The organism is Acinetobacter sp. 766875, assembly GCF_000582055.1.
Lineage (GTDB): Bacteria > Pseudomonadota > Gammaproteobacteria > Pseudomonadales > Moraxellaceae > Acinetobacter > Acinetobacter nosocomialis.
In genome coordinates this window covers 1-57,671 of the sequence record NZ_JEXX01000023.1, presented here as the reverse complement: position 1 = coordinate 57,671, position 57,671 = coordinate 1, and the positions used below count along the sequence as shown (strand labels likewise).

Genomic DNA, 57,671 nt, shown 5'->3' with positions numbered 1-57,671 from the left:
AAAAAGGGCACTGAAGATGAGTGGTTAGGCAAAGAAAATGACCAACACTTTTTAGATGCCTTGCAAAAAACGTATGGTGATAGAGCGGGTAAATTTGAAAAAACAGGCAAACGCTTTAGCTATCCGCTTTCACAAGTACTTGCGCATAAACAAGCTGTTGGACGCGTTATTTTAATGGGTAATGCAGCGCATACAATCCATCCGGTTGCAGGGCAAGGTTTTAATTTATGTCTGCGTGATGCAGATGTATTGCTTCGTTATTTGGTAAATCAGTTAAGCACATCTGATGATATTGGTAACCCAGATAATTTGCTTGCCTATGAACAAGCCCGTTTATCTGACCAACAGCGCGTGATCAAGTTCTGCGATACCGTTGTTCGGGGCTTTAGTAACCAAAACCCATTATTAAAATTAATTCGTAATACGGGATTAATTGCATTTGATGTAATTCCGGGTGTTAAGCCACTGGTAGCGAACTATGCAATGGGGCTAAAAGCATGAGTGAAGTGTTAGATGTCGTTATTGTTGGTGGTGGACTAGTTGGTGGCTTAACTGCTTTATTACTTGCACAAGGTGGTGTACAGCCTACGGTGCTTGATGCTGCCCCTGTACTTGATGTTGAAAAAACATTAAGTGTGATGAACCCACGTGTTTTAGCACTTAGCCAAGCGACGATTCATTTACTTAAAACAGTGAATGTTTGGGATGATTTAGCACGTCAAATGCCTTATACCGGCATGCAGGTGTGGAACCTAAATGGCTATGGTGAAATTAATTTTGGTCATGAATCTGTACAAAGACCAATGCCAGAACAAGCGTTGGGTTCTATGGTTGAGCCAAGCGTATTGAATGTTGCCATTCAACAAAAAATGCTTGAGCAGTTAACAGATTATCGTACTCAAGTTCGCGTTACCCGTATTGAGCAAGGTGTTGGATGCTGGCATATACAACTGGCTGATGGTTCTACACTTAAAACTAAACTGCTTATTGGTGCTGATGGTGCCAATTCATTTGTACGTGAGCAAGCTTTTATTGACTTAGATGTACTAGATTACAAGCAAGCAGCGATTAGCTGTGCAATTAAAACGTCTAAGCCCCATCACTATGTTGCTCGTCAAATCTTCTTAACTACAGGGCCTTTAGCATATTTGCCAATGGCGAGTCTTGAAGAAAGTGAAAACGGCTATTGGCAGTCTATTGTCTGGACACTACCAGATGATTATGCCGATGAATATTCAGCTTTAAGTGATGCTGAGTTTATGCAACTTCTAACCCGTGAAAGCCAACATATGTTGGGTGAAGTGCTCGATGTTCGTTCAAGAGCACAATTTCCATTGAAAGCGCGTGCCGCAAAACAATACGTTAAAGCTGGCCTAGCCCTAATTGGCGATGCAGCTCATGTGATTCATCCACTTGCTGGGCAAGGGGTGAATATTGGTTGTTTAGATGCTGCGGTACTTTGTGATGCACTACTGCATGATTTAGGTCGTGGCGTATGGGCGCATGAACAAACCTTAATGCGTTATGAGCACCGCCGTAAAGGACAAAACGATGCGATGATGCATAGTATGTCGGCAATTGGTTGGTTAGAAAGTTCTGAGCTATTTCCATTGATTTGGGTCAGAAATGCGGGACTTAAGCAGGTTGAACAAATTTCGTTCTTAAAAGAGCGTTTTATGCAACAAGCGAACGGTTTAGGGGCTTTACAAAACACCCAGTATAGTCGTTAAAATAATTACGAAGTTTATGCTCTACTGGTCTAAATAAATATCAGTAGATATTTTTTAAACAATCATTTATATATCATTACCAAATCGGTCAGAAAAGATACTGATTTGACCAATTTGGCTCTTTGCTAAATGCAAAGAGATTGCTAAATTTCTGAGGTCTCAAAGACCATAGCGATGATGCAATACAAATCATTGTGGGGAGTGTAAATATGACAGATATCAATGATTATGAAGATGCAGAAGATTCTGCTGTAGATGAAGATGAAGCCAAAGCGGCTGAGAGTGGCGCGGCTGACGAAGAAGCAGGCAACTTAACTGATGCTGATCTTGCTGAGGCAGAAACGCTTACCGTAACTGCGAAACAAAAACAGCGCCAAGCATTGGAAGATGAAGTTGCTGCATTTTTAGCTCGTGGTGGGAGAATTACTGAAGTTCCGCCAGATGAACATAGCGACCTTTAATACTAAAAAAGCATCACATGAGTGATGCTTTTTTATTGGCTTTTAGGTTGAGTTAAAGGTTGTTTTGCAGCTCTTTTAAAATGCCGCATTCGTCTACTGTACGGTCGGTCGAGCAATGTTGTTTTAAATCGATGAGTGTTTCTTTTAAAAGCAAAAGTCGTTCAATTTTTTCCGATACTTCAATCAAATATTTATTCACCAAATTATCAATTTCCGTACATGCCTGCTTTGGCTGAGCTTTCATTTCTTTTAACGTTTTAATATCACTAAGAGAAATATCTAATTCGCGGCAATGCTTAATAAATAATAGGTCCGCAAGTGTTTGATCTGTGTAAATACGATAATTATTTTCTGAGCGTTGAATACGGTCGAGTACACCTACTTTTTCGTAATAACGAATAGTGTCGATTGGAACATCTGCTTTTTTTGATAATTGGCCAATAGAAAGACTCATAAGACTTGACTCTGGAGCTACTCAAGGGTTTTTAATGACTATAAAAGAGTTCTTGAGGAAATAAAATGGCCGGATGTGGATGTGCTTCAACATGTTCACCTACAAAGAAAGTCAGCCCACGCTTTAAAAAAGCGCTATGGATTGCACTTGTGATTAATGCACTTATGTTTGTAGTTGAAATTGTAGGTGGCTACAAAGCTCAATCTGTTTCATTATGGGCAGATGCATTAGATTTTGCAGGAGATGCAGCAAATTATGCTTTGTCTTTAGTTGTACTCTCGATGAGCCTTTATTGGCGCGCAACCGCAGCTCTTGTTAAGGGTATTACGATGGCCGCTTTTGGTTTCTTCGTCATTGCAAAAGTGGTATGGTCATTTTTTCATGGTGTTTCACCTGAACCGATGGTTATGGGGGCAATTGGGGTGATGGCTTTAATTGCTAACGTTTCGGTTGCTTTAATGCTTTATGCATTTAGAGATGGGGATGCGAATATGCGCTCTGTCTGGTTATGCAGTCGAAATGACTCTATTGCCAATATTGCTGTAATTTTAGCGGCGGTTGGCGTATTTGGAACAGGCACTGTATTTCCGGATTTATTAGTAGCCTTTGTGATCGCATATTTAGGTATTTCTTCGGGTTATGCTGTGATTAAGCAGTCATTACAAGAAAGAAAACAATCAAAGATAATGTTGAGCTCAGAAGCTTAATTTTGATCGTATAAACAAAAAAGTACCATTTAAGCATGGTACTTTTTTGTTTTTGAATGCATTAGATGAGAATTGATATTGCAATACTCCACATAACGCAACCAATAATAAAATCTAAAATTTTCCAAGCTTTGGGATTGATAAATAAAGGTTTTAGGAATCTTGCACCATAACCCAAACTGAAAAAGAAAATCCAAGAAGCAAGTATGCTGCCTAAAGCAAAACTAATTTTATCCTCTAGCTGTGTTGCAACCGAACCAATCAGCACAATAGTATCTAAATAGACATGGGGATTGAGCCAAGTAAAGGCCAGACAAGTCACAAGTGCTTGGGTTAAAGTCTGTTTTTGGCTGCTATCAAGTTCCATGCCTTGATTCGTTTTAAACGCAGCATAAAATGCTTTTGCACCATAGACAAATAAAAACGTTGCTCCTAAATATTTCGCGACTGTGATTAAGATGGGTGATGCTGTCATAATTTCGGCAAAACCTAATACACCGCAAGCAATTAAAATCGAATCGGACAGTGCGCAGATTAAACATAACCAAAATACATATTGCTGTTTAAGCCCTTGCTTTAGAACAAAAGCGTTTTGAGCACCAATCGCTACAATTAGGCCGCTACCAATACCTAAACCTTTAAAAAATACACTCAGAGAAAGCATAACCATTAAGTAGAAAAAAATCAGATGCGGGAATTATCTGTCTTTTTATAAAGAAATAAGTAAAATTAAGAATATTTAGGTTTGGCTAAAAATAATTTAGGTTTTGTATGTTGGATAGTAAGCAGTGTGAAGCTTTTCTTGCGGTTGCAGAAGTCGGAAGTTTCGATGCAGCAGGAGAACATTTATGTATCACTCCGTCTGCTGTATCACTACGTGTACAAGCACTAGAAAAATATTTAGGGCAGATTTTAATAATACGTGGCCGTCCATGTGTGCTTACACAAGCAGGGCAAACCTTACTCCAGCATTTACGTCATACAAGGCTAATGGAGCAAAATTTATTACAAGGTTTAATGGGGAAATCATCCGAATCGGAATTTTATAAAATTGCGTTGGCTTCAAATGCAGATTCATTAGCAACTTGGCTTTTACCCACTATTCAGCAAACATTGTTCAAAGAAAAAATAGTATTAGAACTAAAAATTGATGATCAATCTCATACGCATACCTTGTTAGAAACAGGGCAGGTCAATGCATGTATTACAGCAGAAGAGCAGGTGATGGCGGGTTGCTTAGCTCAGCCTCTTGGTAAAATGCGCTATAAAATGCTCGCCTCGGCTGACTTTGTAAATCGGTGGTTTCGTGGTGGAGTTAACCGAGAAGTTTTAAGAAAAACGCCAGCAGTTATTTTTAACCATAAAGATTTAATGCATTCGGAAGTTTTATTAAAAGGTTACGGTTTACCGATGCAGAGTTATCCTTATAGTTTTATTCCGGCAACAGATGCCTTTGTCAAAGCAATTCAGCTAGGTTTAGGCTATGGAATGGTGCCTGAACTTCAGGTTCAATCCTTGCTCGAAAATGGGACTCTTATTGATATTATGCCCGAGGCTCAACTTGATATTCCTTTATATTGGCATCACTGGAAAAGACAGTCTAAGCAACTTGATGCACTGACTGAAACGATTGTTCAGTCAGCAAAAGAGATATTGAGATAAGTTTAAGATTGGGTTAACTCAAGCGCACGTTGATAAGCAACTTTTTTCTTAATACCCGTTAAATCAGCAGCCAGTTGAGATGCTGCTTTTACTGATAAATCTTGAAGTAAGCGCTTTAAAAGTTCATCTAGTTTTTCTTGTTCCAGATCTGTTTTTTCTGGGGCACCGCCAACCACAAGAACAATTTCACCTTTTTCTTGGTTATGGTCATTTTCAATAAAATTAACCAGATCTTTTAAAGTCATTTTTTTGATCGTTTCAAAAGTTTTGGTAATTTCACGTGCGAAACCGACAGGACGATTTTCACCAAATACTTCAGCCATATTTTTTACGCATTCTAAAATACGGTGTGGTGCTTCATAGAAGATTAAGGTCTGAGTTTCATTTTTAAGCTTTTCGAGTTGCGAAATACGTTGAGAAGCTTTTGATGGCAAAAAGCCTTCAAAACTAAAACGGTCACTTGGCAAGCCCACAGCACTTAACGCAGCAATTGCAGCACATGCACCCGGTACAGGCACAACTCTAATGCCATTTTCTTGAGCAGCACGAACCAGTTTGAAACCTGGGTCACTAATAAGTGGTGTGCCTGCATCACTAATCAAAGCAATATTTTCACCAGCAAGTAGCTTTTGAACTAACTGCTCAATTTTATTACTTTCATTATGGTCGTGGCATGCGGTAAGTGGGGTAGATATATTATAGTGTTTGAATAATTGAGCTGACTGGCGTGTATCTTCGGCAGCCACAACAGAAACTGATTTTAAGATATCAATTGCACGGAAAGTCATATCATCTAAGTGCCCGATTGGGGTGGCTACAACAAATAACTGAGCACTCATTTGGTTTTTACTCCGTACAGATAAACAATTTTAATCGGTTAGTGTACCCGAAATTCTGTTTTTGGCGTGAACAATGTCAGTAGGCTTTTTATTTTTCAAAACATTTGCTTTTGATTTACTCAATTCAAAATATAAAAACGCAGAATCGGTATTAAGAGCATTTACATTTAAAAAAGGGGAAACAAAAAAATCATGTTAGTTGCACAGCAGTTGGGCCAATGGGCGGAACAAACAGCACTAAAACTTTTAAAAGAACAAAATTATGAATGGGTCGCCAGTAATTATCATTCACGCCGTGGAGAGGTCGATCTGATTGTAAAACGTGGTAACGAATTGATTTTTGTTGAGGTAAAAGCGCGAGGGCAGGGAAATTATGGTCAAGCTTGTGAAATGGTGACTTTAAGTAAACAGAAAAAAATAATTAAGACGGCGATGAGGTTTTTACAGCGCTACCCATCTTATCAGGATTTTTATTGTCGTTTTGATGTGATTTGTTTTGATTTTCCACAGAAAATTGCAAAAACAGTACAGCAAGACTTTTCGAAATTCCATTATGATCTGCAATGGATCGAAAATGCATTTACTTTGGATTAAGAGTTCATTACTCTTTTGAGCAAATTAAAACCGATGTTTATGATCAAGCCAAGAAGAGATTGATAGGAGTCTGGTGGAGTGTTGAAACGTATTGCTGTAACAGCGCTTTGTGTCGCAAGTTTGTCAGGTTGCGCAAGTTTTATTTCTGGTGGAACAGGTACAGCTCCAGTTGGAACAGATAGTGGTGTACGTAGCTTAGGCCAAGTATTCATTGATTCTTCAATTAAGCGTACAGCGAATATTAACCTCTATAAGCTTGATCAGCGTTTTAAACAATCTCGTATTAACATCGAAAGCTTCCATAGCACAGTATTGTTAACTGGTCAGGTGCCAGACCCATACTTGAAACAGTTGGCAGAAGATAACGTTAAAGCCATGAGTGATGTGAAAGCTGTACATAACTATATTACAGTGGGGAACAAAGTAAGCTATAACACGATCATGCAAGATGCTGGGGTAACCGCAAATACACGTGCTTTATTAATGAAAGCGCCAGTTGTATCGGACAGTAAAGTACTGGTTCATACCGAAGACGGTGTTTTATATGTAATGGGTCGTTTAAACACAGCTGAAATTAATGACTTAAACAATGTGCTGCAAAATGTCGGTAACGTGACTAAGATTGTAACGCTCATTGATAATATTGATTTGGCGCCTGCTCCGGCAGCAAGTACTGCCAGTGCAACAACTACACCAGTAATTAATAACGTTCTTGCTCAACCAACAGTTCAAACTCCTGTTGCAATTGATCCGGACCAAACAGATCCAGCATCTTCTGCACAATAAAATATGAACCTGATTGAACAATTACAAAGCAAAATTGAGCAGGCGAGAACTCTTTATAAAGAGTTCCGCCTGTATGATTTGGGGAGCTTTGCTTTAAACCGTTTTACACCAAAAGATGGTTTTGAGCAGGTTTTAAATGTGCGTTATGGCTTAAAGCCTCGCCATCGTTTAGATATTTATCGTTCTACTAAACGCTTAGCTCATCAACCACTCATTGTTTTTGTACATGGTGGTGCTTGGCAACATGGTAATAAACGAGACTATTTATTTATTGGCGAAGCATTTACAAAAGAAGGTTATGACGTTGCTGTCATTAACTATCAACTTGCGCCAAAAAATATTTTTCCAAGCTATGTAGATGACTTAACGCAAGCGTTAAATTATTTGCATCAAAATCAGGAAAAACACGAAATCTCGACTGAGAATATTGTGCTTATGGGACATTCGGCTGGTGCATTTAATGTAATGTCGGCTGTTTATCACCCTGATTCAACTAAGATTGAATGTTTAGGGAAAATTAAGGCAATAGTCGGATTAGCTGGACCATATCATTTTGATTATAAGGGTGATCCGCTTGCTGAAGATGCTTTTGATCAAGGTATTTCTTATAAAGAGGTGATGCCTTATTATTTTGTAAATCAAAATAATATTAAGCATTATCTACTCATGGCTGAAAATGATCAGCTCGTAAAGCAACATAATACTTTGGATATGGATCAAGCCCTTAGAGAGAAGGGAAATCATAGCCATATTGCTATTATCCCTAAAACTGGCCATATAACGATTTTGGCCAGTCTATCGAGTTTTGTAAGTCATTACTTCAGAACAAAACGAACCATTTTGCACTTTCTTGAGGAAGTATTCTAAAACATCTGTTTGAGAGCGCGCAGATTACTTTGCTTGAGTAATCTGCGTAATCATTGCGTGTGCAATACTGCCTTTAAATGGAATTTCAGGAAGCTGATCAAATTTAAAGAACTGTGCATCGGCAATTTCATCTTCCTGCAAAGAAATTTCACCTGACTCATATTCAGCTCTAAACGCAATCATAAGATTACTTGGAAATGGCCAAGGTTGACTTGACATATATTGAATATTCTTGAGTTTAAGCCCCACTTCTTCTAAAGCTTCGCGTTGAACAGCTTCTTCAAGAGTTTCGCCAACTTCGACAAAACCTGCAATCAAACCATACATGTTGGTTTTATTGTGAATTGATTTTGCTAATAAAACTTCATCATCACCTTTAGTAATGATAGTAATGATGCATGGGTTTACGCGAGGGTACTGATGATAACCGCAAGCAGGGCATACCATTGCATATTCGGTTGAGTGGACTTCGGTAGCGTGTCCACAGTGGCTACAAAATTTGTGATTACGTCGCCATTCGAGCAACTGTACCGCACGACTTGCCTGTAAAAATTGCTCTTTTGACCAGTTGGAAATAAGTTGACGAATTGGAACGAGTTGCAGACCTTCCGGTATAGCTTCTTCACTCAGCAAGTCACGTGCAATGACCTGTTCGTCATGAGTGAAAAGCAGATCACTTGCTAACTTTTCGACTTTGGGTAATTGAAAGTTTTGGTCAACCAATAATTGTTGGTGATGAAAAATATAAGCAAGTGATAATTCAGACATTAAGCTGCCTTTTTTTGAAGTTGTTGACTACTTAGCAATGCTACATCAAACATGGATTGTAGAACAGGCTGTTTATTTTTTAAATTGTCAACTAACATATCTAGTCCAGCTAATACGTTAAAAATACAGTGAATCTGGTCATGACTAAAAGGTTGGTTCTGTTCGATTTGCTGCTGTACAAACTTGGCAGTTTCAAGCAAAGCATTTTGTTGAACCGTACTTCCTAAAAATTCAGCCGCGCCAGCCAATTCTTTTAAAGAGCCTGCAATCGCTTCAATATTTTGTGTTTGATCGTTGGCATATAAAGTCAAACTTTGACATACAAAATCGATTAAATTTTTTGTCTCATTTAATAACATTTCATGTGCTTCATCTAAACGATCTAAAGAAATATTAGTGTTGTTCACACGAATTTGTAGACGGTTGGATGAATAATTGCGTACTAAAATACCAATAGCGTTCATAGCAGATAAAATGCTCTTCATGAGTTGCTGAGCATAGTTTTCATTACTCAATATATTGATTTGACTTAAACTGCTGGCTTGTTGGGAAAGCTCTGAAGCAGCTTCATTCAAGTTAAGTAATTTAAAAGTATGAGCAAGCTGCATAAGGCTGCTTTGAAGTTGCTGAGCCTTTTCTGGCGACATGTTTTGGTAGTTATATTCAATATCATTACGAACTTTATTCATTTCGCTTAAGACTAATTGACTGACCGTTTGCATGGTATCAAAGTCTGGACCATACAAATGTTGGCTCAGTGCTTTAAGTTGAGTGTCGGTGAGGAACTCATGACCAATGTTTAGCTGCCCACGAATTTGCTTTCCGAGTTGATCTTCTTGTCCAATTACAATACTAATGATATCTGCCAGAGCATTTAATTTTGCTTCAAAGTTTTCTGGCGATGCTAAAAATAGGCCTATAGCATTTTCAAGATTAATCAATACACGTAAGCGAGCATCATTTAAAACAAGTTCATCAATATGATTAAAGGCGGAGTTCACTAATTGCCAATATTGTTGGCTTGGTTGACCATGAGCCATACTGATTAAATAGCTACCAACAAGTTTGAATGCCTGAAAGTCTCGAGCACTTTCAGTTTTATTTAAAAACTGATGCAAAGATAATTTATAAAGCTGATGGATAAATTGAGTTTTTTCATTGATGAGCATTTCGGGTAACGGTAACTCAAGTGAAGTTGTTGTAAGGTTTGAAGCAATCTGCTGGCCAGATGAGGTTAATGGCTTGTTTAAGGCTTTTTCTAAATTGTTTAGAGTGTCCAAAAGAAACTGAGGGACTTCAACTTCACGTAAACAAATAAACTCAATATAGCGTTTCACCATAGTCGTGCCTTCACTTAGAGCAACAACCTCATCGGTGTTGATGTGTTCGGGCTTAGCCATAATTTTTTGCATCAACTCGGTTGAATATTGAGTGATTTTTGCTAAATAGGGGATATCAATGAGGCGTAATACTTGAGTGCATTGTTTAAATTGTTCTAATGCATCATCAATACCAAAAGGGAGAGCCTGCTCTTCAATTAATGTACTTACAGCACCTTCCACCAGTTTTATTGAGTTATCAATTTCATTCTTGATAATAAGTAACGCTGTTGGATCAAATTGAATCGAATTATGCTCAGACATAAAAATTCCCCTTTGCAAAAAAAATCAATTGTTATATTCGTCATGGCTCAATATTTTGAGCTAAAAATCTATACGACTAATATAACTTAACTTGCAAAAGGGGAAACTAAAAAAACATTAGAGAATCAAAAATTTATTTTGCAAAAAGGCAAGGTTCTCCATGTTTTTTCTCAAATTCTTTGACCCAAGTCTCATGTATGTTCAACTCTTCATCTGAAGGGTAAATAACGGGTAAATCAATTTGAATTCTAGCTTTGGTTGTTTTTTGTTGATCACTTTCGCTTTGAGAGAGCGCATCCATATCAAAGGAAACTTGACCACCAGTCATTGCCAGGTAAACATCAGAAAGAATTTCAGCATCGAGTAACGCACCGTGGAAAGTACGGTCACGCGCTGGAATTTCATAACGTCTAACTAAGGCATCAAGTGAGTTTTTCTGTCCAGGATGCTTATTTTTGGCTAAAGCTAAAGTATCGGTAACCTCACAAACTTCTGAAAGAGCAGGTAACCCAACACGTCTAAACTCCATATCTAGGAAGTTCATATCGAAGGTTGCGTTATGAGCGATAATTTCTGCGCCTTTTAGATACTCAAATAAAGTATCTGCAATGTCCGCATAGACAGGTTTATCTTTTAAGAAATCATCACTGATACCGTGAATGTTTTCTGACTCACCCACTGGTTTTTCAGGGTTAATATAAATATGAATTGAACTGCCTGTAAGCTTACGGTTAATCATTTCGATTGCGCCGACTTCAATGATACGGTCGCCATCTTGGAAATAGAAACCAGTCGTTTCAGTATCGAGAATGAGCTGACGAGGGCCTTGTAATTTAAGCTTTGCTTCGGTAACAACAATTTGAGGATGAATATTGCTACTTTGTTGCTTTGTTTCTTGCTCTACAGCTTCAATCTCATTTACTTCTTCGTCTAAAGTATTCATCTCAACTTCTTGTGATGGTTCAAGAGCCACATCTTCATCTTCGCTTGTTTCAACCAGATCAAACCCGAAAGGGTCATCTAGCAACCAGTCCTGTTCAGGCTTTTTTATATCTTGCGGTGCAGCGACAGACTGTGGTTGCTTGAGTTCTTGAGCTGTTTTATCTGCACCTAAATTTGCAAGTTGGTCTGCCATTTCATTGCCAGGATGTCCTGCATGGCCTTTAATCCAGTTCCACTCAATATTTCTACCTGCGCAAACAGCATCAAGTTTTTGCCATAGGTCAGGATTTTTAACATCTTTCCAATTTTTCTTTTTCCAGCCATGAATCCATTCTGTAATGCCTTGCTTTACATAATTTGAGTCTGTCCAGACAATTAATTGTGCATCAGGAGGGCAAAAAGAAATTCCTTCAATAGCCGCAGTAAGTTCCATACGGTTATTGGTTGTGTCGGGTTCGCCGCCAAATAATTTATGTTCACCCTGTTCGGTAATGACATATGCACCCCAACCACCTAAACCGGGATTGCCACGACATGCACCATCAACATACAGTGTGATTGTTTGAGACATAAATCGAAACCTAAACTGAAAGAAAAAGAACTGAATATGGTGTATTGTATACGCAAAAAGTTCGGTTCCATCGTTACAAAGCAAGCTTTTTTTAATTTCTTGTAACATTTCCATGCAAATGACATTAAATTATTGCCTTGTCTATCTTGCATGCTTTACTACAATGGCATCGAAGACCTAGGGTTTGTGGGCAGACCCCAAGAAATATTACGCGAGTTGTTTGGAAGTTTTTATGTATAAACCAACCACATTTGTGTGGCAGCCATCTGCAGCATCATTATTCAAAATTACAGTACTTAGCTCTGCTTTAGCTGCGTTGGGTATTACAACAGGCTGTTCTTCGACTCCGCAATCTGCAAAAACCTCGAAAACAAAACAGGTCAGTGGAGCAGGCTATCTTGATGCAAGCAGTCTGGACTCGTTAGAAGATTTACTTTCAGCAACGGATATGCGTGCTGTAGAAGGTGACCGTTTACTTATTTTAAAACACGGTGATGTCTGGAAGCGTATGGCTGTAGGATTCAAAATGGACCTCAATCATTGGGATCCACGCATTGAAGCGCAGCGTAGTTGGTTTATCTCACGTCAGCCCTACCTTGACCGTTTAAGTGCTCGCGCAAGTCGTTATTTATATCATACTGTGAAAGAAGCAGAACGCCGTGGTCTTCCAACCGAACTTGCATTATTACCAGTGATTGAAAGTTCATATGACCCTGCTGCAACAAGTAGTGCAGCAGCAGCGGGCTTATGGCAGTTTATTCCAAGTACTGGTCGTATTTATGGTTTACAACAAACGGGTATGTACGATGGTCGTCGTGATGTTGTTGAATCTACACGTGCTGCGTATGAGTTTTTAGGAAGCTTATATAACCAGTTTGGTTCATGGGAGTTGGCTTTAGCAGCTTATAACGCTGGTCCAGGACGTATTCAACAAGCGATTAACCGAAATCAGGCTGCTGGTCTACCAACGGACTACTGGTCATTAAAACTTCCACAAGAAACCATGAACTATGTTCCACGTTTCTTGGCAGTTGCTCAAATTATTAAAAATCCGCGTGCTTATGGGGTTTCATTACCGCCGATTGCAAACAGACCCCATTTCCGTGAAGTCACGTTATCTGCACCATTGTCTTTAAATGAAATTGCATCAGTAACTGGTCTTAGCCGTGCTGAGCTATATGCATTAAACCCAGGCTATCGTGGTGAAACAGTAGACCCTGCAAGCCCAATGCGTATTTTAATTCCAGCTGATGTAAGCCCGTCAGTTGATAACAAATTAAAAGCCATGAAAGCTGGCGGTAGCAGTTCAGGTTGGTGGGCAAATGTCACATCTCCATCTAAACCAACTACAACTACCTCAACTTCAGTTACTGTTAAAACTACACCGGCGACGCAGGTTCAGCCTGTAAGACCAACTACACCTACCAAAACAACCGGTAGCTCTGTAACGGTAAAAACTTCTACACCTCGTGGATCTGATGCTTTAGCGGCTTTTGCTGCCTCAGCTGATGTACCTAGTGCACCGCGTATTCCAGTTGCTGTCACACCTGCGACCAATGTAAAACCTGTAAGAACAGAACCACCAATTTCAGCAGTTGAGCGTGAGAAAATTTTAGCGGCAGTTCGTGCTGAAGGTGAGAAGGAAACAGTTGAGCAAGCTTTACAGCCGCAAGCTACACAGGCTGAAAAAGACCAAGTGGTTGCCGAGCTAAAAGCAATTGCACCGCAAGGTACCGAAATTGTTGATCCTTATGACGGTAAAATTAAGCTAACTGCGATTCAAACGAGTTTGTCAGTTGCTGAACAGCAAGGTAAAGAGTTAAGTAAAGGCTTTGCTTACCCAAAAACTTTAGCTGAAGATGCAAGTGTTGCGAACTCTGAAGATGGTCAGCGTAATAAAGATAAGCCTTACATTAAAACGGATACTGATGTTGTTGTTGTACAGCCTAAAGGTAAGCGTAGTACCTATACCGTACAACCGGGTGATACATTAGCAATTATTGCAATGAAAAATGGTGTGAACTGGCGCGATGTTGCTAAGTGGAACCAGATTGATCCAGAAAAGACATTATTTGTAGGGACCAGCCTATATCTCTATGATGCTAAGCCTCAAGAGGTTGAATCTACTGCAAAAGCAGCAGCTAAACCTGATGTATATGTTGTTCAAGCAAATGACAGTTTAACAGGCGTGGCAAATCAATTTAATTTGTCTGTGAAACAGCTTGCTGAATACAACGATTTATCGGTAAGCGATGGTCTATTTGTTGGCCAAAAGCTGCATTTAAAAGAGCCTAAAGGCAACCGTACTTCTGCTAAAGCAGAACAACCTAAAGCAGTTCAGGCAAGTACACGTCGTATTGCAACAAAAAGCTATACAGTTAAACGCGGTGAATATTTGAAGTTAATTGCAGATCGTTACGCATTATCTAACCAAGAATTAGCAGAGCTAACGCCAGGATTGTCGGCTGGTAGTAACTTAATGGTTGGTCAGAAAATCAATGTACCTGCAAAAGAAGTTACTGTCGATGAAGTTGATGATAACAAAGCTTCTGGTAAATATGAAAAACTTGCAGCAGGACCGTCGTATAAGACTGAAAGCTATAAAGTGCAGCGTGGTGATACATTATCAAGTATCGCGACCAAGTCTAAAATTAGCCTAGCTGAACTTGCTGAACTGAATAATTTAAAAGCCAATAGCCATGTACAGCTTGGTCAAAACTTAAAAGTACCTGCTGGTGTAAGTGTTCCAGATCACTATGTTGTTCAGTCGGGCGATAGCTTACATGCGATTGCAGCTAAATATAACTTACAAACCAGTTATTTGGCTGATTTAAATGGTTTGTCGCGTACGGCAGGTGTTCGTGCTGGTCAGCGTTTAAAATTGACAGGTGAGGTTGAAACGCCGAGCAAAGCTACGACTAAAAATGTCAAAGAAGAAACGCCAGAGACTTATACGGTCAAATCTGGTGATAGCTTAGGGAATATCGCCAACCGCTATCATTTGCAGTTAGATTACCTTGCCTCATTGAATGGTTTATCTCGTAACAGTAATGTTCGTGTTGGTCAACGTTTAAAATTAACAGGTGATGTGCCACCAGTAGAAACAGCAAAAGTTGATACGGCGAAATCAGCAGCTAAACCTGTTGCACCAGGAAAAAATACTGAAAAGTATACGGTTAAAGCTGGCGAGTCGTTACATACGATTGCAAGCCGTGCAGGTATTTCAGTTCGTGAACTTGCTGAAATGAATGCATTAAAAGCAAATGCAAACTTACAGCGCGGACAAAATATTGTAATTCCAAAAACTGTAGTGGAATACAAAGTTAAACGTGGTGATACTTTAATTGGTCTTGCAAGTAAATATGGTCTAGAAACTACTTTACTGGCGGAACTCAATAACTTAACACCGTCGACTCAATTACGTATTGGCGATATTATTAAAGTGCCTAATTTATAGAATAATTAGAACTTTATGCAAAAGTTATATCCTCAACTGAGCCTGCTAGTCGGGCTCAGTGTCTTTTCACAAGTTGTATTCTCTGCACAGCAAATCACGCCTTATATCGCAATTCACTCTAAGCCTAAATATTTAACAATGGCTGCAATGCCTTATGCCAATCCGAATGCACCAAAAGGTGGAGTATTGAGTCGGGCTGCGCAAGGGACTTTTGATAATTTAAACAGCATGAACGGTAAGGGGAACGCGACAGAAGGAGTAAATTATCTTTTTGATACTTTAATGACTCAGTCACTCGATGAAGTTGGAGTTTTATACCCACTTTTAGCTGAGAGAGTTTCCTATGATCCAGAAAGAACGCAATCGATTACCTTCTATTTAAATCCCAAAGCACGCTTTAGTAATGGACAGCCTTTAACAGCAACGGATGTAAAATTTAGCTTTGATACCTATCAAACCAAATCTAATTTTGGCCTACAAATGTATCTTGCAGACTTGGCAAAAACAGAAGTTATAAATCCTCATCAAGTTAAATTCACTTTTAAGTCTAGCCATAATCCAAAAATGCCATTTGTTGTGGCGAGTTTACCGATTTACTCAAAAGCAGACTGGCAGAACCGTGACTTTACTCGTATTACTTTGCAACCGATTATAGGTTCAGGGCCTTACGTGGTTGAGAAAATTGATGCAGGTCGAAGTATTAGTTATAAACGTAATCCGAATTATTGGGCAAAAGACCTACCTATTAATAAAGGGCGCTATAACTTCGATCATTTAAAGTATGTTTATTACCGAAATTGGGACATTGCATTCGAAGGTTTTAAATCTGGGCAATATACCTTGCATGAAGAAACTAATCCAAAAAAATGGGTCACTGACTACAAGTTTCCAGCGGTAAAATCAGGTTTAATCACGCTATATAAGTTTAGACACCATAATCCGATTGCAACTGAAAGTTATGTGTTTAACACACGGCGAAAACCTTTAAACGATATTCGCTTTAGACAAGCCTTAACCTATGCCTATGACTTTGAATGGCAAAATAAAGCTTTGTTTTATGGACAATATCAAAGACTACAAAGTTATTTTGAAAATAGTGAGTTGGCAGCAACAGGTCGTCCTTCAAAGAGTGAGCTCACTATATTAAAGCCTCTTTTGCCAAAGCTTTCTCCAGTCATGCAAAAAGCTGTTTTGACAGACTGGAAATATCCTGTCTCGGATGCCAGTGGTTTTAACCGCCAAAACTTATTAATCGCAAGACAATTACTCATTCAAGCAGGCTATAAAATCAAAGAAGGGCAGTTATATACTCCTGAAGGCCAGCCTGTAAAAATTGAGTTCCTCATTCAGCAAGATGGCAAACAAAGAACACTGATGCCATTTGTAAGAAATTTAAAAAAATTAGGAATTAATATTAATTTACGGCAGGTTGATGCGCCGCAATATTTAGAGCGTACACGCCATTATGACTTTGACATGACTACGATGAATTTGCCGCAATCTTTAAATCCGGGCAATGAACAGGCTCAGTTCTGGGGAAGTGCCGCAGCAGTTCAAGATGGCAACTATAACTACGCTGGTATTCGTAATCCGGTTATTGATGAAGTCATTTTAAAACTGGTGACTGCCAAAGACCATGATCAGCAAATCACTTATACTCATGTTCTCGACCGATTGCTTCGCGCAGGATATTACCAGATCCCGACTTATGGGAAAGGGGATTATTGGTATGCGTACTGGAATATGTATCAGCAACCTAAAGTGAAACCCGTACTCTCGGCTGGTATAGAGTATTGGTGGAGTAATCCAAACCAAGCCAAAAAAGTTGCCCAATATTTACATCAACAATAAAAGCACGTATCTAAAGGAAATCCTGTTATATGGGTTCATATATTCTAAAGCGACTTCTTTTAATGATTCCAACGTTGTTCATTATTTTATTGATCAACTTTGTGGTCGTGCAAATTGCGCCGGGTGGACCTGTAGAACAAGCAATCCATGAGGTAGAAAGTGGCGTAGGAGCAGGGCGGATATTAGGTACTGAAATGTACTATCAGGGTGCTAAAGGATTAAGCCCCGAAATGGTAGAGCAAATTAAAGCACAATACGGTTTTGACCATCCTCCAGTAGAACGTTTTTTACTGATGTTAAAGGGCTATTTGACTTTAGACTTTGGACAAAGCTTTTTTAAAGATAAACCAGTAGTTGAGTTGCTTTGGGAAAAAATGCCTGTGTCGATCTCGATTGGGCTATGGAGCACTTTGCTGATTTATCTTATTTCAATTCCACTTGGAATTAAAAAAGCGAAACAACAAGATACATGGTTTGATCGTTCTACCTCTCTATTACTTGTAGTAGGTTACGCAGTACCAAGTTTTGTCTTTGCTATATTACTTATCGTTTTCTTTGCAGGTGGATCATATTTTCACTGGTTTCCATTGCAAAACCTCGTGTCGGATAATTTTCATCAATTAAGTCTTTTCGGAAAAATTACGGACTACTTATGGCACATGACGTTGCCGCTTATTACCATGGTGTTGGGTGGTTTTGCTAGCCTAACTTATCTAACCAAATATTCATTTTTAGAAGAACTCAATAAACCTTATGTCTTGGCAGCTTATGCAAAAGGTTTAAATAGCCAGCAAGTTTTATATAAACATGTATTTCGTAATGCTATTTTAGTCGTACTGGCCGGATTGCCAGAGGCTTTAGCAGGCATTTTCTTTGTGGGAAATCTTTTTATTGAAATTATTTTTCATCTAGATGGTGTTGGCTTATTAGGCTTTGAAGCAATTGTTCAGCGAGACTATCCGGTTATTTTTGGAGTATTGTTTTTCTTCACGCTGTTTAGTCTGCTTTTACGACTTATTTGCGATGTGCTGTATCAATGGATTGATCCGCGTATTCACTTTGACGCACAAGGAGGCAAATAATGTCTTTAATTGTGCAGTCACGGCTGCAAAAGTTTAGGCAATATAAATTAGGTTGGGCAAGCTTTATTTTGTTTAGCCTCATTTTGGCAATGTCCTTAGCTGCTGAGCTCATTGCTAACGATAAACCATTGTTGGTGAAATATGAGGACGCTTATTATTTGCCTGTATTTAAATCATATCCCGAAACTACTTTTGGTGGCGTGTTTGAAACAGAAGCAGATTATAAAGACCCCGCTGTACAAGAGCTTATCAATCATAACGGATGGGCAATTTGGCCCCTCATAAGATTTTCTTACCAGACTCCTAATTTAGACTTGGCTGTACCTGTGCCATCGCCACCTTCTAAGCAGAACTGGTTAGGGACAGATGACCAAGGGCGAGACGTGCTTGCACGTATTCTCTATGGGCTTAGAGTCTCATTACTTTTCGGCTTGGCTTTAACAGCTTGTGCAGCACTACTTGGTATTTTTGTGGGTGCTATACAAGGTTACTATGGTGGCTGGGTCGATTTGCTGGGACAACGACTGGTAGAAGTCTGGAATGGTTTACCCATGCTCTTTATGGTCATGATTTTGGTCAGCATGTTTACCCCAAATGTATATTGGCTATTTTTTATTATGCTGTTCTTTAGCTGGACTGTACTGGTAGGAATTGTCCGTGCCGAATTTTTAAAAGCGCGTCAACTTGACTATGTGCGTGCGGCTCAGGCTTTAGGTGTAACTGATAGAGCAATTATCTTTAAGCACATTTTGCCAAATGCCATAAGTTCTAGCCTGTCGCAATTACCTTTTATTTTGACTACTAATATTATTGCTTTAACCGCACTCGATTTCTTGGGCTATGGTTTACCACCAGATGCTGCCTCTTTAGGTGAGTTATTATTGCAAGGCAAAAATAACTTAGATGCACCGTGGTTGGCTTTATCGGGCTTTTTTAGCTTGGCTTTTGTGTTGTCATTATTAATTTATATTGGGGAGGCGGCACGCGATGCATTTGACCCAAGAAAGTAATTTAAGTTCACGTACTACCTTGCTAAAAATAGAAAACCTTTCAATCTTTATGCAAGATCAGCCTTTATTGGAGGGTCTCAATTTAAATTTGCAAGCTGGAGATACGCTTGCAATTGTAGGGGAAAGTGGTTCAGGTAAGACAATAAGCTGTTTGGCAATGATGGGATTATTACCAGAAAAATTAAAAACATCTGGCCGTATTATTATTGATTCAAAAAATATTTTAGAAACAGATGAAAAGACAAAAACACATATACGTGGCCGCCAAATTGCCATGATTTTTCAGGAGCCTTCTACGGCTTTAAACCCATTGCATCGTGTTGAAAAAATTGTCGGTGAACATTTCATTTTACAAGGTGGGTCAAAGGCAAAAGCTCAGCAGCAGGTAATTCAATTATTAAAAGACGTAGGAATTAGTAATCCAAAGCATATTTTAAAACGCTATTCGCATGAACTTTCGGGTGGACAAAAACAGCGGATAATGATTGCGGCTGCGCTAGCGCTTCAACCTAAAATTTTAATTGCAGATGAACCAACTACAGCGCTTGATGTGATTTTACAGACGCAAATTTTAGAGTTACTGAGGTCTTTGCAAAGTAAATATGGCATGGCGCTAATTTTGATTAGCCATGATTTAAATTTGGTACGCCGTTATGCCAATGAGCTGATTGTATTACACGAAGGACAAGTTGTAGAGCAAGGTCAGCTTCAGCAAATCTTTAAAAATCCTGCGTCAATTTATACTCAGCAACTGTTAGATCATGATCTTGGTTTTGCTGAGCAGCCTTCAATCAGTCATAACATTTTATCTGTTCAACAACTCAATGTTAAATATCCAATTCGACGTGGTTTCTTTAACCGTATTCAGGGTTATACCACTGCTATTGAAAATGTAAGCTTTGAGCTTGCCCAAGGCGAAGCATTAGGCGTTGTGGGGGAGAGTGGATCGGGTAAAACCTCATTGGCTTTGGCTCTGGTTCGATTAATTAAAAGTGAGGGGCAAATTATCTTTTTAGGGCAAGACATAAACTACTTAGAACAAAAAGCTTTGCGTAAGATTAGGTCAGACTTACAAATTGTTTTCCAAGACCCATTTGGTAGTTTAAACCCGCGTATGACGGTAGGGCAGATTATTGCTGAAGGCTTAAAAGTGAAAGCTGTAGCCGATCACGAGATCAAACAGCAAGTTAAATCTGCTTTAGTAAAAGTTGAGTTGGCTGAAGACTTTCAACACCGCTATCCGCACGAGCTTTCGGGTGGACAACGTCAACGCGTTGCTCTAGCACGAGCTTTAGTGGTTCAACCTAAACTTTTAATTTTAGATGAGCCAACGTCTGCCTTAGACCGAACCACGCAAAAGGCCATGATTCAATTATTGCGACGTTTACAACAAACTGAGCACCTAAGCTATATTTTTATTAGTCATGATTTAAATGTGGTCAAAGCACTGTGTCATAAAGTGATGGTATTACGACATGCAAAAGTTGTTGAATATCAGCTAACTGAACAGTTATTTAATGATCCTAAAACTGAATATACCAAGCAGTTAATTACAGCAAGCCTTTAAATATTTTTGTAAGATATTGTTTTATAAAAATAAATAATATTTTTGTTTTTAATGCAAAAAGTTGCATTTTTTTATGTTTTTTAAATTTGACATGTGATATTGTCAGTTATCGATTTCCCCTTGACATGACCTATAACTCATCTAAATTAGAGTAATTGCTCTAAAATATTAAAAGAGGTTAACCATGAGCCAGATTGCACAACCAATCACAATTCGAAATACCACATTTAAAAATCGAATTATTAAAGGTGCAATGAGTGAGGCACTCGCAAACTATGAAGGCCAGCCGAATGACTTACATTTAGGCCTGTACGGTGCATGGGCCAAAGGTGGTTTGGGCTGTGCGATTACTGGGAATGTTATGGTCAATGTAGAAGCCAAAAACGAACCCGGGGTAGTGGTGATTGAAACTGAGCGTGACCTAGAGCGTTTAAAAGAATGGGCAGCAGTCGGTAAACAATATGGAATGGTACAGCTTATTCAATTGTCTCACCCAGGCCGTCAGTGCCCTAAAGGCTTAAATAAAGAAACAGTTGCACCTTCGGCAGTTCCTTTTAGTCCAGCTTTAGCGACTATGTTTGGTACGCCACGTGCGCTTACGCATGAAGAAATTTTGGATATTATTAAACGCTTTGCAACAGCTGCCCGTATTTGTGAGAACGCAGGTTTTGAAGGGGTGCAGTTACATGGTGCACATGGATATTTAATTAGCCAGTTTTTATCACCATTAACCAATAAGCGTACAGACCAATGGGGTGGCTCAGTTGAAAACCGTACTCGCTTTTTACTAGAAGTTTATAAAGCGGTACGTGAAGCAACCTCAGAGAATTTTATTATTTCAGTTAAGCTCAACTCTGCCGACTTCCAGCGCGGTGGTATTAGCGAAGAAGATGTAATTTCGGTATTTAAAGCCGTTGATGAAGCTGGGATTGACTTAATTGAAATTTCAGGTGGAACTTACGAAGCACCAGCAATGGCTGGTGTCAAAGCTGATAAACGTAAGGCAAGTACCATCGCACGGGAAGCATACTTCTTAGACTTTGCTGAAAAAATCCGTCAGCATGTAAAATGTAAACTTATAGTGACAGGTGGCTTCCGTACAGTCGAAGGTATGAATGCTGCTCTGGCAAGTGGAGCATGTGACTTTATTGGCATTGCTCGTCCACTTGCTGTTGAAACAGATTTAACTGACCGTTTAATCGCAGGTCAGGATGTTCGCTATGCCGTAAAACCAATTAAAACAGGTTTACCTTTTGTCGATAAGATGGCGATTATGGAAATCATTTGGTACGCAGCACAATTTAAAGCAATTGGGCAGGGTAAAAAACCAAATCCAAAACTATCGCCTTTAATTGTGTTTTTAAATTACGCGAAGGGCAATATTAAGGCCGTTGTTCAGGGGCGCGTGAATTCACGTAAGTCTGCATAAATAAATCACCAAGCAATAGCCCAGTAAGTTTGAAAAGTAGGAGCAGACCATTGACCTTTAATTAGAGCATTTTTAAAGGCAGGTCTGTTTTCTATCTGGGTCAGATAACGCTGTATATGTTTAAACTGGCTGTAATTTGGTGAGCAAGCCAATAATGGAAACCACATCAAAATATCAGCAGTAGTAAACTGATCTCCAGCAAACCATAAGTGACGTTCTAAATGTTTATCAATCATGCTCATGTGTCTTTGTAATGATTGATTGAGATAGCCTTGATCAAATCCATATTTTAAAAGCTTAGGAACGAAACGGACCAGAAAAGGCGTGCGTTCTGCAATTTGGTGAAAGATTTGCTTGAGTACCAGATCTGGAATGAATGTCGCCTCACAATAATTCTTCCAATAATAAAAGTTTTGAAGTTGTTGGCTTAGTAAATTGTTCTGGCTCAGTTGTGGGTGTAAATGAGAGAAATAATCTAGAATTGCTGAGGTTTCAGCCAAAATTGAAGTTTGCTCTTGTTCAATAATTTCGAGAGTTGGAAATTTTGATAGTTGATGTGGTGAGTTATTATTTTTGTCTTCGTCCGAATGATATTTAGTGATGAGATCATAGTTGAGCCCTAATTCTTCTAAAAACCAAATAATGCGTTGAGAGCGTGAATTTTGTAAATGAAATAATCGAATTTGCATGTCATGTTCAAATTATAGTTTTGATCTATTTTTAGTATAGGGTAGAACATACCTTAAGTATAATAAAATATTTATAAATCATAAATTTATAATATTTTATATGAGGAAATAAAGGCCACCGTATTTTTAGACAGTGGCTTTTTAATGACTAATATCCCTAGTGAGATCTTACGCGGTAAAAGGCTGATGTTTTAGTTCTTTATATTCTTAGTTTAGAACGTATGACTGATGTCTACCCAAGTGGTATGTGTTTCATCCTAATAAATAAATTGAAGAAGAAATTCAAAGGTTTATTCTATAGAAAGAATTGAAAAGAGGGTTAACTTTTAATTGATTAGTTCAGCAGAAGAGTTCGTTTTCCTTAGAACTAGTGAAATACTTGAGGAATATACACGTGCAGCCTATGATGATGCTTCTGATGTAGTTTGGATGGAAGTTATTTCCAAATTTCCTGAAATGAGGGAGTGGGTCGCACATAATAAAACTGTGCCAATAAATATATTAAAAATTCTAGCACGAGATACAAATGAATCTGTTCGGGCAACAGTTGCTAGTAAGAGAAAACTTAGTCCAGAGCTATTTGATTTATTATCTCAAGATAAGAGTGAAACAGTTCGTGAGAGAGTTGCATGTAATAAAAAGGCGCCAATTCATATTTTGAGAAGACTTGGTAATGATCCCATAATGTTTGTTCGTGTGGCTGCTTTAAAACGGATCGGAAATTAATAAATGAATTTTTAATAAAGCACTCTAAAGCAGAAGAGTTTGGAGGTGGATAAATTATTGTGGTAGTTAAAATGATAGTAGATAAGCAGATATCTATATTTTTTAATAATTATTCATAATAGATATGGCGTCCCTACGGGGATTCGAACCCCGGTTACCGCCGTGAAAGGGCGATGTCCTAGGCCTCTAGACGATAGGGACGTTGAGGATGGCGGTATCTTAAGAAGCCGCCACCAAACTGTCAAGGAGGTAAGGTGACAGTTTGTTCAATATATAGCAAAACAGTTCAGCAGTCTTCTGAGTATCGTATAAAGCAGAGTGTGCTTCTTTACCATCGAACTCAATTCCAGCTTGAATACATGCTTTTGCAAGCACTGTTTGTCCAAACATTACTGCACTTAAAGTAACTGTATCCATGACTGAAAAACTATGGAACGGGTTTTGGTTTTTTGTACCTGAGCGAGCAATCGCTGCTTGTAAAAAACCAAGGTCAAAATGTGCGTTATGGCCTACGAGTACTGCATGAGTACAATGTTGCTGTTTACGAACTTCATTGACCGATTTAAAAATACGACGTAACGCAGTTCGCTCATCTTCAGCCATTGCAATACGCATTGGGTTGAATGGATCAATACCAATAAAGTCGAGCGAACGACGATCGAGGTTAGCCCCTTCAAAAGGGTTAATATGTGCATGAAATGCAGGACCAGGGACAAATTGTCCCTGAGCATCATACACAATTGGAATGCACGCGATTTCTAGCAATGCATCTGTCTGGGCATTAAAACCTGCCGTTTCAACATCGACAACAACAGGTAAGAAGCCACGAAAACGTTGGCCAATGACCGGGACAGAATTTTCTTGTGTCACACTTTTCTCCATTGCAGCGTTTTCCCGGCATGCAGCGGGATGATTTTTTGATTATCTAAATAATCAAAAGATTCGGGAACGAGATTATCTTCTTTAACCAAAGTAATGGTAGAAGTATTACGTGGTAGACCGTAGAAGTCTGCACCAAAATGGCTAGCAAAACCTTCTAGGCGCTCTAATTTACCGACTTGATCAAACGCTTGTGCATAAAGCTCAATTGCGTTTGGTGCACTATAACAGCCTGCACAGCCACAAGCATTCTCTTTTGCATTTTGTGCATGAGGTGCGCTGTCTGTACCTAAGAAAAACTTAGGATTACCGCTTGTTGCAACTTCAAGTAAAGTTGTTTGATGCGTTTGACGTTTTAAAATTGGTAAACAGTAGAAATGCGGTTTAATACCACCGACCAACATATCATTACGGTTAAATAATAAATGTTGTGGAGTGATTGTTGCCGCCACATTACGGTCTTGTTCTAAAACAAAGTGTGCTGCATCACTAGTCGTGATGTGCTCAAGCACAACCTTAAGTTTAGGGAACTGTTTCAATAAAGGTGATAATACCTCATCTAGGAAGCGTTTTTCACGATCAAAAATATCTACATGATTGTGAGTCACTTCACCATGAAGTAATAACGGAACTTGGTGCTCTTCTAATTGCTCAATAACTGCATAAACTTTGCGAATATCACTCACACCATTGTCAGAGTTGGTGGTTGCACCAGCAGGATAAAGCTTAATCGCATTGACATGTTCTGATTCTTTAATTTTACGAACTTCATCTGGTGAAGTGTGGTCAGTAAAATAAAGCACCATACGAGGGTCAAAATTATTGCCTTCCGGAACATGAGCAAGAATGCGCTCGTGATAAGCTAAAGCTTCTTCTACTGTTTTTACAGGCGGTACAAGGTTAGGCATACAGATCGCGCGGGCGAATTGTTTAGCCAAATCTGGAACAGTACGTTTTAATGCTAAACCATCACGTAAATGTGCATGCCAATCATCTGGCTGGAGCAGGGTAATAGAGTTCAAGGCAGTTCAAACTTCGAAATAAAACAAATGATAATCGATAAAGTGTGAAAATGGTAACGAGAATTACGGACAAATGGCAAAATAAAGCGCAGGGAGCTTTAAAAAATAATGTTATATTTTGTTAACGCGAAATATGTAGGAATCGACTAGTGGCGAATAGGGGAAATGTCCATCAATTACTCAAATCGAAAGAAGAAATCGAGTATTTGGTCACTCTACATACCCATCGTTACGCCAATATGCCTTTACCAAAGCAGCTAGAAAAAAAATTCTGGTGTTTAAACCTTGATCGTACACGGCAAAACATCTCTAAGTTTTTAGCAAGTGGAGTACTTACTTATTTAATTTTTATTTTACTGGCACTTCCAACTGACTACTTAGTAATTGGTGAACCATATATTACTTTAGACTTTATTCATTGTTTGTTGAGTGCAATGAATATTGCGCTTGCACTCTTATTATTTTGGATTTTTGCCAAATTTAAAAAACTCTCTAATCACTTTTATTTTGCTGCTTGTGGCATTGTTTTCTTCTCAATTATTACAAGTGCCATGTTGTTGCTCAGTGTCGAAAATATGGCACTTAAAAATCAGTCGATGTTGCTTCTTTCATTTTTATATATGCTTGGTTTTATTCTAAGTGGCATCAAACCATTACATATGCTGTACGTTGGTTTATCAGCAGCAATATTAGTTTTTGTTTTTCTTAATTTATTGAATGTAAATTGTGATTATATTGCCCTTGGTCGGGCCTTGTTCGGCACTTGTATTTTAGGTTTCTCAATTAGCACGATGCTCATCTCAAGAGAGCGAAGTCTTTTTTTAAATAACCAACTTGCTGAAATTAATGAGCAGATTTTACGGATTGAAGCATCTGAACTTCTGCATTTAAGTCAGCAAGATGCGCTTACTCAAATTTCAAACCGTCGTACCTTTGACGAAATGTTTGACTTCTTCTATTACCGTGCAAATCAAGAGAAACGTCCGTTAGCTGTTTTATTTATTGATATCGATTTTTTTAAAAACTATAACGATTTTTATGGACATCAGATGGGGGATAAAGTCATCTCTAGTATTGCGGCAGCAATTAAAAACTCGATTCGTCATGTCGATTTTGTTGCGCGTTATGGCGGTGAAGAGTTCGTTGTACTTTTACCTGAAACACCTGCACAGGGTGCATATGCAGTGGCTGCAAATATTTATAAAGCGATTGAACGGCAAGCCATTCCTCATGCTGCTTCGTTAGTGTCAAAGTATGTCACGATCAGTTTAGGATTTACCGTATATACAGGTGGATTAAAGATGGGACAAGATAAATTGATTCATGCAGCAGATCAGGCTTTATATAGAGCAAAGCAGCTTGGCCGTAATCAAATTTATTATCAGCCTCTACAAGTTGCAGAAATTGCTTAGCTTGACATGAGACTTAAAAAAGCCACCCATAGAGGTGGCTTTTTTGACGTTATAAGAAAATTATTTTTTCTTATTGTCTAATTGAGGAATAGCAGAACCTTGACCGATTGAAAGCAAACCAGCATCTGTATAAATACCAAGTTTTGCACGTGTATCGGTAATGTCGAGGTTACGCATAGTCAACTGACCAATACGATCCATTGGCGTAAACATTGAATCGCCTTTTTCCATTGTTAAACGTTCAGCTTCATACGTTAAGTTTGGAGATTCAGTGTTCATAATGGTGTAGTCATTACCACGACGAAGTTCAAGGGTCACTTCACCAGTAATCGCTTTAGCAACCCAACGCTGTGCAGTTTCACGAAGCATAAGCGCTTGAGAGTCGAACCAACGACCTTGGTAAAGTAAACGACCTAAACGTAAACCATTAATGCGGTATTGTTCGATCGTATCTTCGTTATGAATACCAGTAACCAAACGCTCGTAAGCAATATGAAGAAGAGCCATACCCGGTGCTTCATAAATACCGCGAGATTTTGCTTCGATAATACGGTTTTCGATTTGGTCAGACATACCTAAACCATGACGGCCACCAATACGGTTTGCTTCAAGAATAAGCTCAACTGGATTGTTAAAAGTTTGACCATTTAACGCAACAGGAACACCTTCTTCAAAACGTACAGTTACTTCTTCAGGTTTAATTTCAACTTCTTCTTTCCAGAAAGCAACGCCCATAATTGGATCAACGATTTTGATACCTGCATTTAGGTATTCAAGATCTTTTGCTTCGTGAGTTGCGCCCAACATGTTTGAGTCAGTTGAGTACGCTTTTTCTTTTGACATTTTGTAGTCAAAACCGTTGTCGATGAGGAACTGTGACATTTCTGCACGGCCACCAAGCTCATCAATAAAGTTTTGATCTAGCCAAGGCTTATAAATTTTAAGATTTGGGTTAGTTAATAAACCATAACGATAGAAACGTTCAATATCGTTACCTTTATAAGTTGAACCGTCACCCCAGATGTTTACGTCATCTTCTTTCATAGCAGTAACGAGCATAGTACCTGTTACTGCACGACCGAGTGGAGTCGTATTGAAATAAGGAACACCACCTGTACTGATATGGAATGCACCACACTGAATTGCAGCAATACCTTCAAGTGCCAATTGTAAGCGGCAGTCAATTAAGCGAGCTTTTACAGCGCCGTATTGTTCTGCTTTCTTTGGAATTGCATCGTAGTCATCTTCATCTGGCTGGCCTAAGTTTGCAGTGTATGCATAAGGCTCAGCGCCTTTTTGTTTCATCCACAATAAAGCAGCTGAAGTGTCTAAGCCTCCGGAGAAGGCAATCCCAACTTTTTTGCCTACTGGTACATGCTGCAAGATCGTTGCATTATCAGTCATTGCTAGTCCTAACTATTTCGAAATAGGCACCCTAATACTTCGGTGACCAAGAGAATTTATTCGCTCAGTACTATATCACTTTTCAAATCGATTTTTTTTCTGTTAGGAAAGGAATTCTTTTTTTTTAATTTGAAAAATAGATTAATATTGGAAAAATATAAAGTTTTACGATAAGTATGACAATTTAGACGAAATGCTAAAAAGGAAAAAAACAAAATATGTTGATTCATCACAATCAAATTTTATCGACATTGCATCGTATTACGGGGTTTATTGTAATTTCAGATCTTATCTATGCGATTTACAATATATTTGTGCATACGCCCAAATACTTTATTGGTAGTCTTTTAGGGCTTATTGCAGCAATCGCTACACAGTTCTTATGCGCTAGAAGTGTTAAGACTGGAACTACAAGCAGCCGTATCGGTTCAATTGTGATATCTATCTTAATGCTTAATATGTTCCCTATAGGAACTGTAATTGCTGTTGTGATGCTATTTTTCTCTCTATTTAAATGGGAAAAAGATTCAACATTTCAATTACCCATAAAAAATTAAATGAAGGGACACAAGCTCGAATAATTGACAATTTAAACACGTAAAAAAATATGTGTGGTCATCCTAACATTTCAAAAAAGTATTAAAGTACTATGCAACAAGTTGCAAAAAATTATTGGGACGCAGCATGACAAGTTACGCCAATTTATTAAAACCATTACATTTAGGCTTTACCACTATTAAAAATCGTGTGGTGATGGGTTCCATGCATACGGGACTTGAAGATCGTTTTTATAATTACCCAAAACTTGCAGCTTATTTTGAAGAGCGTGCAAAAGGTGGAGTTGGTCTGATTGTGACGGGAGGTATTTCTCCAAACCGTCAAGGCTGGTTGGCTCCAGCTGGCGGAACCATGAATAGCTTATTTGACATTCCGCAGCACCGTTTAGTGACTCACGCTGTCCATAACCATGGCTCAAAAATCTTAATGCAAATTTTACATGCGGGCAGATATGGTTACCAACCGTTTGTAGTGTCTTCAAGTGCTATAAAGTCACCAATTTCACCATTTAAGCCACGTCAACTTTCTGAAAAAAATATTCTCACCACCATTGAAGACTATGCACAGTGCGCTGATATTGCCAAAAAAGCAGGCTACGACGGCGTTGAAATTATGGGATCGGAAGGATATCTGATTAACCAGTTTTTAAGTCGCCATGTAAACCAGCGTACTGACCGTTGGGGCGGTGAAATTGAAAATCGTATGCGTTTTCCTGTTGAAATTGTGAAAGCAATTCGTGCAAAAGTTGGTGAAAAATTTATTATCTGTTTCCGTTTATCGCTACTCGACCTTGTGCATGACGGTAACACCATGCAAGAAGTAGTCACTGTTGCTAAAGCTTTAGAAAAGGCGGGTGTCACTTTATTAAATACGGGTATTGGTTGGCATGAAGCACGTGTGCCAACTATTGTAACGTCTGTACCTCGTGCAGCGTTTGTCGATTACACGGCTCATGTAAAACAGCATATTTCAATTCCGGTAATTGCATCTAACCGTATTAATATGCCTGAAACTGCCGAAGAAATTTTGGCAAAAGGCAAGGCAGACATGATTCAAATGGCACGCCCATTATTGGCCGATGCTTTTTGGGTAAATAAAACTGCGACCAACCGTGTTGATGAAATTAATACGTGTATTGCCTGTAACCAAGCATGTTTAGATCATGCATTTAAAAATAAACGTGTGTCTTGTTTAGTGAACCCACGTGCAGGCCATGAAACAGAACTGGTTTATTTAAAAACTAAACAGCCTAAGCGTATAGCAGTTGTTGGTGGTGGTGTGGCAGGTATGTCTGCTGCCACTGTTGCTGCAAGCCGTGGTCATGCTGTGACCTTGTTCGAAGCCAATACAGATGTAGGTGGTCAGTTCAACTTTGCCAAGGTTGTACCAGGTAAAGAGGAATTCCACGAGACAATTCGCTACTTTAAAGTACAGCTTCAAAAAACAGGTGTAGATGTACGTTTAAACACTCGTGTAAATCGTGAACAACTTGAGCGTGAAGGTTTTGACGAAGTTATTGTGGCAACGGGTGTAATACCACGTGCTTTAAAAATTGAAGGAAGTAATTCACCACAAGTTCTTTCCTATGCTCAAGTTTTACAGGGTGCAGAAGTAGGACAAAAAGTCGCAGTGATTGGAGCTGGTGGTATTGGTTTTGACGTATCAGAATTTTTACTTAAACCACCACATCAACCACAGCCTCAACCTTTAGCCGAGTGGCAGCGCGAGTGGGGTGTAGACCCAGATCCGAACTACATTTCTGAAGGAGGGATGCAACCTCCTATAGTTGAACCAGCGATACGCGAAATTTATTTACTGCAACGTAAAACAACACCACTCGGTATTGGTCTTGGTAAGACCTCGGGTTGGGTACATCGCGCCCAGCTTAAAAAGCATGGCGTACGTATGCTGCGCGGCGTGCAATATAAAGCAGTTACCGATGAAGGGCTGTGGATTGAACATAACGGTCAAGACCAGCTTTTACGTGTAGACACTGTTGTGGTGTGTGCAGGTCAAGAGTCTGTAAAAGACTTGATGCCAAAAGAAGGCGAGTCGACTATAGCGAACTACCATATTATTGGTGGTGCAAAGCTTGCAGCAGAGCTAGATGCGAAGCGTGCGATCAAAGAAGGAGCAGAATTAGCCGCTCAACTGTAAAATTGATGAAACAATATGCACTTGAACACAAAGCGATGATATTTTTCTTGAATAAAATGAATAAGCTTTGTATTCTTACGCACATGGAAGCGTGGCAGAGCGGTTTAATGCACCGGTCTTGAAAACCGACGAGGGTGTGAGTCCTCCGTGAGTTCGAATCTCACCGCTTCCGCCAAATTCAAGTTTCTGACACTGTTTAACACTATATAAGTTTATGATTTATAAGGTTAAAGTTGGAAATATACGATATGACAAGCCGTGACGCACTACGCCAATCGGTAGTTATAAAGTAGTAAAAAATGCAGTAAGATTATTTCTTACTGCATTTTTTTATGTCTGAATTATGGCGACTCGTGGAATCAATAAGCTTAGTGCTTTACAAGTTAAAAAAGCTAAACCTGATCCTGACAAGATGTATAAGCTGTCTGATGGGGGAAACCTGTACCTGCGTATTGATCAGAGTGGTAGCAAGTACTGGATATTCAATTACACACGTCCATTTTTAGCCAAACGTAATGATTTATCTTTAGGTACTTATCCTGAAGTTTCACTGGATGATGCTCGCACTATTCGTGATGAATATAAGAAGCTCATTAAGCAGGGCATCGATCCAGCAATGGAGCGGATTGAAACCAAGTCCCAGAAACAGAAAGAAGCAGAAAATACCTTTCGTATTGTTGCTGAAGCATGGCTATATAAACGTGAGCTAGAGCAAAAACAGGATGAAGAGACGATCCGTCGTTTAAAGCACGATGTCTATCCCTATATTGGTGATTTAACCTTTCCACAGCTTACCTTGGAAATTCTTGAGATTAAGGTCTTTAAGCGCATTATTGAACGTGGTGCATTGTCAGTTGCCAAACGCCTAAAATCGGACTTGAACCAGATATTTAAGTCAGCACGTAAAAAGAAGCTGATTCAATACAATCCTATTGAGGATATTGAACTGCCCAAACCACAGGGTGGGAACTTTGCAGCCGTGACAGAGGAGCAGGAACTAGCTCCAATGCTCAATAAAATTTGGAACTACTCCAAACTTTATCCACGTTGTTCACATATCACACAAGTGGCGTTAAAAATCTCCGTGTTGACCTTTCAGCGACCTGGGGAGATACGCAAGCTGAAAAAGGAGTATTTCTATTGTGAAGAAAGATGCTTTAAATTTACAGCTAGTAAAACCAAGCAGCTTCATATTGTACCATTGTCAGATCAGGCCTTTGACTTAATTGATTCAATTATTGATCTGCACCCATACAGTGAATACATTTTCGTGGGTCGGGATGGTAAAACTTTTATTTCTGATAATACGATTAACTCAGCGTTAAAACGCTTGGGCTATGCTGGGAAGCAAACGGCACATGGATTACGTGCAACCGCACGAACCATGTTGGATGAAATATTAGAACAACGTGTAGACTTTATTGAGCATCAATTGGCACATAAAGTAAAAGATAATAATGGTACAGCCTACAATCGAACCAAATTTTTAAACAATCGTCGGGAGATGATGCAGGAGTGGGCGAATTACCTAGAATCATTGCTGGATCAGCAACAGTAAAAAGATGAAAATCCAATGATAAAAAAATAGCCTGTCAAACGACAGGCTATTTAATTTATGCTGCTTTAAGCTCTTTGAGTTCAAGCCATTCAATAATCTGGCTTTCAGCCCATGTGGGCATACTTGCTGTTAAATAGGTAGGTTCAGGAAAATCACCCCGACGAATCATTTTCCAGAAGGTGGATTCTGCAATATTCAATATCCCTTTGGTTGCAGGCTTATAAGATAGCTTTCGTCTGCGACCACCACGATCTACATAGTCCTTGGCAGGGCGTTCAGGGTAGTTGACTAAGTCTTTGACACGATAATGCTGTTCTATCATTTTCCACCTCTAGGATTTTATACACATAAATATTAACAGTATGAAAGTATTGATATTGAACATTGCATACTTTCATATGGCTCATGATAGACAGTGGTATACAGTGATAAAAGAACAGTGCATAATTATAAAAAAACATTACTATTATACATTGTTAACATATTGGAATATAAAAATATGTCTATTATAAAATTTGAAGACTTAAATGAATTGGAACAGGAGTTCATTGATTGTCTGTTTACTTATTATGAATCCAGTTTTTTACAAAATGAGGCATGTGGAAATATAAAAACAGCTGATGAGCCAGAAAAAAGAATCATCGTTGCTGAGTTAAGCGATATACAGCGAAAGGTGCTGAACGAGCGACTACACCTCAATGATTTAATTCTGAAAGAAATAAATGAATTTCATCAACTGATTTTAGGTGAGAATACTGTCATTTCACCTATGCAGATAGTAGTACTATTGGAACAGCTAAATGCATTAAAAGACGAGTTTGATACGCTTTCAAATACAATTCAAAAAAAACGTTATAGTGTCATTTTACAGGCTTATCAGGCTCTGGATGAAAATATTTGCACCCAACGCAATTTAAAGATTTTGAAACGAATGAGAGGTATTCGGGCAGTCAAAGTTCGTAATGATAAGAATGTATACCCACGGCATCAAATTCTGTATCGGGTTTTAAGGGATGAAGCTCATAAAAATGGTCGGTGGGAGAATTTATCACAGGCGGTAAAATCAATTTTGCCAATACTTAGACTTGAATATCAAAAAAATAATCTGGTCTGGATTCAGAATGAAATAGATTCTAAGCTGGCATTGATTGAAGAATTGGAAAAGGGACGACTCATTAATTCCCATAATAAACAGAATGAAAATTATCATGGAAAGGTTTATCAGAATCGTAAATATCAGAACAGGATCGACAAACTTCAGTTAGAAATAAACGAATTAATCATTGCTCAGAAGTCAACTGACCCTGCTTTGCTGCTGGGGAAAAAAATACCCTATAACACCATTTATAATGATGAAAGTATTCTTCACCACTTAAGGGATTGTACTGAACTGTTACAGGATATTCTTATTCAAAAGTGATAAGAAGTACTCATAAAAAACAATCATCAGCTTATTCATTACCAAAAGTATCAGAAGCAATTTGATCAACGGATAGGTGCCTGATTTGCTCTAGCTGAATATTTTTCTGTATTTCCTTTAAAAACTGGAGTTTTAATTTCTGAATTTCACTGGCGTCCTGAAGGGGGCTATTGGTTAATTCATTAATGGTAATTTTACTGTTGATTAATTCATTAATGAGATACTTCTGGATGACTTCATCCTGTTTGCGTACCTGAAGCTGTTTAATATAAAGCATTTTATCAAGGGCTTTGATGCGTTGGTTCAATTCCTCAATAATCATGTCTTTTTCATTTAATTTTTGCTTATAGGGTGGAGGGAGCGTTTGCTTTGCCTCATACGTATTCATCAGGAATTCTAGACACTCTGCCTCAGTTTTAAGTTTGAGCTTTTCAGTCAATGCCTCCATTTTTTTGGCTGTATGTGAGGTTAGATAAAATTGCTTTCTCACATTCGCATGATTTTTCTTGGAATATTTGAAATTTCTGAATCTATTTTTTAGATCGGAAAAATATTTTTCATTGAGTAAAAGTACCCATTGATTCGTTATTTCTGCTACGAGTAATGGGTGGATCATGGTTTCGATGGGCTGAATTTGCAATCGTCCATCAGGAAGCTGAACTATCTGCAGTAGTGCCTGCTCTTTGTTACATTCGTGCTCTAAAAACAAGGATTTTAATGTCTGATCTTTATCAAGCCATTGTTGCAATGTCAGTTGTTTTCTTGCCATTTTGATGTTCTATGATGTTTGAAATTCTAATATGATTATAGATTTTAATTAAGGTGGAATAAACATTTCTAAATACGTTTAGTAAATGTTTATTTGTTTTAAATTTATTTTATAGTAAATATTTGTGCCTATCTAAAAATAATTCTAAAATTTACTAATAGCAATGTAGAATGAATAAAAATGTATGGATGAAATGACAGAAGAGCATAAGCAGCTCATTTTTAATTTTAATGAGTTATCACCACATAGATTAAGTTCCTACGCTAGACTGGTGCTGATTAAATTTATTAGTCTCTTTGGTACACAAAAAACCAACGATTCATTGTTGGAATTGTCTGAAAAGATAGGTGTGCAACATAAAAAATTAAAACTGGTATTGGAGGAGTTATCAGGCTTTGAGATATTGGAGTTTTCATATCCAGAAACAGGTCGGCGGGCAAGAGTTAGAACAATACAGCTGAATTTAGATTATTTAAATCTGCTATTGAGTAAAGTTAATCAACATGAAACATCCCATCATAGGTATGTCCGCCTTAAGAGAGCGATTAAGCAGTTTGACCTTTTAATGCTTATTTTAATCAAATTATCTCAAGTCAGAGTGACCACTAAAAAGTTTGATTTACTACCCGAACAAAAACTGGATTTTAGGGTATTGTTGACATTATCAAACTTGACTCGCTCATGTGATGCTTATGGGGTGATACGTAATATAGGTACAACACAACTGGTTGCTAAAACAGGGTTAAATAAGCAAGCAATATTTGATTCGATCTACTTTTTGAAAAAGATAGGTCTGCTTCGGGTACATGTGCATGGGACGATCAATAACAAATTTATAAAAAATATAACGCCAACCTACGTGTTGAATTTATCTCATACCTTTTGGGGTAATCATGCTCGGTATGGTCGGTTTTATATATTGGAAGCGAGTGAAAGACATCATTTTGAAATAAAAAAGATTGCTGATATTTTTACGGTAATTTCTGAGCAGGTGCAGCCGTTGGATTCTGACAACTCACGCGATCTCAATCACCTTACGACATTGGTTCTTAAGGGGCTTGATTCAGATAAAATCAACATTATTTCTGGAACAATGATTGAGCGTATCCAGTCTTCATCACAAGTTCAGGAGACGATTTCTAGTTTCATTAAAGAATGTCTAATTCATTATTTGCAATTACAACAATGCCATCAGGAACAAGGAGATTTGACAGTATTTGCAAAAGTGTTCAAACAAGCATTAATCAATAAAAAGAAGCAACATATCAAGTTGAATGATTTGGATTCAAATTTGACAATGATGCAATGCTATTTTGAATCATGGTGTTGCAGACTGCTTGATCAGCGGGGTTTACGTCAGCATATCTTACAAGGTTCACTGTTATATGGTGTAGATATTTTAAATCGGACTACAATTGAAAAAGATATTTATCCTTTTGTCTTTCAAGAAAAATACCGTTTGGAATTGATTACAAATCCTGACTTAATCAGAAACAGCGATCCAGATGCGGACATCCAAATACAGATTCAGAAGCTAGAGAAACAGGAGCAACGGTTCATCCTAGAATTCTTATTATTTTGTTTGAATTTGATTGCCAAAAATCAGATTTTACCATTTTTAAAAAGTACGCGAAGACTCAGTCATGTAGCAGGCAAGTTTTTTCAAATTATACCAAAAGTCGAGTCGCAGAAAATGTATAGTTGTATCTATGTGCCCGATTCAACACTCACTAAAGATGAGTTTTTTCTGATCGATATCCCTCATCCAATTCGTGGGAAAGAGGAGGAATATTCGAACGAAGACTATTTGCTGAAATTCATTGAACCTAGTGTTGATGACATGAAAAAATATGGATTGCTGGATCAGTTTTATACAGGAGGAACTGAATTGCTGAATAAAAAAGTAGCGTAAGTTTAGCTTCTGTAATATTCCCATAATTTGGTTATTCTCGCTGTATGGCGCAGTGGTGTAATGGTCAGTCTAGACAGGTTTGCTTAACAGGTAATATATATTATTATCTATTAATAATATAAACAATAACTTATATCGTTGATTAAATACAGTGAGTTATTTAGTTAAGTATAGCCCATACTCAAATGGGTTATAGACAATGTATCAATATCAAATCACTAAAAGCATTCTAAATTAACCCTATAGTATGTTCCAAAGTCTCTAAGCATGTTCAGCTAAGCAGGATGACCACAACATCCTGCTTTAGAATCATGATCAGTAAAATTTTACATCTCTCACTTAGATATGAACCTTATGTTTCAGTGAGAACCTAAATGTACCAGAATAATCCATTAGAAAGTGAATCATCCATTCTTATCTCAATCGAAGATTTTATGGTTAGTACATGCCATGAGCAATTTGTTGATGATCATGAAGAATTCAAGCGAGAGCTGTTGGATGCTGTGTGTGCTTTTAAGGTGATTTACAGAGAAGATTTTACTTATTCCAGAATCATTAATGTTTTCAAAAGAGTGATTAATCTCGTAGATTACATTATGGATAAATTGGACTCCCATCTTTATGAAGATATTTTACGATTTGAACTAAACCACATCTTCCATATTCAAGGCATAATTCAACATGAGATGAAAAATACAATACGAGAACAATTCGATTTTCAGCGTCAAGAACAACGTAATCGCTTTAAACTGGAATGCTACCTAAATAAACTGCTTACACACTATGCTAGATTACAGTTTGTTCGAGTAGATATCTCTATTCTTAAAGAATATCAAATCCATTGGGGTATTCAAGACTTTAAGTATGCATTGGATATTCTATGTAATCGTATGTCAAATAAAGATACCTGTTTTAAGCACTTACAAGGTTATGTATGGGCATTAGAGCAGGGTGTAGAAAAAGGCTATCACTGCCATTTATTACTCATCTATGATGGGAATAGTCGTATAGAGGATTCAGGTTTAGCAAAACTGGTGGCTGAGTATTGGAAGCACATCACCAATCAACAGGGTACTCACTACAACTGTAATACCAAAGACAACAAGGAAAAATTTGATAAAAATGGATTGCTTGGGGTTGGAATGATTCATCGTGATCAACCAATACAAGTTACAAATGCGATTCGTGCAGCGATGTACTTGGTCAATCCTGAAAAAGAAGATCAGCGCTTACGGGCTAAAACCTCTCCACAGATGCGGACTTTTGGTACAGGTCAGTTTGAAGTAAAATGGCGCAGAGATATTGAACAAAATGAGTCATTATGATATTAAAAATAGAGAACACGACTATCAGATGTATTCTCTATCTTGTACAGTTTGACATCAAAAAGACAAACTTACATTTCCTTGATCGGTGATTAATTCAGCTTCAAGCACCTGATCACCACGGCATTTCAATAAGTACGATACTGTAGAGCTATAGCTCATTTGCACAGGCATCTTGCTATGAAAGTCAGCGGTGTAATAACCACAACGACCACGATTAATTTTCATGCCTTGTAGAACAAAAGGCTGATTGCTGGTCGATTGAATTTCAAGAATATATTCAATTGCCCCTTGTACATTAAAAGCAGATTGAGATTCTCTAGCACTAATGCGAGCCTTAACATTTAGATCGCTAACTTGTGCAGATTCATTCTCAAGCGGAATGTCAGCAGCTTCCTGAGTGTTGTTTGGATTAAGGTCAGTTTCCATCATGGCTTTCAGCACATCAGGATACTTATTCCATCCACTGATATAAGACTCCGCTTCCTTGACCTCAGCAGGTAAATAGACATGACCATTGTCAATAATCATCTGCATTTCATTGAGTTTAGCTTTAACTGCTTCCTCGGTATAAGGAGCATAGATTGATTGAGTATGCTGAGCAGCATTATTGGTAGGCTCACCTGAAGTATCAGTTTTTGGTGGTTGATTGTTCTGGCTACATGCCATTAACAGGGAACACAAGGCAATGGTGGAAAATAATGATTTCATGATTGCACTCCCTTATAATTTAGGACGAATAACAACAAACCAGACGAATAGTAGAATCAAAATTCCACCAACAATTTTACCGATTACAGGAAACATCACCGCAGGCCACACTAAGCCTTGCCCTAAATTGTAGGTAAATGGCTTATAGTTATACTGCCCCCAGAAATGTTGATAGATGGCAAAAAAGAATCCAATGACCAGATAAGTGCTGATCAGTCCAGCTTTAAGATTAGAATTCATTTACTTCCCCCCCAGTTGCAAATTTTGCCAATGCAATAAAAATTCCCATCACGATCATGAAGCTAATGAAGGGTAGACCCAGTACACAAATCACAGCGATGACGCAGATAATGCCTGCAAGTGTTCTCATGGCTACTCCTTCATACACTGATAGGACACATTGACCATATCCATCTGGAAGGATTCAGTTTGTTGTAAGGTGTAGATATTTTCTTTCAGTCCACCCTCACCATATTTCTTTTCAAGTTTGTCGTAGATGCATGAACAAGTGCTGTCATTAATGCCGCCTGTTTTACAACCACTGATAAACTGGCGTTCGGTTTTGCTGGCACAGCCTGATGCTAGAAGTGCAACTGAGACAACAATGAGTGAAGTTTGAATTTTCATCATTTCCCCTAATTTTTATTGTGTTATTTGATGTGTAATATATTTTGCTGAATTGACTAAAGTGTAGATCTGAAAAAGCTTTCCAAGGCTAGATAGCGTTTAGATCAGTCAAATAAGCAAAAAATTTTGAAAGTTGCTATTGCAACAGAGGAATAGAAAATCGTTTTAGGGAAAATAATATAGATAGAAAGTGCTGAGTCATGGTGACTACTCCTTTTGTATGAAAGAGAGTCTTACCAAATTACTGTCAAATAATGGTGGCAAGACTGGGCGGGTTGACAGACTGATACAAAAGGAAATCAGCGCACGCAAGCGTGCCCCTCCCAGTCTCACCGTAAAGGCGTGACTTAAGAGAACGCACAAAACCATCACAGCGTTGTTGTGCGCCTTTTGTAAACGGTCTGTCAAAACCGACTGACGATGTAGGTCAGCAGTCGAATGATAAAATTAAGGGTGAGTTTAGTCAATCGAGGTTATGAAAATATATAAATAAATCAATAATTTTATTATTTTTAATACACTAGTACTTTTTCAATTTTAAGTAATATAATTCTGGTGTCTAAAATAGTAAATTATCTGAAAATTCAAAAAATTAGGGGGATATATGAATTTTAAATTACTTAAAGTACGACTAGATAGAATTAAAACTCAAAAACATACACTTACTCCAGAAGATATGTTGATGTTAGTTACTCAAGAAAAAGCTGATCTTAATTCGGGGTTTTTCTCTCGCTTATTTAGTGTGACTATTCCACAAAAATGGGAATTTTCTATCAATTCATCTGAGGAAATTGGCGTTGCTTTAGAATTGGTTGAATTGATTGAAACAGTATTTATCCCTCACTATCAGGGGCATGCAAAAAATTATGCTTGGTTAGAGCAATGTATTTTATTCAAACTCAAGCATCAAGCGTCGATGAATATTTCTGAATTAGTCAGTCGGTATTTATCGAAGATTGAAAAAAGTGAACATTTACAGATTAGTCGAGAGATCTTAAAAATTTTATTTGAGCGTGAGCCTAGCAATGCTGTCATTAAAGCACAGGCGATAGTGTACAAACGTAGTCAAATCTATACTAGCGCTATAGAAAAGTTTGAGTACTATTTTGAGCATTGTTCTTATCAAGAAACATTATATTTTGATTATCTTGAATGTTTAATAATGCGGAAGAATGTTATCTATAATCAGGAAAAAGGAGAGTTTGGTGATTTGCAATATGCTGTATATTTACTTTGCTCTATAGACGATGCGAAAGATAGAGCATTACAAGGGAATCTACTCAATCGTGCTATAACAGCCCTTTTACCAGAAGACGTTATTGCAACTCGTCCTGAAGATACGAATTTCTTAGCTGACATGGGACGTGGGCTAAATAGTTTTAGTAAGGGAGTTGGTACATTTTTTGGAGGGCGTGATTCGCAGATTCCATATAGTGAAGGAATTATTGCGAGTGCACCAAAACTTTTGAAAAATAAAAAAATTGTTGAGTGTCTTAACCAAAATCAAAAAGCACAAAAAGAGCTAGAAAAAATATTATCTGATCAAGGGCTAAAGGTGGGTGTGGGCTTAACGGCATCCGCATATTCTTTAGGATTAATTTGGGATTATGCACATATTGATCCATCTGTATTAGATGCATTGAGCTTTGCATCAAAAGGAAATCCTGAAAACTTAAATACTTTACAAGACATTTCAGCGAATACACTAGATAGTGCAGGAGCAGTGACTCGTTTAACTGGTTATGTTGCTGAACAACAGGTTGCACTGAATTTACAACAACAAGGACATACAGTTGAATTTCCCGATAGCGCAAACCAAGCTGGTTATGATTTGATTGTTGATGGCACACCGATGCAAGTTAAGTGCTCAATGGATGCTGATTATGTATTAAGTCATTTTGATAAGTATCCAGATATTCCAGTGATTGTGAACAGTGAACTTGCAGAGCAGCTAGGTAATCATCCGATGGTGTTAGTGGATACCACTTTAAGCTATGAAGCTGTTCAGGAAACTACTGGTGTAGGACTAGAGCAAGTTTCAGATTTTGCGGATGTAGGAGATATGCTACCAATCCCACTATTAACGATTGGTTTAGCGGCATATCGTAATTATGGTGATTTTAATTCAGGTAAAGTGGATGGCGAGCAATACTTAAAAAATGTTGGCAAAGAAACTGCTGCAATTGCTGGAGGTGCAATGACAGGGTCAATGCTACTCGGCGCATTAGCAGGTCTTGCTACAGGTGGTGTTGGAGTCATTGTTGCGAGTGGTATTGGTGCATATATGGGAGGGGTTGCTGGTTCTACAGGTGCAAATAGTATGAATCGAGAAGCCTTGTGTAATCAGAGAGATATCGTAGTGAAATTACTCATTGAATTCGCAGCGTGGTTCAATGAAAATTTATTGGTTCATCGAACAAATGTGCTATTCAAACAGCTACAAAGTTTTGAAACTCATATGTTGAATAATGCTGATCGTATTATTACTTTTAGTACTTTATTGATCTATCAACATGAAGCTTATATGCGTGCCTATCATCTGAACCAATGGATATTACATAAGTTGCAAAAAGGTAATGAAATGGAAAAGGTTCAAGCTGGTTGGGTGGCTATTGATGAGTCAAGTAATTTTATATCAGTTGATCTACAGCCAAAAATTAATGAAATTAATCGTCAATTAGAGATTTATAGGGAACTTGCCAAACCTGATTCAGCACAGCCTAATCGTACTCATCAGCTTAAACCTGCTTGAGTGTTGGAATAATATTGATAGTTGTATTTGAAATAAAAAATTGGAGAGATTATTTACTAATTGAATTAGTAAATTAAAAGTTATTCCAAATAATTTCAGACACATAATATCCTAATGAGAATCATGAAACTCTTTTGAGTTCTTCATGAAAATATGAAAACAAAGTCTGCCATCGAGCAGGCTTTTTTTATGCACAAAATTTAAGGAGTCGAGCTATGAGCTTGAGCTGTCCCTTTTGCCATTCAACGAATGTGATATTGGTTGAAGCAAGTACACAACAATCAAATACGACCTTAACCAATTTGGTCACACCGACCACATTGGGTGCATTGGGAACCACGGTCGCAAAGTCTTTCAATCTGCCACCGATTGTCGGTGGAATAGCAGGAACGGTACTCGGCAGTGTGTTGAATTCATTTACCGAACAAAGCACACCACCACAGCAGAATTTATGCTTCTGCCACAACTGCTACCAAAAGTTTCCAGCGCACCTTTTGCATTAAAGATCGTTAGTAACCACACAAATTCAAATTTCATTTTCAAATTAAAAGGAATAAAACTATGGCACATCAACTTGAACAAATGGCGTATGTCGGAGAAACCCCTTGGCACGGACTAGGGAATCAACTGACACAAAACCAACCGATTGAAGTCTGGGCACAGCAGGCAGGTATGGATTGGCGGATTGAATCTTCTAATGTCAGTTATATGGCGCAGAATGACCGTGGGCAAAGCATCATCATGCCTTATGAAGAACAACGAGTTTTATATCGCTCTGATACCCATGCTCCACTGTCAGTCGTCAGTCAACGCTTTCAGGAAGTGCAACCGAGAGAGATTTTAGAATTCTATCGTGACCTCACCGAGCAATCAGGTTTTGAACTTGAAACCGCAGGTGTACTCAAAGGTGGCAAGAAATTCTGGGCACTAGCACGTACAGGGCAAACATCCATGTTGAAGGGCAAAGATGTCAGTAATGGCTATATGCTCTTGGCAACAGCATGTGACGGAACCCTTGCCACCACCGCACAATTTACCTCGATCCGAGTAGTGTGCAACAATACTTTAGCGATTGCCTTAAAAGGACAGAACAGCAGTGCAGGTGTGGTCAAAGTTCCACACAGTACTAAATTTGATGCTGATAAGGTCAAACAGCAACTCGGTATTTCAGTACGTGCATGGGATGAACACATGTATGAAATGAAGCAACTGACACAACGTAAAGTGAGTCAGATGGAAGCATCCGCTTACTTTGATGCCGTGTTCAATAACAGCACAATGAACAACGTGGTGGATCAGGAGGACAACATCATCCAGTTCTACCGTGATGTAGCCTTACAAGCCCAAGCCAATGGCAAGGACAAAGCTGAACCAAATGCCAAATCGATGAGTCGAGCTATGGAAATGTTTAATGGTCAAGGACGAGGTGCGGAGCTAAGTTCAGCCAAAGGAACAGCCTATGGATTACTGTGTTCAATCACAGAATTTATAGACCACGAACGTCGTGCCATGAGTACCGATCACCGGCTTGATTCAGCTTGGTTTGGTGCTGGCGCATCGATCAAACAACGAGGATTGGAACAGGCACTTAACATGCTTGCATAGTGCGGAATATACATTTTTCAATCATGGAAAGTTAGACCTAACTAAGCATTTTTAAATGGAATTTCGAATTTTAAAAATTATTAAAACCATAGCTTCGGCTGTGGTTTTTTTATGCCCATTTTTTGTGATCCCCATCATTTTACATAGCAAAATAATCAGGACTTCAATATGAATACCGCAATTTTAAATCCATCTATGCAACAGGCAAGTACCCCATTTATTGCCCCAAAATTATTCACAGCCAAACGCTTGGTCAATACAAAGAATATGACTCAAGCAGAATGGCTTGAAGTCAGACGCCAAGGTATTGGCAGTAGTGACTGTGCCGCAGCCTGTGGACTTAATCCCTATATGTCGATGCTAGAACTGTGGATGATCAAGACAGGTCGAGTTAAACAATCCATTGAAGATGAAAGCACAGGTCATGCCCCTTTATATTGGGGTAAACAACTTGAACCTTTGGTCGCTGAATACTACAGCATGCATACCAACAACAAAGTTCGTCGTATCAATGCCGTACTACAACATCCTGATGAGGATAAGCATTTTATGCTGGCTAACTTAGATTACTCGGTGGTAGGTAGTGAGGAAGTACAGATTTTAGAATGCAAAACCGCAGGGGAATATGGAGCAAAGTTATGGCGAGATGGTGTGCCTTTATACGTATTGTGTCAGGTGCAACATCAACTCGCTGTAACAGGCAAAAAGGCAGCGCATATTTGTGTGCTGATCTGTGGTCATGAAACTCGTATCTATAAAGTGGCACGCAGTGAATCAGTCATTCAACATATTGTGAATGCAGAGCGATACTTTTGGGAGTGTGTGGAAAATGACACGCCACCTTCAGTCGATGCCAGTGAATCGGCAGCTAAAGCCATTCAGCAACTCTATCCTCAACATATTCCACTCAGTGTCGAAGATCTCAGTCAAAATGAACAAGCCAATCAGTTGTTTGCTCAACTGATTCAAGAAAAGCATCATATTGAAAAACACCAAAACAGCTTTGATGAAACTAAGCATCAAATTCAGATGTTAATGAAAGATGCTGAACGAGCAACTTTTGCCAATGGTTCAGTGACGTGGAAACGATCTAAAGACTCCATTGCTTTAGATAATAAGGCTGTATTGAAAATGCATCCTGAACTAATCAATGAGTTTCCACAAAACAAGGTGGGGACACGACGTTTTCAAATCTATAGCAATGATGACTGACCCGATCAAAACCATGCATCTATATCGCTAACTATATATGCATGAAATATCCATTCTTCCCAAAAGCGCAAAAAAACCACCCCCGATCTACCGACTCCCGAAGGAGCGGTAGACCAACAATGGCGGTTTTTGCGAAGTCGTAGCTTTTCATATTTCTGTTTACTTACATAGCAAGGGGTAATCAGTAAAATTTTACTTATAGGACAAACAACATGATCAAAGGTTTAGCGATTACACCGCCAATACTCGGCAGAATTAGTATCGGTAAAGTGGTCGAAAAGAATGGTAAACGTCTGCCTGAAAAAGATGATCAATTTACGATTACTAGCCAAATTCAGAATAAGGATGGCTGGGTGAAACACCCACTGGATGAGCAGCTAAGAGCCAAGGCACAAAACCAGAAACTCAGAACCATTCCTGTCCGGATGATTTTTAATGATCCTGAACTCAACTTGCGAGCTGAGTACACTCTATTCGACCGACAAACTGGTCGGCCCATCTGTACTGGTAATGGTGAAACCTGTCAGCGACTTGGACAAAACGGGGTTGAACAGCATCCATGTCCATCACCTGATTTATGCCCCTTGGCCCAAGGTGGACACTGCAAGCCTTATGGGCGGCTTTACGTCAATCTAGATGAGTCGGATGAGTTGGGTACATTCATTTTTAGGACTACAGGTTTCAATAGCATTCGTACCTTAGCTGCACGGCTTCGTTATTACCATGCGGCTTCAGGTGATTTACTTTCATGTTTGCCATTGCAACTGACCTTACGAGGAAAAAGCACAACGCAAAGTTACCGTACCCCAATTTATTACGTGGACTTAACCTTACGTGATGGAATCAATCTACAAGAAGCCATTACTTCAGCCAAACAGATCGATGGACAAAGCAAGACAGCAGGGTTTTATCAGGAGGCTTTAGATCATGTGGCAAGGCTAGGTTATGGTAATGCCAGATTTGAGGTAGGAGGTGAGGAGGGACTGGATATTGTTGAGGAGTTTTATATCAATGAACCAAAACCAGAGCAGGGTCAGCAGCTTAGTGATTTAACTCATGTTCAAGACATTCAGAAAGGGTTGCAGCATTCTGTGCAGGCTCTCAATTGAAATGGACCTAGTTAGAAAAGAGTACTTGTACTCTTTTTTTTGCAGATTTTGGACTGTAGATAAGAAAATACTCACTCCTAGAATTTTTGAGAGATGGATTTACTTTAATAACGCTTTTTAGTATTTTGGTAGCAAATCAGAAGTATGTTCATGACTATGCGTTCAAGTAGGTTTTCTAAGCTTATACTCGCATTTGTCCTGTTTTTGTTTACCATAACAATTACGGGAGTTCATGCGTGGGCGCCTGTTCTACTTGAAAATATTGAACATCAGCATGAGTTGAGTATCATTGTAGAGGATGATGCTTCTAGTCATTGGTCTTTACAGCACTCAGATGATTCTCTAAAAAGTTCTGCTGATCATGATGCAGAAGCACATACGTGGAAGAATTTTGATGAGCCGATCTATCATCATTCAGTAAAGCCAATTTCTTCTGATAGTGATTTCAGCATAGATCCAATCTTTATTCTTAGTTTCGCACTTCCACTAGTTTTATTCTTTTTCCAGCTTTTTGAAAAGCCCGTTTATCGAGTCTTTTTAAAGCGGCGATCCCCTCTAGTATTTAGTAATTCTTATACTTTCTCTAAAGATTTAATCGTCCTACGTAATTGATCTTTCTATACAAAAAATAGTTTTTAATTTTTTTGTATAGGTAAAGTCATGTCTAAAAAATATCAGATATTTCTTACCTGTGGATTTGTAGCAACAGCAGCAAATGTATTCGCAGAAACGAATTATGCAGAACTACAAAAGCAGGTAATCGCAAATGATGCTGTACTCAATAGCTTACAGCAGTCCGAGCAAGCTTATGAAATCAATCAAAAGTTTGCTGGCAGATTAATTAATCCGACTTTCAATATGGAGTTGGATAATCTCGGTAATTCAAAATTGAAAGATTTGGATGGCCCAACAACCTTGCTGGGGCTATCACAAGAGATCCCCCTCAGTAATAAACTTTCCTTGAGAAAACAGATTGCGAGTTTTCAAGGTGATCGTAATCAGTTCGAAATAGCAAAGCGTCAGGCTGAACTCAAAGCAGATTTAAGAATCTGTATGGCGAACTGGTATGTAGCTACTCAGCGTGCTGAAATTTATTCTTCTGAGAGTAAATTGAATGCCAGACAAGCTAACGTTCTTTCCGAACGTCTTAAGTACGGGCGAGTAATTCCTTCCGATGCTCAACTAAGCATAGCACTTTCATCTGAGTCGAAATTGCGCCATCAAAATGAAGTGAAGAAGATTCAGTTCCAGAAAAATCTATGTTCTAAGTTCACTTCCAACCTGCCCAGTAGTGCATTGGAGGTTCCGCTAAGCTTTAATTTCACAGACAAAATAAGTTTGTCTGAGCAAGAAGCAACTTTAAGTTCAAAGCTGAAAAAAGCTCAGTTTGAGTTGGCTCGTAAAGAAGCAATACCAGATATTACTTTGGGAGTAGGGGTTAGAAACTACCAAGAAACCAATGACAAAGTCTTTCAGGTTTCGACATCAATACCCCTCAATATTTTTAGTCGAAATAAAGGCAATATTGCGATCGCTCAAGCAGAGCATACGAAAGCAGAAACACAGTCGGTGCTTGTGAATCGTAATTCTAAAATTGAATTGGAAAACAAGGCTATTGAGGTTTCCAACTTGATTGATGCGATTAAGCAATATGATCAAACGGTTTTGCCCGCAACAAATGAGAGTCTCCGAATTGCTGAAATGGGATACCAAGCAGGGAAAAACTCTTTACTTGAATTCAATAATATTAAGCAAATTTGGTTAGACAAACATCTTGCTCGATTCGATATGTGGTTGGCTTTGCAAACTGAAATTGCAGATGTCGAACGTAACTACATTACTCATTTAGATCAAGAATAAGGGCAAGAATATGAATAAACAAACCAATACATTGATTGCAACTGGTGTCGTTGCCTTACTTATCGTCTTATGTGCAATTGCTTGGTATAAATCGGGCAATAAAACACAAGCGAGCGCACATGGTGAGGTCGCCGAAGAAAAAGTAGCTGTGGCTGGAGATGAGAAAGGGCCTCACGGTGGTCGTTTATATCGAGATGGAGATTTCTCTGCTGAGGTCAAGATATTTGAGGAAGGAGTGGAACCACACCTCCGTGTTTATGGGTATTTGAAAGATAAACTACTTAAACCTGAAGACTTAACAGCAAATATCTACATCAAACGTTTGGATGCCGAGCAAAATATTCAATTTCAACCTGAGAGTGATTACTTAATTGGGAATGAAATTGTTTACGAGCCACATTCCTTTTTAATGATGATAAACGTTGATTATCAAGGGAAAAAGCATACTTGGAAATGGGATACGAAGGAAGGCCGTGTCACCATGTTGGACAGTAGTATTAAGAGCAGTGGATTAGAGCTTTTAAAAGTTGAATCAAAGATGTTTGAAAATGCTTTGGAGTTAAAAGGCGAACTGAAGTTTCCTGATAATTTTGAAAGCTTTATTACGCCTAAAGCCAGTGGGACATTGATCAAAACTTACCGTAATCTAGGTGATAAGGTGAGTCAGGGAGACTTACTTGCTGTAGTTCAAAGCCAAGATGTAATTCGTTTGAATGCCGATCGTAAAGTTGCTTTGGACAGCCTACAGTTTGCTCGTCAAAAAATGGAACAGGAACGAGCGCTATGGCAAAAGCGTGTATCACCTGAAATTGATTATATTTCAGCAAAACGAGACTTTGACGCAGCACAAACTCGTGCAAATGAGTTGAATAACTTAATCAACTCTTATGGTGGTTCTAGTAATGGTACTGTTGAAGTTCGTGCTGCAATGTCTGGAACAATATTAGAAGTCCTTGGTGCTGTTGGATCAAATGTAAGTTCTTCAACACCTATTTTTAAAATCGCAAATACTTCTCAACTTTTAGCAGTTGTTAATGTTCCCGCTGACAGGCTAAATGCTATAAATCCTAACAATAAGGTTAAAGTTAAACCTCAAAGCCCTGTGGATACAGAAGAAGCTTTAGGACGAATTAAATATATCAGTGATGTCATTGATCCAAAGACACGTACAGCACAGGTCTTTATTGAAGTACCAAACCAGTTTAAGTGGCGCTCAGGACAGTTAATCACGGCCCAAATTTTTGAAAATCAAAGTTTGAAGCCGATGGTTGTGCGTGAAGATGCTCTACAGAGCTTCCGTGATTGGGATGTTGTATTCATTCGTGTTGGCAATGATTTTGAAGCTAGGCCTCTGGAGCTTGGTGAAAAGTACAATGGGTATGTGGAAGTTAAATCTGGATTACGCGTAGGACAGGTTTATGCCGCTGGAAATTCATATCTTTTAAAAGCAGAGCTAGGGAAATCTGGCGCTACTCATGACCACTAAGGGGAGTAGCGACTATGTTTGACCAGATTGTTAAGCTCTCGATTAAGAATCGTTGGCTTGTACTTATCGTATTTTTATTTGTTGGTGCATTAGGGGTTTATAACTATTTCAAGTTACCGATTGATGCAGTCCCTGATATTACGAATGTACAAGTCCAGATTAATAGTGAAGCTCAAGGACTCTCTCCAATGGAGATGGAGTCTCAAGTGACCTATCCCATTGAAACTGCTTTGGCAGGTATTCCAAATTTAGACTATACACGCTCCGTATCTCGATATGGTCTATCTCAAGTAACGGCAATTTTCAAAGAAGGGACGGATATTTATTTTGCCCGACAATTAGTCAATGAGAAGCTACAAGGAGTGACACCAAATCTTCCCGTTGGAATTGCAACTTCTATGGGGCCTGTTTCTACAGGACTTGGCGAAATCTTCATGTATACCGTTGAAAATGCCAAGAACAATCCTAATCCACTTTCACCAACGGAATTACGCACCTTACAAGACTGGGTGATTAAACCTCAGCTTCGAAATGTAGAGGGTGTTAATGAAATCAATACCATTGGTGGTTATCTCAAACAATTTGTAGTTCAACCTGATTATGCTTATTTACGTAGCATAGGGCTGGATCAGAAGACAATTTTAGAGGCTATCTCTAAGAACAGCATGAATAAAGGCTCGGGGTATATTGAGAAAAATGGTGAACAGTATTTAATTCGTTCTGATTCTCAAATTAACTCGATTGAGCAAGTCCAGAATATCCCGATTACGACGAGCAATGGTTATATCCTCAGATTGAAAGATGTTGCCAAAATATCTATTGGTCACGAATTACGTACAGGTGCTGCAACTAAAGATGGGCAAGAAATTGTACTGGGTACAGCATTCATGCTTATTGGTGAGAACTCACGAAATGTTGCTCACGCTGTTGATCAAAAGCTACAACAGGTTCAAAAATCATTACCAGAAGGTGTGGAAGCAAAAGCTGTCTATAACCGTACAACTTTGGTTGATGCAACGATACAGACGGTGAAAAAGAATCTTTTAGAAGGTGCGATTCTGGTAATCGTTGTTCTGTTTGTATTTCTTGGTCACTTCCGTGCTGCGCTGATTACCGCTTTGGTCATTCCTTTATCCATGCTGATGACAATCACAGGTATGGTGAACCAGAAAATTAGTGCAAACCTTATGAGTCTTGGGGCACTAGATTTCGGGATTATTGTAGATGGTGCTGTTGTAATTGTTGAGGCCTCCTTAGCAAAGTTGGCAATTAAACAAAAAGAGCTTGGGCGAGTTTTAACAAGGCAAGAACGCTTTACGACTGTGTTTGAGGCGACTAAAGAATCCCGCAAAGCGATTCTCTATGGTCAATTGATCATTATCTTGGTGTATCTACCTGTAATGACTCTGACTGGTGTTGAAGGAAAGATGTTTACACCAATGGCTGCAACAGTGGTTATGGCTTTAGTGGCAGCAATGATTCTTTCAATTACGTTTGTCCCTGCAATGGTGGCATTGGTCACTACTGGTGAAATTAAAGAAGAAGAGTCAAAAATCGTCCATGGCATCAAAAGATTTTATAACCCAATTCTAGATTGGTCTTTAAATCACAGATATTTGCTAATCGCTTTTGTCTCTATTTTCTTTGTTTTTAGTGCAAGTCTTTCGACTCGTTTAGGCTCAGAGTTTATACCTTCCTTGGATGAGGGAGATGTAGCACTACATGCCTTGCGTATCCCTGGTACGTCGTTGACTCAAGCAATTGAAATGCAATACACGTTAGAAAAAGAGATTAAGAAAATTCCAGAAGTTCAGACTATTTTTGCCAAAGTGGGGACTGCTGAAATTGCGACTGATCCTGTTCCACCTAACGTAGCAGATAACTTTGTCATGCTGAAACCTCGTAGTCAGTGGCCTAATCCTGATAAGGAAAAGTCTGCGGTTGTTGCTGAAATTGAACGCGTATCTAAAGGCGTATATGGAAACAATTATGAGTTTACACAGCCGATTCAAATGCGTTTTAACGAACTTATTTCAGGTGTCCGAACAGATGTTGCCGTAAAAATTTATGGTGATGATTTAGAGCAGTTGCTTGAATCAGCAAACGCTGCCGCTAAGATTTTAGAGGGAGTCAAAGGTACTGCTGATCTTAAAGTCGAACAGATGTCTGGTTTACCCATGGTTTCTGTTGAGCTGAAAAAAGACATGATTGCCAACTATGGGCTTGATGCAGAGGATGTACAAAAACAGGTTTCTAGCCTAATCACAGGTGAGACAGTAGGTAAGGTGTTTGAAGGAGATCGAAAGTTCGACATTGTGGTACGTATGGATCAAAACTCGGTAACAGATCTAGAAAAGCTGTATCAGATTCCTGTGAGCTTAGCTGATGGTTCGAGTGTTCTTTTATCAGAATTGATCGAGTTAAAAAACGTTCAAGGACCAAACCAGATTTCTCGCGAAAATGGTAAACGGCGTATCGTCATTACAGCAAATGTTCGTGGAACTGATATTGGTAGTTACATTTCAGAAGCACAATCTAAGCTGAATGCTGATTTTAAATTACCAGATGGTTATTGGCTGACTTGGGGCGGTACGTTTGAGCAAATGGAATCTGCTTCAAATCGTCTTATGGTTGTAGTACCGATTGCTTTAATTCTGATCTTTGCCATGATCTATATGGCTTTAGGTAATGTTAGAAACAGTATCTTGGTATTCACAGGTGTGCCATTTGCACTAACAGGTGGTGTGATTGCTTTAGCACTACGTGATATTCCATTCTCAATTTCTGCGGCTGTGGGTTTCATTGCCTTATCGGGTGTTGCTGTGCTGAATGGTTTGGTTCTTGTTTCAGCCATTCAGCGACTTAGAGTTCAAGGTGAAAGTGTCATTGATGCAGTGAAACATGGTGCAATGGAAAGACTCCGTCCCGTGTTGATTACAGCTTTAGTCGCTTCATTAGGTTTTATTCCGATGGCCTTAAACGTAGGCATTGGCTCTGAAGTTCAGCGCCCAATTGCAACTGTTGTTATTGGTGGGATTATTTCATCAACCTTACTGACTTTGATTATTTTGCCAACCTTATATGTGTGGTTTAACCAAGGTAGGTCAAGAAAATCAAACGAAGCTGCTAAACAGGTTGTTTAGGGGCATCTTTAATGACAAATATATTGCGAGATAAACAAAACAAATTTGTGATGATGTTGCTAGTCTGCATGATCAGTCTCGCTTTATGTTTGCACTTTAAAGAGCATGTAACTGAAAATGAATTTCAGAGACACGTTTCAATTGATGCAATTAACTCTCACCATCATGAGATAAGCCAACAACATTCACATAGTCACCAAGATAATTACTATGAACATTTTGTTGGCTATGACGTACTTAAATCGGCCGCTTTAGCTCATCTCTTAAAAGGGATTTCGATTTTAGATTGGTCAAAAGAATATGTTTATCTGATGGTGAGTCGTATTTTTAAACCGCCCAAAAAGTTAATGGATTTTCAATTCATTTTAAATTTTGGAGTTTGATATACATGCAAATTATTGCTTCACACATTGTGAAATTAAGTGCTTACATAAAGCTATTACTTGCTTTATTCATTACATTGGTAAGCCCTACACTTTTTGCTCATGGAGTAGCGGAAGGTGATAAGGGCTATATTCAAGAAATTTATGGCATTCATGTGATTCCATTCATCTATTTGGGTGCGAAGCATATGGTCACTGGATATGACCATTTACTATTTCTTGTTGGCATTATCTTCTTCTTATACCGAATGAAAGATATCGGCTTGTACGTCAGCCTATTTGCACTTGGGCATTCGATTACGATGCTGGTGGGTGTTTATTACAATATCTCGATAAACGCCTACATCATTGATGCAATCATTGGTTTTTCGATTGTTTATAAGGCTCTAGATAACTTGGGGGCTTATCAGCGTTGGTTTGGTTTTCAACCAAACACGAAAATCGCGACTTTAATTTTTGGTCTGATTCATGGTTTTGGACTCGCAGTAAAAATTCAGGAATATGAAGTTCCGAGTGATGGACTGTTGGCAAATTTAATCTCATTCAATATTGGGGTTGAATTAGGCCAGTTTATGGCTCTGTGCATCATCTTGTTATTAATGACGTTTTGGAGAAAGACACCTTATTTCTTTAAAACAGCTTATCAAAGCAATGTCTTCCTCATGTTCCTCGGTTTTTTACTTGTTGGCTATCAACTTACTGGCTTCATTACTCAATAAGGATCTAAATTATGTATAACGCTGAAATTCCAAAAGATATCGAATTACCTTCATCAAAAAAGTTAATTAAATCAACAGCAATTGCTGCCGTAAGTGCCGTTATTGTGCTAGTTACCTGTGTCATGCCTGCGGAGTATGCAATTGATCCGACAGGTATGGGTAAAGTGCTTGGTTTAACGAAAATGGGAGAAATCAAACAATCACTAACTGAAGAGTCAGAAAATGGTATCAATGCTGCACAGGCAGTGAATAGTGTTGAACAAATATCAGTAGAAACTTCGACTCAAACGGCAACTGATAATGCTCAAATGATTATGCCTGCTATTAATAAAGAGAGCATTAGTATTGAGCTTAAACCGGGCCAAGCAACCGAAGTGAAACTGACGATGCCACAAAGTGCAAGTGTCAACTTTGACTGGAAAGCTGTTGGAGGTGGTCTTAATTATGATACCCATGGTGATCCAGTGAACGCTCCTAAAGGGTTCTATCATGGCTATGGAAAAGGAAAGAATGAAACAACTCAGCAGGGTGTCTTAAAGGCAGCTTTTGATGGCAAGCATGGTTGGTTCTGGCGTAACCGTACGGAAAATCCAGTGACTGTAACTCTACTTGTAGAAGGGCAGTTTAGTGAAATGAAGAAAGTCTTTTAAGTTTTGATCAATCTCCTTGGAATAATATTCCAAGGAGATTCAATTGCTAAAGAAGTCAGGTTCTAAAAGGAATCCATAAGATGCTAGAAGTACTAAAAAACACAACATATCGGCATTTGTTTTTGGCCCAAGTAATAGCGCTAATCGGAACGGGGTTAATCACAATCGCCCTAGCTTTACAGGCGTACGATATTGCAAAGGGGGAAGCAGCCCAAGTTCTTGGTATTGCATTGGCAATTAAGATGATTGCTTATATCGGTGTAGCGCCTATAGCATCTGCATTTGCTGAGCGATTACCAAGAAAAAAAGTATTGGTTGGGCTAGATGTTATTCGAGCATTAACAGCATTGTGTCTACCGTTTGTGACACAAATTTGGCAAATTTATATTCTCATTTTTATTTTGCAATCTGCTTCTGCTGCATTTACACCAACATTTCAGGCAATGATTCCAGATGTTTTACCTGAAGAAAAAGACTATACCAATGCGCTATCATTATCACGATTGGCCTATGATTTAGAAAATATTATTAGTCCGATGCTCGCGGCATTTTTATTAACTTTGATGAGTTATCACAACTTATTTTTGGGAACGGTATTAGGTTTTATCGGTTCTGCTTTGTTTGTGGTAAGTGCGAAATTACCAGTTGCCAAAGTACCTGCGTTTAGAGGTGTTTATAGCCGTATTAAGCAGGGAGCTAAAATTTATTTTAATACGCCTAGACTTAAAGCATTGCTTGCTCTCAATTTAGCAATTGCGTCAGCAAGCGCTGTAGTGATTGTAAATACCGTGGTATTGGTTCAATCGACATTTAAGCTAACTGAAAATGCGACTACTTGGGCTTTTGGTTTATTTGGATTTGGTTCAATGCTTTCGGCTTTCATTTTGCCTAAGATATTGGATAAGTTCCCAGATCGATCAGTGATGTTGACGGGAACAACAATTCTTGTAATTGGGCTGTTAAGTGGTTATTTCATTACATCTTATAATGGTTTGCTTGTACTTTGGTTTGTGCTTGGTATTGGATATTCTGTTTCACAAACACCTACAGGCCGTTTGATTCGAAAATCTGCATCGAGTGAGAGTAGGACCTCTCTATTCGCAGCGCAATTTGCGTTTTCACATGCTTGCTGGTTAGTGACTTATCCCTTGGTTGGATGGCTCACTACTAACATAGGAACATTACAAACTTTTATACCGATGGCAGTGATTGCAACGATTTCTTTATTACTTGCAATGCGTTTGTGGCCATCACAGGATGAGGCTCTTTTACCCCACAGTCATGATGATTTACCTCCAGATCATGAGCATTTGCAGCAGCATCGAATCAATGGAGTACACGTCCATGAATATATTATTGATGACTATCATGAAAAGTGGCCTAAATAACTCTTTTTCGACTAATGACTTAGAAAGATTCCGTTTGTTTGTTGTACAATTATAAGCTTATTTTATTGTTCAATAAAAAAAGGGGAACAACATGAAAAAACTAATCTTGGTATGTTTAATGGGGCTTGCGGTAACAAATGCTTTTGCTCATTCAGGTGGTACTGATTCTTGAGGCTGCCACACGAATAGCAAGACAGGGGATCGTCACTGCCATTAATAATAAAAATGAGTAGAACATTTTGTTCTACTCATTTTGAATAACGATCTAATAATAATAAGTACTGTTTCATTTCTTCTTCATCAAAATTTTGATCCCCTTTCAATACATGTTCTCTTAAATGTTGTTCAAGAAGTTGCTGCATTAACCCATTAACAGCACCTTTAATTGCTGCAACTTGTTGTAATACTTCAAGACAAGAGCTTTCAGGTGTTAATAATGACTTTTCAACAGAAGTAACCTGTCCTTGAATCCGCTTGATGCGATTAAGTATTTTTTTATCTTGATGCAAATGAGACATGATTTTTCCTAAAAAAAATATATACTGGGGGGAGTATCTTGGAAAGATAAAATTTATGCAACTTCATAGTAACTTAGATCGTCGTCATTCTCATCAATTCGATGAAGGAAATCCTTTAGCACAAAAGAAAATACTGATTGCGACAATTCTTACAGCAATCATGATGGTACTAGAGATATTGGGGGGATGGATTTTTAATTCGATGGCCTTACTCGCAGATGGCTGGCATATGAGTTCACATATGGTTGCTCTCGGCTTAGCTTATTTCGCATATCGAATGGCCCGACATTATGCTCATGATCAGCGATTTAGTTTTGGTACTTGGAAAATTGAGATTCTAGCAGGGTACAGTAGTGCTATTTTACTTATGGTTGTAGCACTTTTAATGGGTATTCAATCTATCGATCGATTAATGAATCCCGTGAATATTCATTACAATGAGGCAATACCAATTGCAATTGTTGGTTTATTGGTAAACTTGGTTTGTGCATGGTTATTACATGACGGAGGCCACCACCATCACCACGAGCATGATCATCACCATGAACACGACCACCACCACGATCATCATGACTTAAATCAAAAGGCGGCGTTTCTGCATGTAGTAGCTGATGCGGTTACTTCTGTATTGGCAATTGTTGCATTGTTTGCGGGGAAATATTTTGGTTGGAGTTTCTTAGATGCACTATTAGGTGTAGTTGGAGCTATTCTTGTCGCTAAATGGTCATGGGGATTATTAAATGAGACAGGAAAGACACTACTCGATGCAGAAATGTCTCACCCTGTGGTTGATGAAATCAAAGAGGTTATAGAGGAATTTCCTCAAGTTAATATTACTGATTTACATGTTTGGAAAGTTGGTAGAGGCAAGTTTTCTTGCATCTTGGCTTTAGAGAGTACAGGTGTAGATTTAACACCAGATGTAGTGAAACAGGCACTCTCTATCCATGAAGAAATTGTGCATGCAAGTGTTGAAATACATTTTATTTGAATTATTGAATGGTTAGAGGTGGATCAGGAAATTTGAACAACACTTATAAGTGATATTTTGCTCCCCAAATGATGTTATAAACATCAATATATGGAGTATTTTATGGCACGTAGACCAAGAAGAAATCATTCAAATGATTTTAAAGCTAAGGTAGCACTTGCTGCGATTAAAGCAGAAAAAACACTTGCTGAATTGAGTGCTGAATTTGATGTTCATCAAAACCAAATTATCGACTGGAAAAATCAACTGATTTCAGCTTCCTCGCA

Annotated in this window: 53 protein-coding genes, 2 tRNA genes and 1 pseudogene (1 of these 56 running past the window's edge); 38 read left to right on the top strand and 18 right to left on the bottom strand. The window is 38.5% G+C overall.

Annotation, left to right across the window (positions count from 1 at the left end; genetic code table 11):
* From ubiH to J576_RS16170, 3 genes are all read left to right on the top strand, one after another.
* On the top strand, positions 1-501 hold the 3' portion of the coding sequence (gene ubiH / locus J576_RS16180; protein ID WP_002049545.1) for a 2-octaprenyl-6-methoxyphenyl hydroxylase. It extends 708 nt beyond the left edge of the window; only the last 501 of its 1,209 coding nucleotides appear in the window; the start codon falls outside the window, past its left edge; it ends in the stop codon at positions 499-501.
* On the top strand, positions 498-1,730 hold the full coding sequence (locus tag J576_RS16175; RefSeq protein ID WP_002049552.1) for an FAD-dependent monooxygenase: 1,233 nt from the start codon (positions 498-500) through the stop codon (positions 1,728-1,730). The genes ubiH and J576_RS16175 overlap by 4 nt, the downstream gene beginning before the upstream one ends.
* 209 nt (positions 1,731-1,939) lie before the next feature.
* Positions 1,940-2,191 carry a hypothetical protein gene (locus tag J576_RS16170; protein ID WP_002049530.1) on the top strand — a complete coding sequence of 84 codons (252 nt, stop codon included), beginning with the start codon at positions 1,940-1,942 and terminating at the stop codon, positions 2,189-2,191.
* 52 nt (positions 2,192-2,243) lie between these two features.
* Here the strand turns inward: J576_RS16170 and J576_RS16165 are convergent, their stop codons facing one another.
* Entirely contained in the window at positions 2,244-2,645 is a 402-nt protein-coding gene (locus J576_RS16165; RefSeq protein WP_002049556.1) for a MerR family transcriptional regulator, read from the bottom strand.
* A gap of 65 nt (positions 2,646-2,710) precedes the next feature.
* Here J576_RS16165 and J576_RS16160 point away from each other — a divergent pair, with 65 nt between their 5' ends.
* On the top strand, positions 2,711-3,352 hold the full coding sequence (locus tag J576_RS16160; RefSeq protein ID WP_002049548.1) for a cation efflux transmembrane domain-containing protein: 642 nt from the start codon (positions 2,711-2,713) through the stop codon (positions 3,350-3,352).
* Positions 3,353-3,413: 61 nt separating this feature from the next.
* Here J576_RS16160 and J576_RS16155 read toward each other — a convergent pair whose 3' ends face one another.
* Entirely contained in the window at positions 3,414-4,016 is a 603-nt protein-coding gene (locus tag J576_RS16155) for a LysE/ArgO family amino acid transporter (protein ID WP_004709994.1), read from the bottom strand.
* A 107-nt stretch (positions 4,017-4,123) separates the two neighbouring features.
* Here J576_RS16155 and J576_RS16150 point away from each other — a divergent pair, with 107 nt between their 5' ends.
* A complete protein-coding gene (locus J576_RS16150) occupies positions 4,124-5,014 on the top strand; it encodes a LysR family transcriptional regulator ArgP (protein ID WP_002049560.1) in 891 nt (296 codons plus the stop codon).
* Between the two features lie 2 nt (positions 5,015-5,016).
* Here the strand turns inward: J576_RS16150 and rsmI are convergent, their stop codons facing one another.
* Complete coding sequence (gene rsmI, locus J576_RS16145) at positions 5,017-5,853, bottom strand: 16S rRNA (cytidine(1402)-2'-O)-methyltransferase (protein ID WP_002049542.1); 837 nt, start codon at positions 5,851-5,853, stop codon at positions 5,017-5,019.
* Positions 5,854-6,045: 192 nt separating this feature from the next.
* On the opposite strand from rsmI, the gene J576_RS16140 reads away from it, so the two are divergent.
* The 3 genes from J576_RS16140 to J576_RS16130 all read left to right on the top strand — a co-directional run bounded on the left by J576_RS16140 (position 6,046) and on the right by J576_RS16130 (position 8,100).
* Entirely contained in the window at positions 6,046-6,447 is a 402-nt protein-coding gene (locus J576_RS16140; RefSeq protein WP_000959396.1) for a YraN family protein, read from the top strand.
* A 78-nt stretch (positions 6,448-6,525) separates the two neighbouring features.
* Positions 6,526-7,233, top strand: coding sequence for a BON domain-containing protein (locus J576_RS16135; RefSeq protein ID WP_000919363.1), 708 nt, complete (start codon positions 6,526-6,528; stop codon positions 7,231-7,233).
* Between the two features lie 3 nt (positions 7,234-7,236).
* A complete protein-coding gene (locus tag J576_RS16130) occupies positions 7,237-8,100 on the top strand; it encodes an alpha/beta hydrolase (RefSeq protein ID WP_002049544.1) in 864 nt (287 codons plus the stop codon).
* Positions 8,101-8,124: 24 nt separating this feature from the next.
* On the opposite strand, the gene nudC is transcribed toward J576_RS16130, so the two are convergent.
* From nudC to dnaQ, 3 genes are all read right to left on the bottom strand, one after another.
* Positions 8,125-8,868, bottom strand: a complete 744-nt coding sequence (nudC, locus tag J576_RS16125) for an NAD(+) diphosphatase (RefSeq protein ID WP_002049559.1) — start codon at positions 8,866-8,868, stop codon at positions 8,125-8,127.
* Positions 8,868-10,511, bottom strand: coding sequence for a hypothetical protein (locus J576_RS16120; RefSeq protein WP_002049534.1), 1,644 nt, complete (start codon positions 10,509-10,511; stop codon positions 8,868-8,870). Before J576_RS16120 ends, nudC begins: the two co-directional genes overlap by 1 nt.
* A gap of 133 nt (positions 10,512-10,644) precedes the next feature.
* A complete protein-coding gene (gene dnaQ, locus J576_RS16115) occupies positions 10,645-12,024 on the bottom strand; it encodes a DNA polymerase III subunit epsilon (RefSeq protein WP_002049538.1) in 1,380 nt (459 codons plus the stop codon).
* A gap of 232 nt (positions 12,025-12,256) precedes the next feature.
* Between dnaQ and J576_RS16110 the strand changes: the two genes are divergently transcribed.
* The 6 genes from J576_RS16110 (at position 12,257) to J576_RS16085 (ending at position 22,420) form a co-directional block, all read left to right on the top strand.
* Positions 12,257-15,481 (top strand): lytic transglycosylase, encoded by a 3,225-nt coding sequence (locus J576_RS16110; RefSeq protein WP_002049524.1) that lies wholly within the window; start codon positions 12,257-12,259, stop codon positions 15,479-15,481.
* A 15-nt stretch (positions 15,482-15,496) separates the two neighbouring features.
* The gene (locus J576_RS16105; RefSeq protein WP_002049568.1) at positions 15,497-17,332 is read left to right on the top strand and encodes an extracellular solute-binding protein; all 1,836 of its coding nucleotides are present in this window, start codon (positions 15,497-15,499) and stop codon (positions 17,330-17,332) included.
* 29 nt (positions 17,333-17,361) lie between these two features.
* Positions 17,362-18,414, top strand: a complete 1,053-nt coding sequence (locus J576_RS16100; RefSeq protein WP_002049532.1) for an ABC transporter permease subunit — start codon at positions 17,362-17,364, stop codon at positions 18,412-18,414.
* The gene (locus J576_RS16095) at positions 18,414-19,424 is read left to right on the top strand and encodes an ABC transporter permease (RefSeq protein WP_002049525.1); all 1,011 of its coding nucleotides are present in this window, start codon (positions 18,414-18,416) and stop codon (positions 19,422-19,424) included. Before J576_RS16100 ends, J576_RS16095 begins: the two co-directional genes overlap by 1 nt.
* A complete protein-coding gene (locus J576_RS16090; protein WP_002049564.1) occupies positions 19,402-20,991 on the top strand; it encodes an ABC transporter ATP-binding protein in 1,590 nt (529 codons plus the stop codon). Before J576_RS16095 ends, J576_RS16090 begins: the two co-directional genes overlap by 23 nt.
* A 184-nt stretch (positions 20,992-21,175) precedes the next feature.
* Positions 21,176-22,420 (top strand): NADH:flavin oxidoreductase/NADH oxidase family protein, encoded by a 1,245-nt coding sequence (locus tag J576_RS16085; protein WP_002049536.1) that lies wholly within the window; start codon positions 21,176-21,178, stop codon positions 22,418-22,420.
* 5 nt (positions 22,421-22,425) lie between these two features.
* Here J576_RS16085 and J576_RS16080 read toward each other — a convergent pair whose 3' ends face one another.
* Positions 22,426-23,109, bottom strand: a complete 684-nt coding sequence (locus tag J576_RS16080; protein WP_002049543.1) for a glutathione binding-like protein — start codon at positions 23,107-23,109, stop codon at positions 22,426-22,428.
* 330 nt (positions 23,110-23,439) lie between these two features.
* Between J576_RS16080 and J576_RS16075 the strand changes: the two genes are divergently transcribed.
* Entirely contained in the window at positions 23,440-23,835 is a 396-nt protein-coding gene (locus tag J576_RS16075) for a hypothetical protein (RefSeq protein ID WP_002049570.1), read from the top strand.
* A gap of 125 nt (positions 23,836-23,960) precedes the next feature.
* Here the strand turns inward: J576_RS16075 and J576_RS16070 are convergent.
* From J576_RS16070 to pyrC, 3 genes are all read right to left on the bottom strand, one after another.
* Positions 23,961-24,036: transfer RNA gene (locus J576_RS16070), tRNA-Glu, on the bottom strand.
* Positions 24,037-24,054: 18 nt separating this feature from the next.
* Positions 24,055-24,717: a ribonuclease T gene (gene rnt / locus J576_RS16065; RefSeq protein ID WP_001982681.1), complete on the bottom strand. Its 663-nt coding sequence runs from the start codon at positions 24,715-24,717 to the stop codon at positions 24,055-24,057.
* Entirely contained in the window at positions 24,702-25,736 is a 1,035-nt protein-coding gene (pyrC, locus tag J576_RS16060; RefSeq protein ID WP_002049554.1) for a dihydroorotase, read from the bottom strand. The genes rnt and pyrC overlap by 16 nt, the downstream gene beginning before the upstream one ends.
* A 149-nt stretch (positions 25,737-25,885) precedes the next feature.
* On the opposite strand from pyrC, the gene J576_RS16055 reads away from it, so the two are divergent.
* A complete protein-coding gene (locus J576_RS16055) occupies positions 25,886-27,148 on the top strand; it encodes a GGDEF domain-containing protein (protein WP_002049535.1) in 1,263 nt (420 codons plus the stop codon).
* Positions 27,149-27,208: 60 nt separating this feature from the next.
* Here the strand turns inward: J576_RS16055 and argG are convergent, their stop codons facing one another.
* Positions 27,209-28,552: an argininosuccinate synthase gene (gene argG / locus J576_RS16050; protein WP_002049558.1), complete on the bottom strand. Its 1,344-nt coding sequence runs from the start codon at positions 28,550-28,552 to the stop codon at positions 27,209-27,211.
* Between the two features lie 218 nt (positions 28,553-28,770).
* On the opposite strand from argG, the gene J576_RS16045 reads away from it, so the two are divergent.
* The 4 genes from J576_RS16045 (at position 28,771) to J576_RS16030 (ending at position 32,825) form a co-directional block, all read left to right on the top strand.
* On the top strand, positions 28,771-29,109 hold the full coding sequence (locus J576_RS16045; RefSeq protein ID WP_002049557.1) for a hypothetical protein: 339 nt from the start codon (positions 28,771-28,773) through the stop codon (positions 29,107-29,109).
* A gap of 127 nt (positions 29,110-29,236) precedes the next feature.
* Positions 29,237-31,267 carry an NADPH-dependent 2,4-dienoyl-CoA reductase gene (locus J576_RS16040; protein ID WP_002049550.1) on the top strand — a complete coding sequence of 677 codons (2,031 nt, stop codon included), beginning with the start codon at positions 29,237-29,239 and terminating at the stop codon, positions 31,265-31,267.
* An 85-nt stretch (positions 31,268-31,352) separates the two neighbouring features.
* Positions 31,353-31,442: transfer RNA gene (locus tag J576_RS16035), tRNA-Ser, on the top strand.
* Positions 31,443-31,610: 168 nt separating this feature from the next.
* Positions 31,611-32,825 (top strand): tyrosine-type recombinase/integrase, encoded by a 1,215-nt coding sequence (locus J576_RS16030; RefSeq protein ID WP_000235462.1) that lies wholly within the window; start codon positions 31,611-31,613, stop codon positions 32,823-32,825.
* Between the two features lie 55 nt (positions 32,826-32,880).
* Here J576_RS16030 and J576_RS16025 read toward each other — a convergent pair whose 3' ends face one another.
* A complete protein-coding gene (locus J576_RS16025; RefSeq protein WP_000572501.1) occupies positions 32,881-33,147 on the bottom strand; it encodes a helix-turn-helix transcriptional regulator in 267 nt (88 codons plus the stop codon).
* A 177-nt stretch (positions 33,148-33,324) separates the two neighbouring features.
* On the opposite strand from J576_RS16025, the gene J576_RS16020 reads away from it, so the two are divergent.
* A complete protein-coding gene (locus J576_RS16020; protein WP_000022452.1) occupies positions 33,325-34,245 on the top strand; it encodes a hypothetical protein in 921 nt (306 codons plus the stop codon).
* A 31-nt stretch (positions 34,246-34,276) separates the two neighbouring features.
* Here J576_RS16020 and J576_RS16015 read toward each other — a convergent pair whose 3' ends face one another.
* Positions 34,277-35,014, bottom strand: coding sequence for a hypothetical protein (locus tag J576_RS16015; protein ID WP_000101621.1), 738 nt, complete (start codon positions 35,012-35,014; stop codon positions 34,277-34,279).
* Between the two features lie 184 nt (positions 35,015-35,198).
* Between J576_RS16015 and J576_RS16010 the strand changes: the two genes are divergently transcribed.
* Both J576_RS16010 and J576_RS16005 read left to right on the top strand, forming a co-directional pair.
* The gene (locus J576_RS16010; protein ID WP_033855691.1) at positions 35,199-36,926 is read left to right on the top strand and encodes a hypothetical protein; all 1,728 of its coding nucleotides are present in this window, start codon (positions 35,199-35,201) and stop codon (positions 36,924-36,926) included.
* Positions 36,927-37,522: 596 nt separating this feature from the next.
* Entirely contained in the window at positions 37,523-38,251 is a 729-nt protein-coding gene (locus tag J576_RS16005; protein ID WP_002041114.1) for a YagK/YfjJ domain-containing protein, read from the top strand.
* A 57-nt stretch (positions 38,252-38,308) separates the two neighbouring features.
* On the opposite strand, the gene J576_RS16000 is transcribed toward J576_RS16005, so the two are convergent.
* From J576_RS16000 to J576_RS15990, 4 genes are read right to left on the bottom strand one after another with little or no spacing between them, the layout of a single operon-like run.
* Positions 38,309-38,962 (bottom strand): hypothetical protein, encoded by a 654-nt coding sequence (locus tag J576_RS16000; RefSeq protein WP_000838342.1) that lies wholly within the window; start codon positions 38,960-38,962, stop codon positions 38,309-38,311.
* Positions 38,963-38,974: 12 nt separating this feature from the next.
* The gene (locus tag J576_RS15995; RefSeq protein ID WP_001087629.1) at positions 38,975-39,202 is read right to left on the bottom strand and encodes a hypothetical protein; all 228 of its coding nucleotides are present in this window, start codon (positions 39,200-39,202) and stop codon (positions 38,975-38,977) included.
* Positions 39,192-39,332, bottom strand: coding sequence for a hypothetical protein (locus J576_RS20235; protein ID WP_001259410.1), 141 nt, complete (start codon positions 39,330-39,332; stop codon positions 39,192-39,194). Before J576_RS20235 ends, J576_RS15995 begins: the two co-directional genes overlap by 11 nt.
* Before the next feature lie 2 nt (positions 39,333-39,334).
* Complete coding sequence (locus J576_RS15990; RefSeq protein ID WP_000701730.1) at positions 39,335-39,589, bottom strand: hypothetical protein; 255 nt, start codon at positions 39,587-39,589, stop codon at positions 39,335-39,337.
* Between the two features lie 604 nt (positions 39,590-40,193).
* On the opposite strand from J576_RS15990, the gene J576_RS15985 reads away from it, so the two are divergent.
* The 13 genes from J576_RS15985 (at position 40,194) to J576_RS15925 (ending at position 55,896) form a co-directional block, all read left to right on the top strand.
* Complete coding sequence (locus tag J576_RS15985; RefSeq protein ID WP_001009680.1) at positions 40,194-42,341, top strand: glycine zipper family protein; 2,148 nt, start codon at positions 40,194-40,196, stop codon at positions 42,339-42,341.
* Between the two features lie 215 nt (positions 42,342-42,556).
* On the top strand, positions 42,557-42,844 hold the full coding sequence (locus J576_RS15980; RefSeq protein ID WP_000058781.1) for a hypothetical protein: 288 nt from the start codon (positions 42,557-42,559) through the stop codon (positions 42,842-42,844).
* Positions 42,845-42,902: 58 nt separating this feature from the next.
* Complete coding sequence (locus tag J576_RS15975) at positions 42,903-43,946, top strand: DUF932 domain-containing protein (RefSeq protein WP_000951122.1); 1,044 nt, start codon at positions 42,903-42,905, stop codon at positions 43,944-43,946.
* Positions 43,947-44,114: 168 nt separating this feature from the next.
* Complete coding sequence (locus J576_RS15970) at positions 44,115-45,158, top strand: YqaJ viral recombinase family nuclease (protein WP_001090272.1); 1,044 nt, start codon at positions 44,115-44,117, stop codon at positions 45,156-45,158.
* A 212-nt stretch (positions 45,159-45,370) separates the two neighbouring features.
* The gene (locus J576_RS15965; protein ID WP_000589670.1) at positions 45,371-46,267 is read left to right on the top strand and encodes a recombination directionality factor; all 897 of its coding nucleotides are present in this window, start codon (positions 45,371-45,373) and stop codon (positions 46,265-46,267) included.
* 156 nt (positions 46,268-46,423) lie between these two features.
* Entirely contained in the window at positions 46,424-46,879 is a 456-nt protein-coding gene (locus tag J576_RS15960) for a hypothetical protein (protein WP_002086797.1), read from the top strand.
* Positions 46,880-46,927: 48 nt separating this feature from the next.
* Positions 46,928-48,127 (top strand): TolC family protein, encoded by a 1,200-nt coding sequence (locus tag J576_RS15955; protein ID WP_000039774.1) that lies wholly within the window; start codon positions 46,928-46,930, stop codon positions 48,125-48,127.
* 10 nt (positions 48,128-48,137) lie between these two features.
* Complete coding sequence (locus J576_RS15950) at positions 48,138-49,613, top strand: efflux RND transporter periplasmic adaptor subunit (protein WP_001041870.1); 1,476 nt, start codon at positions 48,138-48,140, stop codon at positions 49,611-49,613.
* Between the two features lie 14 nt (positions 49,614-49,627).
* Entirely contained in the window at positions 49,628-52,756 is a 3,129-nt protein-coding gene (locus tag J576_RS15945) for an efflux RND transporter permease subunit (protein WP_000460236.1), read from the top strand.
* Between the two features lie 11 nt (positions 52,757-52,767).
* Positions 52,768-53,139, top strand: coding sequence for a hypothetical protein (locus tag J576_RS15940; protein WP_000181823.1), 372 nt, complete (start codon positions 52,768-52,770; stop codon positions 53,137-53,139).
* 5 nt (positions 53,140-53,144) lie between these two features.
* Positions 53,145-53,858 carry a HupE/UreJ family protein gene (locus J576_RS15935; protein WP_001165581.1) on the top strand — a complete coding sequence of 238 codons (714 nt, stop codon included), beginning with the start codon at positions 53,145-53,147 and terminating at the stop codon, positions 53,856-53,858.
* A gap of 11 nt (positions 53,859-53,869) precedes the next feature.
* Positions 53,870-54,508 carry a hypothetical protein gene (locus J576_RS15930; RefSeq protein WP_000282061.1) on the top strand — a complete coding sequence of 213 codons (639 nt, stop codon included), beginning with the start codon at positions 53,870-53,872 and terminating at the stop codon, positions 54,506-54,508.
* An 80-nt stretch (positions 54,509-54,588) separates the two neighbouring features.
* The gene (locus tag J576_RS15925) at positions 54,589-55,896 is read left to right on the top strand and encodes an MFS transporter (RefSeq protein WP_000895211.1); all 1,308 of its coding nucleotides are present in this window, start codon (positions 54,589-54,591) and stop codon (positions 55,894-55,896) included.
* 248 nt (positions 55,897-56,144) lie between these two features.
* On the opposite strand, the gene J576_RS15920 is transcribed toward J576_RS15925, so the two are convergent.
* Entirely contained in the window at positions 56,145-56,414 is a 270-nt protein-coding gene (locus J576_RS15920; RefSeq protein WP_000018740.1) for a metal/formaldehyde-sensitive transcriptional repressor, read from the bottom strand.
* Positions 56,415-56,469: 55 nt separating this feature from the next.
* On the opposite strand from J576_RS15920, the gene dmeF reads away from it, so the two are divergent.
* Positions 56,470-57,405, top strand: a complete 936-nt coding sequence (gene dmeF / locus J576_RS15915; protein WP_001175951.1) for a CDF family Co(II)/Ni(II) efflux transporter DmeF — start codon at positions 56,470-56,472, stop codon at positions 57,403-57,405.
* A gap of 102 nt (positions 57,406-57,507) precedes the next feature.
* Positions 57,508-57,671, top strand: a pseudogene (locus J576_RS15910) (IS3 family transposase); the annotation flags it as partial.

What these genes read in the sequence shown, in the direction of transcription:
- J576_RS16175 (WP_002049552.1), top strand. Translation starts at nt 498, where the DNA reads ATGAGTGAAGTGTTAGATGTCGTTATTGTTGGTGGTGGACTAGTTGGT.
- J576_RS16170 (WP_002049530.1), top strand. Translation starts at nt 1,940, where the DNA reads ATGACAGATATCAATGATTATGAAGATGCAGAAGATTCTGCTGTAGAT.
- J576_RS16165 (WP_002049556.1), bottom strand. Translation starts at nt 2,645, where the DNA reads ATGAGTCTTTCTATTGGCCAATTATCAAAAAAAGCAGATGTTCCAATC.
- J576_RS16160 (WP_002049548.1), top strand. Translation starts at nt 2,711, where the DNA reads ATGGCCGGATGTGGATGTGCTTCAACATGTTCACCTACAAAGAAAGTC.
- J576_RS16155 (WP_004709994.1), bottom strand. Translation starts at nt 4,016, where the DNA reads ATGCTTTCTCTGAGTGTATTTTTTAAAGGTTTAGGTATTGGTAGCGGC.
- J576_RS16150 (WP_002049560.1), top strand. Translation starts at nt 4,124, where the DNA reads ATGTTGGATAGTAAGCAGTGTGAAGCTTTTCTTGCGGTTGCAGAAGTC.
- rsmI (WP_002049542.1), bottom strand. Translation starts at nt 5,853, where the DNA reads ATGAGTGCTCAGTTATTTGTTGTAGCCACCCCAATCGGGCACTTAGAT.
- J576_RS16140 (WP_000959396.1), top strand. Translation starts at nt 6,046, where the DNA reads ATGTTAGTTGCACAGCAGTTGGGCCAATGGGCGGAACAAACAGCACTA.
- J576_RS16130 (WP_002049544.1), top strand. Translation starts at nt 7,237, where the DNA reads ATGAACCTGATTGAACAATTACAAAGCAAAATTGAGCAGGCGAGAACT.
- nudC (WP_002049559.1), bottom strand. Translation starts at nt 8,868, where the DNA reads ATGTCTGAATTATCACTTGCTTATATTTTTCATCACCAACAATTATTG.
- J576_RS16120 (WP_002049534.1), bottom strand. Translation starts at nt 10,511, where the DNA reads ATGTCTGAGCATAATTCGATTCAATTTGATCCAACAGCGTTACTTATT.
- dnaQ (WP_002049538.1), bottom strand. Translation starts at nt 12,024, where the DNA reads ATGTCTCAAACAATCACACTGTATGTTGATGGTGCATGTCGTGGCAAT.
- J576_RS16110 (WP_002049524.1), top strand. Translation starts at nt 12,257, where the DNA reads ATGTATAAACCAACCACATTTGTGTGGCAGCCATCTGCAGCATCATTA.
- J576_RS16105 (WP_002049568.1), top strand. Translation starts at nt 15,497, where the DNA reads ATGCAAAAGTTATATCCTCAACTGAGCCTGCTAGTCGGGCTCAGTGTC.
- J576_RS16100 (WP_002049532.1), top strand. Translation starts at nt 17,362, where the DNA reads ATGGGTTCATATATTCTAAAGCGACTTCTTTTAATGATTCCAACGTTG.
- J576_RS16095 (WP_002049525.1), top strand. Translation starts at nt 18,414, where the DNA reads ATGTCTTTAATTGTGCAGTCACGGCTGCAAAAGTTTAGGCAATATAAA.
- J576_RS16090 (WP_002049564.1), top strand. Translation starts at nt 19,402, where the DNA reads ATGCATTTGACCCAAGAAAGTAATTTAAGTTCACGTACTACCTTGCTA.
- J576_RS16085 (WP_002049536.1), top strand. Translation starts at nt 21,176, where the DNA reads ATGAGCCAGATTGCACAACCAATCACAATTCGAAATACCACATTTAAA.
- J576_RS16080 (WP_002049543.1), bottom strand. Translation starts at nt 23,109, where the DNA reads ATGCAAATTCGATTATTTCATTTACAAAATTCACGCTCTCAACGCATT.
- rnt (WP_001982681.1), bottom strand. Translation starts at nt 24,717, where the DNA reads ATGGAGAAAAGTGTGACACAAGAAAATTCTGTCCCGGTCATTGGCCAA.
- argG (WP_002049558.1), bottom strand. Translation starts at nt 28,552, where the DNA reads ATGACTGATAATGCAACGATCTTGCAGCATGTACCAGTAGGCAAAAAA.
- J576_RS16045 (WP_002049557.1), top strand. Translation starts at nt 28,771, where the DNA reads ATGTTGATTCATCACAATCAAATTTTATCGACATTGCATCGTATTACG.
- J576_RS16040 (WP_002049550.1), top strand. Translation starts at nt 29,237, where the DNA reads ATGACAAGTTACGCCAATTTATTAAAACCATTACATTTAGGCTTTACC.
- J576_RS16030 (WP_000235462.1), top strand. Translation starts at nt 31,611, where the DNA reads ATGGCGACTCGTGGAATCAATAAGCTTAGTGCTTTACAAGTTAAAAAA.
- J576_RS16025 (WP_000572501.1), bottom strand. Translation starts at nt 33,147, where the DNA reads ATGATAGAACAGCATTATCGTGTCAAAGACTTAGTCAACTACCCTGAA.
- J576_RS16020 (WP_000022452.1), top strand. Translation starts at nt 33,325, where the DNA reads ATGTCTATTATAAAATTTGAAGACTTAAATGAATTGGAACAGGAGTTC.
- J576_RS16015 (WP_000101621.1), bottom strand. Translation starts at nt 35,014, where the DNA reads ATGGCAAGAAAACAACTGACATTGCAACAATGGCTTGATAAAGATCAG.
- J576_RS16010 (WP_033855691.1), top strand. Translation starts at nt 35,199, where the DNA reads ATGGATGAAATGACAGAAGAGCATAAGCAGCTCATTTTTAATTTTAAT.
- J576_RS16005 (WP_002041114.1), top strand. Translation starts at nt 37,523, where the DNA reads ATGGATAAATTGGACTCCCATCTTTATGAAGATATTTTACGATTTGAA.
- J576_RS16000 (WP_000838342.1), bottom strand. Translation starts at nt 38,962, where the DNA reads ATGAAATCATTATTTTCCACCATTGCCTTGTGTTCCCTGTTAATGGCA.
- J576_RS15995 (WP_001087629.1), bottom strand. Translation starts at nt 39,202, where the DNA reads ATGAATTCTAATCTTAAAGCTGGACTGATCAGCACTTATCTGGTCATT.
- J576_RS20235 (WP_001259410.1), bottom strand. Translation starts at nt 39,332, where the DNA reads ATGAGAACACTTGCAGGCATTATCTGCGTCATCGCTGTGATTTGTGTA.
- J576_RS15990 (WP_000701730.1), bottom strand. Translation starts at nt 39,589, where the DNA reads ATGAAAATTCAAACTTCACTCATTGTTGTCTCAGTTGCACTTCTAGCA.
- J576_RS15985 (WP_001009680.1), top strand. Translation starts at nt 40,194, where the DNA reads ATGAATTTTAAATTACTTAAAGTACGACTAGATAGAATTAAAACTCAA.
- J576_RS15980 (WP_000058781.1), top strand. Translation starts at nt 42,557, where the DNA reads ATGAGCTTGAGCTGTCCCTTTTGCCATTCAACGAATGTGATATTGGTT.
- J576_RS15975 (WP_000951122.1), top strand. Translation starts at nt 42,903, where the DNA reads ATGGCACATCAACTTGAACAAATGGCGTATGTCGGAGAAACCCCTTGG.
- J576_RS15970 (WP_001090272.1), top strand. Translation starts at nt 44,115, where the DNA reads ATGAATACCGCAATTTTAAATCCATCTATGCAACAGGCAAGTACCCCA.
- J576_RS15965 (WP_000589670.1), top strand. Translation starts at nt 45,371, where the DNA reads ATGATCAAAGGTTTAGCGATTACACCGCCAATACTCGGCAGAATTAGT.
- J576_RS15960 (WP_002086797.1), top strand. Translation starts at nt 46,424, where the DNA reads ATGCGTTCAAGTAGGTTTTCTAAGCTTATACTCGCATTTGTCCTGTTT.
- J576_RS15955 (WP_000039774.1), top strand. Translation starts at nt 46,928, where the DNA reads ATGTCTAAAAAATATCAGATATTTCTTACCTGTGGATTTGTAGCAACA.
- J576_RS15950 (WP_001041870.1), top strand. Translation starts at nt 48,138, where the DNA reads ATGAATAAACAAACCAATACATTGATTGCAACTGGTGTCGTTGCCTTA.
- J576_RS15945 (WP_000460236.1), top strand. Translation starts at nt 49,628, where the DNA reads ATGTTTGACCAGATTGTTAAGCTCTCGATTAAGAATCGTTGGCTTGTA.
- J576_RS15940 (WP_000181823.1), top strand. Translation starts at nt 52,768, where the DNA reads ATGACAAATATATTGCGAGATAAACAAAACAAATTTGTGATGATGTTG.
- J576_RS15935 (WP_001165581.1), top strand. Translation starts at nt 53,145, where the DNA reads ATGCAAATTATTGCTTCACACATTGTGAAATTAAGTGCTTACATAAAG.
- J576_RS15930 (WP_000282061.1), top strand. Translation starts at nt 53,870, where the DNA reads ATGTATAACGCTGAAATTCCAAAAGATATCGAATTACCTTCATCAAAA.
- J576_RS15925 (WP_000895211.1), top strand. Translation starts at nt 54,589, where the DNA reads ATGCTAGAAGTACTAAAAAACACAACATATCGGCATTTGTTTTTGGCC.
- J576_RS15920 (WP_000018740.1), bottom strand. Translation starts at nt 56,414, where the DNA reads ATGTCTCATTTGCATCAAGATAAAAAAATACTTAATCGCATCAAGCGG.
- dmeF (WP_001175951.1), top strand. Translation starts at nt 56,470, where the DNA reads ATGCAACTTCATAGTAACTTAGATCGTCGTCATTCTCATCAATTCGAT.